Below are 50,627 nucleotides of genomic sequence, written 5' to 3'. Positions count from 1 at the left end.
CGGATTACGGATTACGGATTACGGATTACGGATTACGGATTACGGATTACGGATTACGGATTACGGATTACGGATTATTTTTCAACCATCTAATCGCAGTGTCAAACGTTTCTGTACTCTGTAATCAGTATTCCAAAGCAACAAACACCGGAGCTTGCGTTTAGCACTGAACTAACCACATACACGCCTAGAACCTAATACCTAGGAACCTTTCTTTTAACCAATAAAAAACCCAACTCGAAAGCTGGGTTTTTCAATTCGTAAAAGAGTCAGAAACCAATTATTTGATTTTTGCTTCTTTGTACATAACGTGCTGGCGTACAACTGGATCAAATTTCTTGATCTCAAATTTGCCTGGCATGTTACGCTTGTTCTTATCAGTTGTGTAGAAGTGGCCTGTACCTGCAGAAGATACTAGACGGATTTTCTCACGAACGCCTTTCTTTGCCATTGCTTATTTCCTCTTAAACGTTTTCGCCACGTGCACGCATGTCTGCAAGAACAGTATCAATACCTTTCTTGTCGATGATGCGCATACCTTTAGCAGATAGACGTAGTTTAACAAAACGTTTTTCGCTCTCTACCCAGAAACGATGAGTTTGTAGGTTCGGCAGAAAACGACGCTTAGTAGCATTTCGTGCGTGTGAACGGTTGTTACCCGTTACTGGACGCTTACCAGTTACTTGGCATACTCGTGACATGAATGTCTTCTCCAAAATCGTTTCAGCTCGATATCAACCTTGGTGGCCGAACCTCTCTATCTCTCAAAAAGAAGTTTAGAGGTTAAGAACCGCTATGGAAAATCCATACAAGGCTATCAAAGGTCGCGCATTATACTAACTTGACATGCATTGCTCAAGACCCGAACAGATCCTTTTTACAGGTTTTCGTGATCTTTTTTTAGACAGCAGGTTTTTTCTAGCAGTCCAAGCTGAATTCAGTTTAAAATTTAGTGGCGTGGATGATAGCAGATTTTTTGCAACTAACAACCTAAAAAACGCACAGTTATATCCATCCTCTTTCAGCAAAAGAGACACTTTCTCCATCGCCGATGACGAAATGGTCCAAAATGCGAATATCTACCAGTGCTAAAGCGTCGATTAAACGGCGAGTAATTCTTCTGTCAGACTGGCTCGGCTCCGCCACACCAGACGGATGATTGTGAGCAAGAATCAAGCCTGCCGCGTTATGATGCAAGGCTCGCTTCACCACTTCTCGCGGATAAACCGACGCCGCATCCAACGTTCCTTCGAATAAGATTTCATCTTTTATCACGCGGTGCTGATTATCGAGAAAAAGAATGTAAAAGGCCTCTCTTTGTCGATCTCTTAAAATGGAGGAGAGGTACAACTTTGTCTGTTCCGGGCTGGTCAAAGCATCACCACGCTTTAACGTTTCCGCTAAATAACGCTGAGTCATCTCAAGCACGGCTTGTAGTTGAACATATTTAGCTTGCCCTAGGCCTTTATGTTGGCAAAATTCTTTCTCAGACGCCGAGAACAGCTGCCTGAGCGACCCAAAATCCTGAATGAGGAAATCCGCCAACTCAATCACATTCATGCCTTGCGTGCCTGTACGCAGAAATATAGCGAGTAATTCAGCATCGGTTAACGCTTGTGGTCCTCTCTGGAGGAGCTTTTCCCGTGGCATAGACTCATTTGGTAAAGATTTGAGAATCATCGGCTGTCTCTTTATAGGTAAGAGCCCCTATTCCACAAAACAAAAAGCGAAAGTCGAGGGTGACTTTCGCTTTTTTAGTTTCGATCGAGTTTTCTATGTAATTTACTCGTTCATCAGAGTTTAAAATTACCAATCAAGTCTAGAATTTTTCGTTGGATTATTGGGGTATGACACTTCGAATTACGACGACATAATAGTGCCATAGCAAAGTCAGCAAACTAAATATACGCAGGCGGTAAGACTTTGAGTTGTGCTAAACTCGTCGCCAGAAAATTGGAGATCTCACATGCAAACACTAGCAGGAAAGAAAATTCTACTCGGCATCAGTGGCGGTATTGCCGCGTATAAATGTGCGGAGCTAACCCGTCGCTTAATAGAGAGGGGCGCACAAGTGCGCGTCGTAATGACCGAATCTGCCAAGGAGTTTATTACTCCTCTCACCATGCAAGCGGTTTCGGGCCATCCAGTTTCTGACAGCTTATTCGATCCCGCTGCAGAAGCGTCGATGGGGCACATAGAGTTGGCAAAGTGGGCCGACTTAGTCCTTCTGGCTCCAGCAACGGCAGATTTGATTGCTCGACTGTCGGCAGGGATGGGGAACGACTTAGTGACAACTCTAGTGTTAGCCACTGATTCACCAGTTGCGGTATCTCCGGCAATGAACCAACAGATGTATAGTAATGTGGCAACACAAGAGAACATCGCAACCTTGACTCGTCGTGGCATGCACATTTGGGGGCCAGGTGCTGGTGAACAAGCATGTGGTGATGTGGGTCCAGGCCGTATGTTAGAGCCAATGCAGCTGGTTCACCTGTGTGAACAGTTTTTTCAACCTAAAGTGCTTGAAGGCAAATCTGTATTAATCACAGCGGGTCCAACCCAAGAAGCCATCGATCCCGTGCGTTACATCAGCAACCACAGCTCTGGCAAAATGGGCTTTGCACTGGCGAATGCAGCAGCGCAACTAGGGGCTAAGGTGACTCTGGTAAGTGGCCCTGTAAGTTTAAGTACACCTGCTGGCGTTGAGCGCATTAACGTATCAAGCGCTCAAAACATGTTTGATGCTGTAATGGCGCATGCCACCAGCCATGATGCATTTATCAGCTGCGCTGCAGTGGCCGATTACCGACCTGAAGACATCGCGTCTCAAAAATTGAAAAAGACCGAAGACAACGACCAGATGGTCATCAAAATGGTCAAAAATCCTGATATTGTTGCGTCGGTTGCAGCAATGACAGACAAACGCCCATTTACCGTCGGCTTCGCCGCTGAAACTAACGATGTCGAAACTTATGCTCGCGGTAAGTTAGTGAAGAAAAACCTTAATATGATATGTGCGAATGACGTATCGGTTGAAGGGCAAGGCTTCAACAGCAATGACAACGCGATAACGCTTTTCTGGCCAGAAGGCGAACTCGTTCTCGCTTTAGAATCTAAAGAGGCACTGAGTTTTAAAATCCTCGAAAAAATGCACGCATTAATGTAACGAGTGCTCATTTTTTGATAGGAAACTGGCGAAAATTTAGTACAAACATGACAATTGAGGGTGTTGTAACTCCCAATACACCCTCAGTAGTCTAGTTTGATCCGACTTAGCGTCTTATAATCCCCTCCGCTCAACTTTGTATTTTGAAAGGAAATAACTAATGGCCGGCAGTAAAAAATCCAATCGTCGTGAAGAGATCTTGCAAGCGTTAGCAGAGATGCTTGAATCTACAGAAGGCGCTTCACGTATTACTACGGCAAAACTGGCGAAACAAGTTGGCGTTTCAGAAGCGGCGCTCTACCGCCATTTCCCAAGTAAAGCGCGCATGTTCGAAGGTTTGATCGAATTCATTGAAGAAGCATTGATGACTCGTATTAACCGTATTCTTGACGACGAAAAAGATACCTTAGAGCGCATCCGTATGGTTATGCACCTGATTCTGGTCTTTTCGGAGCGTAACCCGGGTCTGACACGCATTCTGTCAGGTCATGCTCTAATGTTTGAGAATGAACGCCTGCGTGAGCGCATCAATCAGCTATTCGAGCGAATTGAAACGCAACTGCGTCAGATCCTACGTGAACGTAAACTTCGTGAAGGGAAATCTTTCCCTGTAGAAGAACGCATTCTTGCGGCACAGATCCTAGGTCAGGTAGAAGGCAGTCTAAACCGCTTTGTTCGTAGTGACTTCAAATATCAACCTACTGCCAACTTTGATGAATATTGGGCATTGCTCAGCGCACAAATTAAGTAAAGATTATGAGTAAAGACAAGCACATGCAGCCAGAATTTTCTCTTTCCCTTCTTCACCCAAGTAACTGGGGCGTGTGGATAGGGTTTGGTCTGCTGGCGATCATCGTTAATATTCTTCCTTATCGCTTGCTTCTGTCGTTGGGCCAATCCGTGGGTAAGCTCGGCATGCGTTATGGTAAAAAACGAGTACACGTCGCAAAGCGTAACCTTGAGTTGGCTTTTCCGGACAAGTCTCAAGAAGACATCGATCGTATCGTTACCGAAAACTTCAAAAACACCGGCATGGCACTGATCGAAACCGGCATCACCTGGTTCTGGCCAACTTGGCGCTTCAAAACGCTTCTAGTGGAAAAAGATGTTGGTGCTCTGAAAGAAAAGGCGCAAGAAGGAAAAGGCGTCCTACTCTGCTGTGTGCATGCATTGAACCTGGAAATCACCGCACGTGCTTTTGCCGTGATGGGACTTGCAGGTTACGGAGCATTTCGTCCACACGATAATCCAGCTTATAACTTTATCCAGTACTGGGGCCGCACCCATAACGGCAACAAATTGATTGACCGTAAAGACGTGAAAAAGATGATTCGCGTCCTGCGTAGTGGTGAACGTCTGTTCTACCTACCTGACCACGATTACGGACGCAACAAATCGGTGTATGTGCCATTCTTCGCGGTAGAAGATGCCTGTACGACGACAGGTACGAGCATTCTGGCTTATACGTCGAAGTGTGCCATTGTTCCGGGTTCTGGTTTCCGCAATGATCAGGGCAAGTACGAAATCATTGCAGATAAATGCATTGAAGCCGATTACCCGCAAAAAGACGAAGTTGCTGCGGCTGCCTACATGAACAAGTACGTGGAAGAAGTCATCTTACGTGCTCCTGAACAATGGATGTGGCTGCATAAACGCTACAAAACCATGCAGGATGAAAGCGTGCCGAAAGGGGTTCGTTATAGATAACCCAAGATCCTAGGGGCTAGGATCCTAGGTTCTAGGTTCACTTGTTGAACGTTCGGTACTTTATTTGACGTTTGTGCTTGTTGTTCGGGATTACGGATTATTTTTTGCCACCCAATTCGATGTCAAACACTTCTGTACTCTGTAATCAGTATTCCAAAGCCACGAGTAACTATGCTTACGCTTCTAACCAAACTTACCGCAAGCACTTCTAGGACCTAGGATCCTATCAACCTAGGTCCTTCTTTTCATTAAATCCCGTATTCCGCGCGGTATGCTTTTACAGCATCTAGGTGCTCTGCTGCGTTACCTTTTTCTTCAAGGTAAGTCACTAGGTCACCCAAACTCACGATAGAGATAACCGCACAGCCGAAGTCGCGCTCAACTTCCTGAATCGCAGACAGCTCACCCTTGCCTTTTTCTTGACGGTCGATAGCCACCAACACGCCAGCCAAATCAGCACCATTCGCCTTGATGATTTCCATCGATTCACGGATTGCGGTACCTGCAGTAATCACGTCGTCAACCAGCATAATACGGCCTTCCAGAGCTGAACCTACCAGGTTGCCGCCCTCACCGTGGTCTTTCGCTTCTTTACGGTTAAAGCAATATGGCGTGTCGATATCGTGGTGATCAGCAAGTGCAACAGCCGTTGTCGTTGCGATTGGAATGCCTTTGTACGCAGGGCCAAATAATACGTCGAACTCGATACCCGAGTCTGCTAATGCAGCTGCGTAGAAACGACCAAGACGAGCAAGGTCGCGACCTGTATTGAAAAGACCAGCGTTAAAGAAGTAAGGGCTCTTACGGCCTGATTTCAAAGTAAACTCACCAAACTTAAGAACTTCTTTCTCAAGTGCAAACTCAATAAATTCACGCTGGTATGCTTTCATGGATTTCTCTCAATTTTCAGTGTGTGGATATAAATATTAAGGACCTAGGTTCTAGGTTCTAGGTTCTAGGTTCTAAAATAAGTAAAAAAATAGCTTCCTTTCTGGGGAAGCTATTTTTAAAAATTAATTTTCTAACGCCGCCTTCTGCGCCGTGACGATTTCGCTAATGCCGATTTTCGCCGACTCCAGTAGTGCCATCAGCTGCTCTTGACTGAACGGTTCACCTTCTGCGGTACCTTGAACCTCAATCATCTTGCCTTCTTCAGTCATGACAACATTCATGTCGGTATCAGCGGCTGAATCTTCAACATATTCTAAGTCACAAAGTACTTCATCACCTAACAAACCAACAGAAACCGCCGCTACGTGGCCTTTCATTGGGTTCGCTTTTAGTTTTCCGCTCTCAATCAGGTGCTGGAACGCATCTGCCATCGCAACGCTTGCGCCACTGATAGAAGCAGTTCTTGTGCCGCCATCCGCTTGAATCACGTCACAGTCAACGGTGATCATGAACTCACCCATCGCTTTTAGGTCGACAACAGCACGCAGGCTACGCGCGATCAGGCGTTGGATTTCCATCGTGCGGCCACCCTGCTTACCACTTGCCGCTTCGCGACGAGTACGAGAGTGTGTTGCACGTGGCAACATGCCGTATTCCGCAGTTACCCAGCCTTTACCCTGGCCTTTTAGCCAGCGTGGCACAGATTCTTCGACGGTCGCATTACACAACACTTTGGTATTACCGAACTCCACTAATACTGAGCCTTCAGCATAAGCGGTGTAGTTACGAGTAATTTTGATTGGGCGAACTTGGTCCGCCTTGCGATCGTTTGGACGCATGGGCATCTACCTTAAATATGAGGAGAAGACGATTTGGTTGGGCGAAGATTATAGCGGAATCGATTCCGGATTCCTAGGTCACAAGTCATGCAATCGATACACATTTCCCTAGTACATCGCGTTACATCCCGCGCACCTATTGTTACTCCGTGATACACTCTCTAGGTAATTTTCAAAAAATTGAAGACAGGAAAATTCGATGATTTACAGTATGACAGCGTATGCGCGCAAAGAGGTGAAAGGCGACTGGGGCTCAGCGGTATGGGAAATCCGCAGTGTAAACCAACGCTACCTGGAAACTTACTTCCGCATGCCAGAACAGTTTCGTGCACTAGAGCCAGTACTGCGTGAGCGTTTTCGTAAGCGCCTTGCTCGCGGTAAAGTTGAGTGTAACCTTCGTTTTGAAGCGAACCCTGCGGCAAAAGGCGAACTTAGCATCAATGAGTCACTAGCGAACCAAGTCATTAAGGCGGCCGAGCAAGTGATGCACATGACGGGCGAGCTGAGCCGTATCAATCCATTCCAGGTAATGCAATGGCCAGGCGTAATGGAAACGCCAGAGCAGGACATGGATGAGGTAAACAAAGTGTTACTCGGTGCTTTTGATGAAGCTTTAGGTGAGTTCATCGATGCGCGTGGTCGTGAAGGCGACAATATGAAAGCGCTTATCGAGCAGCGCCTGGAAGCGATTACACAAGAAGTGGTAAAAGTTCGTGCGCGCATGCCAGAGATCTTAGAGTGGCAACGTGAGCGTCTGTTCTCTAAATTTGAAGATGCAAAAGTGGAGTTGGACCCAACTCGTGTCGAGCAAGAACTGATCCTATTGGCGCAGAAATCAGACGTCGCGGAAGAATTGGATCGTCTCGACTCTCACGTAAAAGAGACCACCAACATCCTGAAAAAAGGTGGCGCAGTTGGTCGTCGTCTCGACTTCATGATGCAAGAGTTTAACCGTGAATCGAATACGCTGGCATCTAAATCAATCAGCACAGACATTACGGCGTCTGGCGTCGAGCTCAAAGTTCTTATCGAACAGATGCGTGAGCAGATCCAGAATATTGAGTAGCCTCTTCCCATCACAGATTATTTTCCCACCGTCAAAGCCCTTCCCTATAAGGGTTTTGACGTGTGTCAGAACAGAATACCCAACTCAGCTCAATCAACAAATTGAATAATATTTAAACTTTTTTTGATTAAATATTTGACACTTGTCACACCAGTAGTAAAATGCGCCTCGTCCTTAGACACGTACCAATAACTACGGTGAAAAAATGAACTCAGCACTTTTATCAATATTAGACGGTAAAAATAATCTTGAATTAGGAAAAGTGTTAACGCCTTCAATCTCTGCTGCACTGATGTGTATTTCTACAACAGCAGTTATTGGACTGTTAAGTCTAATTTCTATGGCATGATGTATTGCCCGTCAGAATTTAAAAACTAAAAAAGACGCCTCATATGGCGTCTTTTTTAGTTTGTCACTGTACCGTCCTAAATAAAATTAAAATGCATACAGAATTGTCATACCACTTAAAGTGTCTTCCTGCTTCCCTGCGCCTAAGTTGTCTTCTTCGGTTTTTCTGATTTCCCCTGAGATGATCAATTGTGGCGTAGCATGGTAACTTAAACCAAATGAGTAAATGTTACGCTCTCCGTCTACGTTTACCGAGCTATCATCAAAATTAACTTGGGAAAGGTAAACATAAGGACGCAAGCCAATATCGAAATAGTAGTGCGCATACATATCGTAGGCGCTGGCGTCAGCGTATAAGTTCTCTTTACCACTCTCGGTCACTCGATAGTACAATAAGTCAGTTTCATGCGCCTTTTTACCGTCGGTAAACGCTGCAGATATTTGAAATCCTTTGTATCCATATTTAGCGGCAATCGTGGTTAGCTCTTGGGCGTCTCCATCGTTAAGCCCAGCAAAAGAAGTTCCTTCGACCTTGTTTTGCATATGCGTTGCACCCAAGCTTAAGCCAAAGTCAAAGTCATAACTAACAGCCAAAGCAATGTTGTTCTCTCGACTTAACGCCTGGTTATATCGATTGTTTACCCCGTTAAAACCATATTGAGCAGAGACATTCAGCGCATCAAAGCTCTTGCGGTAAACAACCAGGTTGTCACCACGAGCCGTCGCCATAAAACCGCCATCTTTACCATCACTGAACAATGGCGTTGCATCCGGATCAAACACAATCAGGTTATCCATGTACCCAGCGACGTCATGATAAGCCGAATATTGCTTACCGATTCGTACACTACCTAACTCATCATTCGCAACCGTGATGTAACCCAGACGACTTCTAAATTTGTCACCATTTTGGTTTTCAAACTCATTCGAAGGCGGGTTAAGAATCGTGTCCCACTCAAATTTTACATCGGTTGACCAGCCATTATCTAACTGGCGCTCGATCGCGATACCTAACGTACTGCGGCTGGCATTAAAGTAGTGATCGAGGAATTGAGCAGGTTGCCAATAATCCATTAAAAACGCACCGGATACTTCAACCTTGTTTACGTCATCTTGATATACCGTTAGTGCGTGTGCTTGGCTTGAGATAATTAAACCCGAGATAAACAGAATATTTTTATTATTTAATTTCATTTCACGTTCCAACATTTTCTAAAAAACGGGCATAAAAAAAGCATGACAAAAAATCACAGTATGAAATTATCATGCTTCTATTTTTAAATAGGTGGAGGGGGTTAAGCGGATTCAGCCAAAGCTACTTGGTCGCGATAACTTCGATTTCCACTTTTGCATCCATTGGTAAACGGGCAACCTCAACACAAGAACGTGCCGGGAATGGCGCGTTGTGACGCTCAAAGAAATCCCCGTACACTTTATTGACGGCTGAGAAATCATTTAGATCTTTCACAAACACCGTTGTTTTCACGATGTTTTTTGCGCCCAACCCAGCTTTTTCTATGATGGCCAATGCATTGTTTAGTGACTGTAGCGCTTGCTCTGCGACGTCTTCCGGTATCTGTTTGGTTTCTGGGTTAATAGGAAGCTGACCCGAGGTAATGACCATGCTACCCAGATTCACACCTTGAACATATGGACCAATCGCTAAAGGTGCTTTTGAAGTGTTAATAATATCTGTCATTTTTCATCTCAAAATTAGTTAAATAAATTTGTCATACATTGACGATTAAATGCTAAATACAGGGAGTAGGTTCAGCATTGACATAAAATGGAACACGGCTGTCAGCACACCAAACAAAATCAATACACCAATCATCGTATTGCCACCGGGTGCAACAAAACCTTCATGACTGCCTTCTAAGCGGCGAGATTTACGTGCCAACAGTGCAGGAATCAAACATGCCCAAACCGTAGCCGCCGCACCGGCATACCCAATCGCGATAACGAACCCAAATGGGAAGAGCAAAGAGAGTACCAGTGGTGGTAAAAACGTTGCTAGCCAGGTTTTTGTACGGCCTTGTTTTGTGTCTTCAAACTTGAATAAGTCCGCCAGAAAATCGAACACACCTAGCCCTACACCGATGAAAGAGGAAAGGATCGCAGCCATAGAGAAGGTGTTGATTGCACTGGCTACTCGGTCAGAATCAATCGCAGAGCCTAATGCTGAAAGTAATGCTTCTACGTTACCTCCCTGCTCAATAACCGGACCAAACTGGCTGCGTGGCAGGTTGCCGTAGATACTCATCATCCATAAGAAGTAAAGTGTTAGCGCAATGACCGTGCCTCCTAAGATGGCTTTCTTCGCACGTTGCTCGCAACCGTAGTAAGAGCGCATACTTGCAACAGAGTGGTGGTAACCAAATGAGGTCAAAGCAACCGGCAACATCGCCATCGCATAAGGTGCATAACTCGTTTCTTGGCTGACGCGATCAAACAGAATGGATATATCGATATTGGCGGCTAAACCAGATACACCGAAGATAAAACTGAGACCCATAAAGGCAATAAGAACAACTGAGATTCTATCTACCGCACGAGTGGAGTGCCATACGAAAAGAGAAAAGATAGCAACAAATAAAACAGAAGCTAATTTATTATTAATACCTAATACGCCTTCTAAGATTAAACCTGAAGAAGTGATATAGGCATAAAGTAAGATACCGCCAACAAAATAAACAGCTAAGTTATTAATTCGGTTAACGTTACTTCCTAACATATCTTTCGTAACCGTATTAAAAGATACTTTTAAATCATAACGTTTGAAAGCTTCTAACAGCATCCAACCAGATACTGTCATCATAATCATGGTAAAGGTAATTGCGATTAACGACCATGCGGTCCAAGCACCTGCGCCTGCACTTGGCAAACCAAGCATTCCCGCTCCCACACAGACACTTGCAATAATACAAGATCCGCCGACTAAAGATGGACTTTTTTTCATGACCACGTCTCTATAATATATTTTTAATAGGGATAAATAATCAGCCAACTTTTTATAATAATATTTAGTAGTTTTATAGTTTATATGTAGTACGAGGTAGGCATTGAGAATAAGCGCGCCTCAGCAGAGGAAAGAGACGCACTTATTATTTATTACTTAATTATTTAGTAGTTAACTCCAGAAATTAAATTTCTTTTAGTCGAGCAGTGAAGTGACGTAGTACTTTTGGCTCGTAAGTGAAATCTAAACCTTTTACATTTTCCGCATTTGCTTTTACTTTTTCGAATGCTTCAATAACAAAGTCCATGTGTGTTTGAGTATAAGTTGCACGAGGAATGGTTAGGCGTAGTAATTCTGCCGGACATTCATGCTGTTTACCCGTTGCTGGATCACGGCCTAGTAACAGAGAACCGATTTCAACCGCACGGATACCCGCGACTTTGTACAGCTCACAAGCAAGTGCATGAGCAGGGAATTGGTGTGATGGAATATGAGGCAACAATTTACCTGCATCAACGAATGCTGCATGGCCACCAGCTTGCTGACAAACAACACCAATCGCTTCCAGACCATCCACTAAGTACTGAACTTGACCGATACGGTATTCCAGCCACTCTTGACGCATACCATCATAAAGGCCAACCGCCAGACGCTCCATTGCACCGCCTTCAAGACCACCATAAGTTGGGAAACCTTCCTGAACAACACAAAGAGTACGAGATTCAGTGTAGACATCCATCATGGATTCGTCTTTGAAACATAGTAGACCACCCATTTGTACCATCGCGTCTTTCTTCGCTGACATAGCAAGAGCATCTGCATACTTGTATGTTTCACGGGTGATTTCTTCAATCGTCCAGTCTTGGTAACCTGGCTCACGCTGTTGCACAAAGTAGGCGTTTTCTGCGTAACGAGCCGAGTCCATGATCACCGGGATATCGTAACGTTTAGCGATTTCATAAACCGCTTTCAAGTTCGCAATGGAGACTGGCTGACCACCGGCTGAGTTACAAGTGATGGTACTTACGATGTAAGGAACGTTTGCTGGGCCAGCTTCTTCAATCGCCATTTCCAGTTTGTTCAGGTCGAAGTTACCTTTAAAGTCCGCATTGACTGAAGTATCAAAGGCTTCATCTGTATACACGTTCTTCGCTACACAGCAGTTCACTTGAGTGTGGCCTTGTGTTGTGTCGAAGAAGTAGTTGGACAACGCAACCATTTTAGAGCGGTCCAAGCCTTTCTCTTGTTCACGCTTCTTAATAAGAATTGGGATATAAATCTGTTCTGCACCACGACCTTGGTGAGTTGGAATCGTCAGTTCATAACCAAAGATGTCTTTTACTGCGTTTGAAAGTGCGTAGTAGCTGCGGCTGCCACTGTATGCTTCGTCGCCCATCAGCATGGCGGCCTGCATTTTTTGCGTAATAGAACCAGTACCACTATCCGTTAACAGGTCGATAAATACATCTTCACTGTCTAATAAGAATGGGTTCATACCCGCCTTTAAAATCGCTTGCTCACGGTATTCTCTAGTCGTTGTTTTTACTGGCTCAACAACACGGATACGGAATGGTTCAGGAAGATGCTTAAAGTTTTCCATAATAATACCTATAAATAATATTTTTATTAAACAGGCGACATTAATTAATATCACGATATATTTTGGGCGTGATAATTCGCTCTGAATAATGAATCAGTTAAATTAAAACTAATTAAATTAAGATAAAATACGACCCAGGAACTGAATGAATAATACAGAACACTACTGTCGATATTTTTAATATGATGTATACGAGACGAATATTTAACTAATACTGTAGAGTTAAATAATCGTATTGATTAGAAGCGGAAGCAAGAAGGTAGAATTTGTAGCTCAAAGTCATGTGTATACCAAGCTAAAGAGCTTGACCATGACTTATTTTGAATTTTAATACTTTGACTCATTTCTAATGCCATCATTCGTTATATCTGATTGACCGATGAGTTCATTTTTAGCCAAAGCATGAACAAAGTAAATTGGACAAAATAATAAATGTGACAAGTATCCTTATAGAAACTCCGGGAATAAATCACGTGTCACAAATAAATTAGTTCATACAGAACACATACTCATAAGCTCCCATCCAATAAAAGAACTATCATTCACAGTTCTGATGCTTAGTAACAATGAACCTACTCATTCACAACATGTCCCCGCTCCACATGGCTCGAAAATAAACAAGGACGGCACCGGCAAAGGTAACCGCCCTTCAATATCACTTTTGCTTTATCTATTTACTTTCTTCTGGAATAAGCACCACGAATCTTCGCCGAAAACTATACTCGTCTATAAAACGTCACACGTATCACTGTCTTTGTTTGGGGAAGGTTTGTTAGGCAGGTATAAAAAGAGGCTTGGTATATGATCAGTAAATCCCTGATTTGTAGCAGCATACTGTTTACTCTATTTTTATCTCCGCTTAGCAAAGCAGAGCTAGAACCAGAAGTCGACTTAGAACGGGCAGAAGAACTAATGCATTGCTCGGTAATGTCCCATCAATTGAAATGGACGGGCTACTTAACCATGTATTTTGCTTTTGAAGCATACAAACCATGCAAACATCTAAAAGATATTCGAGAACGAAATCAGTGCTCACACCCAATTCGTTCCCTTTTCCACAAAGCTGAAAAGGAGCAGCGCTTTACAGAAGCGGACATGGATTATTGTATTGGCTTACTCGGTAATGAGCAGGAAACTAAGCAGATCAGAGAAGATCTCGGTGAGCGACAACGACGATACTATGAAACAGTGGCCGAGCAGAACCAGCGCGACCACGAATCAAAGTCGAAAGAAAAAACAGAATAAGCGTTACTCGTCTTTTTCTTCAGTACGCTTATCCACGTATGGCCAGTAATGATGACCGACACGAATTAACAATGTCGCAGCTGCAAGGATCAGAGCCGCAAGAGATAGCCAAACAACAGGCACCGCATCCAACTCTTTCATACCAAGTGTGATGTAACGAGCAATCGCCATCATTGCGATATAGATAGGGTAACGAACCGGAATTTTCCCATTCATCACAAACTGCCGCACCATCGCTAACACTTCGAGGTAAATAAACATCAATAAGATGTCGGTCAGTAAAACACGTTTTGCGACAAATACATGGATGAACTCCTCCGCCATGGCGTATAAGGTCGCCAAGGTAATAGCGACTAATAATATCGCCTCAAAGAAGTGGAAGATTTTTAAGAAAGGTCGGCTGAATGATTTAGGTAAATCTGACGCCATAGTCAATTATCCAAACAAAACCAAAGAGATAAGCCTGAGTTTAGCATGTAAGCGTAAAAAGCATACAAAAGAAAAACGCTCCGCCTATTTGGCGGAGCGTTGTTTTTTTGCTGTAACAGTGGCACGGCTTACGCCACTCGCTGCTTTTTTTCAGCCACACGCTTTTTCTTTCTATATTTAGGATGCGTAATTGGGATAGCAGAAAGCAGTTTTTTGGTGTACTCGTTTTGTGGGTTAGCGTAGATATCTTTCACACTGCCCGCTTCTACCACCTTACCAAAGTACATCACCGCGACTTTATCTGAGACATGCTTCACAACGGATAAGTCATGCGAGATAAAGATGATCGCCAGATTCATCTCCTGCTGTAGCTGTAACAACAAGTTGAGAATCTGTGCCTGAACAGATACGTCCAGTGCGGAAACCGACTCATCACAAATCAGAAGTTTTGGTTTTAACGCAATCGCACGAGCGATACCGATACGTTGGCGCTGACCACCAGAAAATTCATGTGGATAACGGTTTACCGCCGTTTCTGGCAAGCCTACTTTAACCAGTAACTCTTTCACCCACTGTTTGCGCTCCGCTGGCGTACCAATTTTATGAATAACAAAGGGTTCTTCCAGAATCATACCGATGGTGTGGCGCTGATTGAGCGACTCCATCGGATCCTGAAATACAATCTGCATATCTTTACGCAGAGAGCGCATCTCTTTTACCGACAACTTGGTGATATCTTTGCCTTCGAAAAAGATTTTGCCTTCCGTTGGTTCGTAAAGCTTTAATATTGTGCGACCTAAGGTACTTTTGCCACAGCCTGATTCTCCTACCAGACCCAGCGTTTCCCCTTCACCGACCGACAGAGACACACCATCTACGGCCTTAATCGTGTAACCTTTCTTAAACAGCCCTTTACCAGATACAAAGTGCTGCTTAAGATTTTCAATTCTTAATACTTCTTTTGCCATAACATCCTCTTTTATGACTCGTTCACTTTGCACTAGTGAGCAAACATGCTTGCATCTATTGGTTTGATGTCAATCATCTGCTTAGGTTCATTATCTAAGCTTGGCATCAAGCCCATCAAACGCTCAGTGTATGGGTGCTGAGGGTTATCAAACAGTTCAAATATCTCAGCTTTTTCAACAATTCGCCCACCATACATCACTGCTACGTCATCACAGACTTCTGCCACCACGCCAAGGTCGTGGGTGATGAAGATCATCGCCATGCCCGTCTCTTCCTGAAGTTCATTCATTAATTCAAGGATAGACGCCTGTACGGTTACATCCAGTGCTGTCGTTGGTTCGTCACAGATTAGGATGTCTGGTTTACAGGCCAGTGCCATCGCAATCATGACACGCTGACGCATACCACCAGACAAGTTATGCGGATACTCATTGAGACGCTTTTCCGGCATTGGAATTTTTACTTTATCCAGCATTTCAATTGCATAGGACTCACGGGACTTCTTATCCAACTCCGGTCGGTGCAGCTCCAGCACTTCACATATCTGACGGCCGATAGAGTGTACTGGGTTCAGAGCGGTCATTGGATCCTGGAAGATGATCGAAATGCGGTTACCACGCATGGCATACATTTCGTTTGCAGGTAGATCCACTAAATTGGTTCCGCGATAATTCACTTCGCCCTTAATGATATTGCCGTATGGTTTCGGTAGCAGCCCCATAATGGCCATTGAGGTCACACTCTTGCCACTGCCCGACTCGCCTACTAAGCCCAACGTTCGCCCGGCTCGAACATCAAAGTTTACGCCGTGCAGCACTTTTACCGGACCATCGTCAGTGATGAATTCTACTTCGAGGTCTTTAACACTTAAGATTACATCGTTTTCCATAACACCTCCCTACAGCTTATAGGTGTCGTCGATTTCAACGACAGGTTCGAATGCCTTACCTGATTTCATCGCTTGTTGAGTTTCTTTTTTCACATCACTGTCGATCCAGTATGTGCCATCACCAATAATGCCACCGCTGTAAAGTGCTTCTGTCATACGGTTCATTGGTTTCTCTGGTAACTTGAGCCAGCGCCAGTGGCCGTAGCGAACATAAGGCACCATATAGCCAGAAATGATCACGTGTGCATCAATGATCTCGCGTTGAATCTCGTGTCCCAGCTTGACCTTTTTATCCATATCCAAACTAAAACGATACTCCATGATTTTTTCATCTAGCTCAGGCGTACTGTAGTTAGTGAAGTTATTGGTTTGCGGCTTATTGGCATTGACCGAGTGGAAGTATTCCCAATAAGTAGGGATCTCTGAGGTGCTCATGGTTAAGAACGCAAGATCATGCTTTTTCTCGCTCACGTATTTGAACATCGAAGAACCATCAACCAGTTTCAGCTCAATGTCCAAACCAGCCAATTTAGCTTGCTCTTTCAGATAAGCAATTCGCGGGGTATGGATAGGTGTACCATAGGTCAACTCAAAACTCAGACGCTGACCGTCAGAGTTAACACGAATGCCGTCGGCACCGATAGTGTCAAACCCTGCGGCTTCAAATGCGGCTATTGCTTTATCCACATCAAAGGCTGGTGCTTTTGCATCCGGCAGCGAGTATTTACCATGGCCAAAACCCATTGGGTTCGGTTTACGTGAGTAGTCGCCCCGTAAGACATTTTCGATCATGCCATCGAAATCCGTCGCATAGGTGACGCCTTTGCGCACATTAAGATCATTTAACAGCGGTTGCGCTGAGTTAATCCAAAGACCACCAGCCCCTACAGGATATTGGTTGTAACCCCAAAACTTCTCGATGTAACCCTTCTGATACGGTTCCGAGTTAGATTTGTCATGCCATAGACTCGGCAGTACGAGACCAAATGCATCGAGGTTACCTTTCTCAAAGTGTTTCATTGCAATGTCATTGTCGCGAATGACGGTGATACGAATCTTGTCGACGTTATAGCGGTTTTGATAGTACTTATTGCTATAACCCCACCAGTCTTTACCGACATGTTTGAAGGTAACGCTTTTACCTTTCTTAATATCATCTAAGTAGTAAGCGCCCGTGGTTGGCTCACTCTTAAAGTTGTAATAACGAACAAAGTTGTCATGGATACCATCGCCGTTTTCATCTTTCGCTGGATTGGCATAGAAGTGCGCTGGGCGTGGGCGCAGTGCTCCCATTCTCAGCATCAATTCTTCTTGGTTAAACTCTTTAGCGGCGACAACGGAGAAGGTGTGATCATCGTATTTAACGACATCTGCCACCGTTTTGTTGTAGTAATCGTTGTACCAGGGTTCCAGAATATCTTTGGAGCGGTAGAACTTGAGCATGAAAACAAAATCGTCTGCGGTAACAGGTTCTCCGTCCGACCATTTCGCTTCTGGGTTTAGTCTGAAGTACACCGTCTTATTATCACCGGCCAACGCCCATTCATTTGCCAGCTCAGGAATGAATTCCAAAGTATCCGGATGACGCACCACCAACCCTGGCGTGTCATCTAACAGGAAAGCACGCAGTCCTGCATTCGCATCTGGCCCTACGCTGCGCAGTGTCTGAGGAAAACTCGACATGTAAGTGCGATAAGTACCGCCACGCTTGGCTTCCGGAGAGCCATATAGCGGCTCATCCCAGTTTGTTTGCCACTCTAAGTCATCTGGGAGCGTCGCGGACATCGCACCGAAACTCAGGGCGGTCAACGTAGACGCTAAAAGTAATCTTTTCATAAAACTTCCCTTTTTATGTTTTGTTCACTCGCTCACTTAAACATAGCGTGTGAATTTTTTCGGGTCGAAAGCTGCTCGGATTGCTTCACCGATGAAGGTCACCATCACTAGTACCAATACAATTGACGTCACCACTGACGAAACAATCCATGGCGAGTCTAAATTCGACTTACCTTGTTGCAGTAGTTCACCCCAGCTCGGTGTTGGTGGCATCAGGCCTAAGCCTAAATAATCCAGCGCTGTAAGTGCCGTAATGTTAGCCGCAATGGTAAATGGCGCCAGTGTGACAATCATAACCATAGTATTAGGAAGAATATGATTAAATAGAATTCGACCCGTTGACGCACCTAATGCACGCGCTGCCATGACATATTCACGAGCCGCTTCCTTATAGGTCATGGTCCGCATATACCAGGTCATGCCCATCCAGGTGAAGAGGACGTTGATAGCGACGAAAAGCGCAAAGGTGGGCTGAACGATCGAAACCAGAATCATAATCACGTAAAGGAATGGCACCATCGACCAAACTTCGATCAGTCGCTGGACGAACAAGTCGAACTTGCCGCCCCAGAACCCCATAGCACAACCGACTGCAGTACCAATCGCGTACGAGATAACCATGGTCAACAAAGCAAACCCCATCGCGGTTCTAAAGCCATAAACCAGTCGAGCTAAGATATCCCGGCCGATAACATCAGTACCTAGATAGTGTTTATTCTCAGCGCTTGGTGCTGTTGGCGGGAAATCACCACTGAAATCCTGCTCATACGGGTTCCAAGGAACGATAGGTAAAATCACAAAATTATCGCCACCTTGCTCTGCAAACACTTTTTGCAAAACACGGTAATCAGCTTCACTTGCTGAGTTCTGGCCAAAATCACTGCCCAAGCGCACATCACTCACGACGGGAAAATAGAAATTGCCGTCATATTTAACCACCAGCGCTTTACTGTTGATCAACAACTCAGCGAACAGAGAGAGGATCAACATGATCGATAGCACCACAAACGACCAATAACCACGCTTGATCTCTTTAAAGTGGCGAATTTTCTTTTGAGTTAATGGACTAACTTTAATCATGTTACGCTCCAAACTTCACTCGTGGGTCGACTAAAGCAACACAGATATCTGAAACGATGTTACCGATCAGCAGCAGTATCGCGTTGATAGCAACGATGCCCATTACCACAGGATAATCACGCTCCATGATGGATTCGTACCCCAGAAGGCCAATACCATCAATGTTGAAAATTACTTCAATCAGGAAGGCACCGGTCATAAAGAACAACAAAGAGTTACCGAAGTGGCTTGCAATTGGTATCAGACTATTGCGCAGAGCATGCTTACGAACTGCTTTTTTGAAAGGTAGCCCTTTCGCAATTGCGGTACGGATATAATCTGACGACAGGTTTTCCATCAGGTTGTTTTTCATCGTCATCGTCAGCGTGGCAAAGTCACCAATCAGATAACAAATCAATGGCAACACAGCATGCCACATGATGTCTTTTGCTCTTTCGAAGAAAGTTTCATAGTCATCAAAATCATCACCAACAAAGCCCCCCATCGGGAACCACTCAAGGTGATAACTGAACAAGGTAATGAGCAATACACCCACCACATAACCTGGTAAGGCATACCCGACAAATATCAATACCGAGGAAGCAGAATCAAACACGGAGCCATGCTTGAGCGCCTTGTAGTAACCAAGAGGAATGGAGATAAAGTAACTGACAAAGAACGTCATCCCGCCATAAAACAGGGAAACAGGCAGGCGTTCAGCAATCATCTCTGAGACAGGTTCGTAATAACGGGTTGATTCACCAAGATCTAACGTGACCAAACGGCTTAACCACTCGACATACGCTTCCATCACTGGCTTGTCTAAGCCATAGAAAGCATTCAACTCTGCGATTTGATCATCAGAAAGCGCGGTATTGCCCCCCGCGGACGTCATTGCGGCAGCGCCATCTCCCTGCGATTGCATCTGTGACAACATACGCTCAACAGGGCCACCCGGAACGAAACGAGTGATGGCAAAAATAAGAATGGTAATTCCGAGAAACGTCGGAATGACCAACGCTAAACGGCGTAAAAAGTACGACAGCATATACAACTTGCTCCTTGTCTACTGTCCAATTTAGACCGGTTAAACAGAGAATGACCGGCCCCAAATGGTGCATATCTATCTTGCAGAAATTTAAAAGATTGAAACACGATCCATGTGTGTCAATAACTTGTTTTTAGATGACTGCAATAATGTCAGCGTCATATTTAGCTTGAATCCACATTGGCTTCAAGTGTTTAAAAACAAAACATGACACACTTCGTCCCCTATCAAAAAAAACGCAATATTTTGGTAAAAAATGATAAAAAACCACAAAAATAATTCATACAGAATATCAACCTGGCCAAATTAGAGCCAAAACCCTACATAAAAATGCATAAATTTAGAATAATAAGACATTATTAAGCTCAACATATTGACTCAAAAATACGAGTGAGCCCTTTAATGGCAATGGGTATCATATTTTGATACCACCTAACGTGCTAGAGCTTACTTGATTAGCATTTCATATAAAACTCACGTCAGAATTATTCACTGGAAAAATACATATATTCAGATTCTATTACCCACTTAAAAAGCATACACAACATAACCCATTAAAGTTTACAAGAATGACAAAATACGGTGTTTTATCGAGGTTTAATGTCATTTTCTTATGATTGGTTAGTTATTTATTCTGCAATTCGTAACTCATTTGGGTTTTTACATCTTTTTTACATTTGACCATCCTAGTTTACTACTGGTTTGACTTCCTTTTTTGACCTCGGTTATACATTGGCCGCACGTTAACGAAACATTAACGTCACATTTGGTCGTTTTACGACCAGACACAGGAAATAATAATAAATTGGAGCAACAAGGATGTATAAAAACACAACAGCTTTATCTGTTGCGATCAGCCTTGCTTTAGGTACGGCGACGGCATTCGCACCTGTAGCAGCTCAGGCAGAAGAGCAGCAAGTTGAAAAACTTCAAAAGATGAAAGTTACTGGTTCGCGCCTTACGCGCGCATCAATGGAAGGAAGCACTCCGATAGCAGTTATCGGCAGAGCGGAAATCGAACGTGCTGGTGACGTATCGATTGCAGACGTTCTACGTAAATCTTCATTCAACTCATTTGGTTCTTTCAGTGAAAGTTCAGGCACCTCATGGCAAAGCCAGGCAACCATGTCTCTACGTGGTTTAGGCGCTTCACGTACTCTGGTTCTGGTTAACGGTAAACGTCTACCTGGTTCAGCAACCATGGGTGGTGGCGCTGCGAACATCAACGCGATCCCATCTGCTATCGTAGAGCGTGTTGAAGTGATGGCCGATGGTGGCTCGGCGGTATACGGGTCTGATGCGGTTGCCGGTGTAGTCAACATCATTCTCAAAGAAGAGTTTGACGGTATCAACGTGACGGTAGGTTCAGGCATCCCAAGTCAGGACGACGGCGATGAGCAGAACGTTGCACTTGTGATGGGTACCAGTGGCGAGAAAGGCAACATCATGTTCTCGTTTGAGCATGACAGCAAAGATGAAATCTACCAACGCAGCCGTGATTACCTAAGCTCGACCAATACTGACGCAGCGAACTACTTCGATATGTCGGGCGTTAGTATCTACGGCCGTAACGTATACCATGACGGCGAATTGAAAGCGCTTAACGGTTACAACACTGATGCATCTTGTACATCAAAAGGGTTTGTTGGCCTAACCAACTACCCGGGTCTGGGTGACATCTGTGGTTACGACTACACTGGCGAAGCGGCTCAAACTGCCTCTCTAGAGCGTAACACCGTATTCGTTAACGGTAATATCTTCCTGACTGACGACACAACGTTTAATTCACAATTAATGTTAAACCGTAACGAAAGTTTTGGTCGTTTCGCACCAGCTGCGGGTGGCTTTACAGTAAACCCGGACACTGATGGTGGTGCGGCATTCTTCGCAGAAAATGGCCTTGATCCAACAGCCGGCCCTGCTTCGGTCTACTATCGTTTCAACAACGTAGGTACGCGTGATAATACCGTTAAAGACTTCCAGGCTGATTTCAAAGCAGGCTTAGATGGTACCCTTTACACCGATTCGTTCGGCGACGTGATTTGGGAAGCCGGCTACCATATGAACTACTCCAACGGTAGCGAAACCGGCACTGGCTATGTCTTCGGTTCAGCAGCATCACAACTTGTAGAATCAGGTCAATTTGTCGACGGTGAGTTCAGCGCAGACGCGACAGACCAGCTTTCTGCCGGTACCGGCCGTGAAACAGAAATGGAAATGCACCAATTCTCTGGTGGTCTTCAGTTTGACCTTGCGCAAGTGGGTGACGTAAACATTCCACTGTACCTTGGTGCCGAGTTCACGACTTACGACTACTCCGATATCTATGATCCACAAAGTGAAGCGGGTAACATCATCGGTAGTTCAGGTAACTCTGCTGCAGGTGATCGTGAAACTTACGCATTCTACGCGGAATCTTTGATCGCATTCACTGATGAGCTGGAAATGAACCTGGCGGCTCGTTACGACCACTACAGCGACTTCGGGGATGAGATCTCGCCAAAAGTTTCTTTCCGTTACCAGCCTCTTGATAACCTGATGTTCCGTGCTGGTGCTGGTATGGGCTTCCGCGCTCCAACACTATCTGACCTTTACGCGGCTGACAGCTACTCATCAGACTTCGCAAAAGACTACAGCTACTGTACAGCGAATGGTATTGCAATCGAAGACTGTCCAGAGACTCAATACGATGTGACTCGTACTTCGAACGAAGATCTGGAAGCAGAAACGTCAGTATCATTTAACTTCGGTGTGAGTTACTCACCAATCGAAGATCTTGACGTAACAGTGGATTACTACAACATCAGCATTGATGACATGATCACACTGAATACTCTGCAAAGTATGATCGACGAAGAGCGTAGCTCTGGCGTTTCTAACCCGAACATCATCCGTGAAAACGGTCGTATCATTGAAGCAACAGCGGGGCTTCAGAACCTAGGTACACTGGATACTTCAGGTATCGACTTGAAACTGGGTTACCGCTACGACTTCGATTACGCGACCGTTCGCTACGACTTTATGGGTAGCTACGTACTTGACTACAGCACACCTGAATACGTTGGTGGTCCAACGAACAACCAGGTAGGTCGCAACGGCTTGCCTGAGTACCGCTTCAACTCTGGTGTTGGTGTGAGCTTCCTTGAAGATCATGACATCTACGTATCTGCCGATCACATCGCAGACCAAGCACAAGATGTTGATGACAACTACAAGAAAACTGGCCACATCTCTTCACAAACAACGTGGAACGTGGCGTACAACTACCTGGCTCCATGGGATGCAAAATTCACAGCGGGTGTACGTAACCTGACTGACGAAGATCCATCATTTGAATCTGACGGTGTGACATACAACGAAGACCTATACAGCATTCAAGGCCGTGTTTACTTCTTGAAATACTCTCAAAACTTTTAATTAAGACCTTTGGCGCAGGAGGATTTCCTGCGCCCTATTCGACTGACTTTATACACTAACAAGGATGCTACTATGACGTTAAAGGAATTTGGCGTAAGTGCGTTGACTGCCGCGATCCTGTCGGTAAGTGGTGCAGTAATGGCTGCTGACTCAGGAACCGTAGTCTCTAATCAAGCACAAACCACGAAGTCTTCCCAGGCTTCACAACAAAAAATCGACAACTATGCTGAAAATACAGAAAGCATGTTGGCGGAATACAAAGGCTTACTTCGTCAAATCGACAGCATGAAAGTCTACAACGAGCAAATTAATCGTATGGTTCAGTCTCAGCAAGGCGAGCTGGACTCACTAAACAGTCAAATTGCTCAAATCGATCAAACGGCAACAGAAGTTGTTCCTCTAACACTAAAAATGATCGATGCCCTAGACGAATTTGTGACGCTCGATCTTCCGTTCCAAAAAGAAGAACGTAATAAACGTGTTCAAGAGCTACGCCGCCTGATGGATCGCGCTGACGTAACTACTTCAGAAAAATTCCGTAAAGTGATGGAAGCTTACCAAATCGAAGAAGGCTTCTCGCGCTCAATCGAATCTTATAAAGCTAGCCTGGACCGTAACGGCGAAGTCGTGACTTACGACTTCTTGCGTATTGGTCGTACAGCGCTTCTATTCCAATCTCCAGACGGTGGTGAAACGGGTATGTGGAACCAACAAACTCGTCAATGGGAAACACTACCAGAAAGCTACCGTATCGCTGTACAGCAAGGTCTGCGCATCGCTAAGAAGCAAGCGCCACCATCGCTGATCAAACTGCCTGTATTTGCTGGGGAGGAATAAGAGATGAAAGGATTCAAAACGCTAGCCGCTGGCCTATTAGCGAGCTTATTTATGGTTTCTGGCGTTCAGGCAGAAACCCCACAAACCCTATCTGAGCTACTGAAAAACGTAAAATCAGAAAGTATTGTTGAATCGAAAGAAAACAAAGAACGTGAAGCTATCTTCAAACGCGATCGTGACCAACAAGCGGCGCTGCTACAACAAGCACGCGATGAGCTGGCGTCACAACAAGCGCTTGGTGATGAGTTAAAAGCGACGTTTGACGAAAACGACAAACAACTGACTGAATTAACCGAAACCCTACGTGTTCGCTCAGGTACCTTGGGTGAAATGTTTGGTGTAGTTCGTCAATACGCTGGCGAATTTAAAGGTCTGTTCGCGGCTTCGCAAAATGCCGTTCAGTTCCCAGAGCGTGATGCACTACTGACTAAACTGGCAGAAAGTAAAGAGCTACCATCAACTCAAGAGCTAGAAGCATTCTGGCACACCATTCTTCAACAAGTGATCGTATCTGGTGAAACAACAACAACACCAGCAACGGTTGTTTATGGTGAAGGTAACGAAGAAGTACACGACGTTACACTAGTGGGTGAGTTTAACGCAATTGCTGACGGTAAATACGTTACTTATGTTCCTCAGACCGCTAAGTTCGAAGAACTATCTCGTCAACCAAGCAAAAACATCACTAGCCTGGTTGGTGGGTTCGAATCGGCACAAGGTACTTATGAGCCACTGTTCCTTGATCCATCTCGTGGCGTCATCCTATCGCTACTAGTACAGAGTCCGACGGTTCAGGAGCGTATTGACCAAGGTGGTATCGTTGGTTACGTCATCCTGGCAATGGGTGCCGTTGGTGCGATCATCGCGCTAATGTGCTTCCTACGTCTTCAGGTTATCGGTGGCAAAATGCGTAAACAGGCGAAATCTGAAACGGTTATCCCTGGCAACCCACTGGGTGAAGTTATCCAGGCTTACCAAGAGCACAAAGGCGACAACCTTGAAGATCTGGAAGCGAAACTGGACGAAATCATTCTACGTAACGCTCCAAGCATCGAACGCTTTATCAGCTCAATCAAACTGTTTGCTTCTGTCGCACCGCTACTCGGTCTACTGGGTACGGTAATGGGTATGATCGGTACTTTCCAGGCAATCACGCTATTTGGTACAGGCGATCCGAAACTCATGGCTGGCGGTATCTCTGAAGCACTGGTAACCACCATGCTAGGTCTGGTTGTCGCAATTCCTCTGCTGTTCCTTTACACCATCGTACACAGTAAAGGTCGCCGTTTGGTTCAAACTCTTGAAGAACAGAGTGCAGGTTTCATCGCTCGCTATCAGGAAAAACTACATAAAGCCGAAAGCTAAGGAGGCGTTATGTGGTGGTTAGTTGGAGAACTTGAATCAATTAGGCGCTTCTTGGGAATGGGTGGCGATGTACTCGTCGCCATTTTCATCCTCAGCTTCATGTTGTGGGCAGTACTGCTAGAACGTTGGTTCTACTTTGCCGCCGTCGCTCCCAGAGCCGCGAAAAAAGCCGTGACGCTTTGGAGCGAGCGTTCAGAACATCAAAGCTGGAACGCGAAGATGATCCGACAAGAAATCGTTTCTCGTCAGGATATTGAGAATAAAAAGGGTCTGCCAATCGTGAAAGTATTGATTGCGCTTTGTCCCCTACTCGGTCTGCTCGGCACGGTTGTCGGCATGATCCAGGTATTCGACATCTTAGCGGTAACAGGAACAGGAAGCCCTCGAGCAATGGCCTCGGGGATCTCAAAGGCAACAATCCCAACGTTAGCCGGGATGGTGGCTTCTCTGTCAGGACTGTTCTTTAGTTCACGTCTTGATCATTTAGCCAAAGTCACAACGCAAAAGCTGGAAGATAAGCTAAAGCATATTGCCTGAGTAAATGGAATTAGAGGTATAGGTCATGAAAAGACGCTATAGCAGTGATAGCAGTGATGAAACCGCTATCGATATGACACCGATGCTCGACATCGTATTCATCATGTTGATCTTCTTTATCGTAACAACATCGTTCGTTAAAGAAGCTGGTATTGAAGTAAACCGCCCAACGGCAAGCTCAGCACAAACCGTGAAGAAAGGTAACATCATGGTTGCCGTTGGTGCAGCGGGTGACGTTTGGGTTGATAAACGACGCATTGAAGTCGACGCCGTTCGCGCCAACATCGAGCGTCTTCGCGCTGAAAGCCCTGATGGTGCGGTTGTTATCCAGGCGGATACAGAAGCCAACGCAGGCGTAGTCGTGAAGGTTATGGACCAGATCAAGATGGCAGGTGTTGAAAGCATCTCCATTGCCGCAACCGGTAAGGATTAAGCTTATGCGGTATCTGGCCTCAATTGCACTGGCGCTCATTGTCTCCCTCGGGCTGTTCTGGGGGATGGACAAGCTGGTAAACAAAGAGCGCCACGAGCTAGTGTCGAATGACGACCAGCGTATGGTCGAATTCATTCGCATTAAACCAGAAGAAAAAATACAGGAGAAAAAACGCGAACTCCCGAAACCACCACCACCTAAGCGCCCGCCGCCACCACCAGAAATGAAGGTGACATCGACGGTGAAGCCAGTGATGGATCAAGTTCCAATGGACATGCCAAAGCTAGACCTGCCAGTTAACGTAACCGGTGGTTCAGTACTGGGTCACTACACACAAGGGGGTGGTGCTCAGATGGTTGGCGGTGGAGGCCCGGTTCCTCTGGCTACGTTCCAGCCGCAGATGCCTCGTAAAGCGGCACGCTCGGGACTTGAGAAAGGTATCGTACTGGTAGAGTTTACCGTTAACGAACGCGGTGGCGTTGAAGATGTAAGAGTCTTAAAAGAGACACCACGTAAGTTAGGCTTGGGCAGAGCAGCGAAGACCACCGTCGCTAAATGGACCTTCAAACCTAAGATGGTTGAAGGTAAAGCCGTGAGTTCTCGTCTTTCTCAAGAAATTGAGTTCTCTACCAACTAAGGAGTCGCAATCATGAAATCATACACAAAATTGTTGGCTTCTCTGGTGTTCATTGCAGGCGCGTACGGCGCGCCTGCTTTCTCCAGCACTCCTGAGTTGTCTGACCGAACATTCAGAACCGTCAATAAAGTTCAGGAATTGATCGCAACTGAGCAGTATTCAGAAGCCATCTCGAAACTGAACTCGGCATTAAGTAGCACCAGCAAACGTCAATACGATCGTGCGGTACTATTGCAACAAATGGGCTTTTTGTATTCGTTGCAGGACAACTACACCAAAGCGATCAAATACTTTGCTGATGCACTGAGTTTAAACGCACTGCCAGTGCCCGTTGCACAACAAGTGCGCTACAGCGTGGCGCAACTTTATCTTGCTGAGGGTCAGTTTAAAAAATCCGTCTCGACCATGAATGAATGGTTCAAGATTGCCGAGACGACGGAAGAAAAACCTCAGGCTCATGCCTACATCACCCTGGCGAGTGCTTATATTCAGCTAGAAGATTACAGAAACGCGATTCCGCCGACGAAAAAGGCCATCGCAATGAGTAAAGACCCTAGTGAATCTTGGTACCAGCTATTGATGTCGGCTCATTATGAACTGAAACAGTTCAAAAGCGTTGCTGGCGTTCTGAAGATTTTAACCACCAAGTACCCGCAAAGTAAGCGTTACTGGACGCAGTTGTCTGGTATTTACATGGAGTTAAACCAAGAGCGCAATGCCCTTTCTACTCTGGAGATGGCCTATAAATTGGGTCTTTTGGAAGGCGAGAAAGAGTACCTACGCTTAGTGAACTTCCAAGCTTATCAAGGGGTACCATTCCGAGCAGCAAAAACGCTTCAATCCGCCTTTGAAGAAGGTCACGTTGAGCGCAATGCAGAAAATCTGGAAAAACAGGGAGCCTTCTGGCAGCAAGCGCAAGAGCTTGGACGCGCAATCGATGTCTACCAACAAGCTTATAACTTGGCTCCAAAGGCGAAAACTCAAATCAAAATCGCTCGTCTGATGATTTTAGACAAGCAATATTCAGCCGCGACGAAGTTTACTCAAAACGCCGCGCCTGACGCCAAACGCGATCAAAAAGGCGAATTAGCCTACATTCGTGGCATGGCTTATTTTGAGCTTAACCAGCCAGACAGTGCGCTTAAAGCAATGAAAACGGCCGCGCAGTCTCCAGACTTGAAAGCCGTAGCAAACCCTTGGATCAACTTCCTAGAGACTCAAGGCTGAACCAAGTCAATATAATTAAATTAAGTGTGAGTCAGTCGCACGCCTGGGGAAGTGAAAGCTTCCCCTTTTTTCCCTCTATTTATTACATTCTCCATCAGCGTCATTACTAGGAACTCTAAAACCTGAGAATATTTCCGTCATTCCGAGGAACCCCAGCGACATCAGGAATCTGCGTACAACAAGAATGCAGCTCAAGTAAACAATGTTAGTGCAGCACACTCGGGAATAAGTGGCTCTTTTATGATGAGTTAGTACAGAGCGAAAGATCAACTGGTAACAATATAGAGATCATGATACTCTTCGCCTCCATTTTTCTGGCGGGATTATCACCAATATCCATCCCTTTGGTGGTTAATTCAACAAGGCCAGTGCTATCGTTATAAGACTGTCGCGACTTTGCGTCGGCACTCAATCAATCCAATCAATAGTGGAACAGTACAATGGGCAAAGGTACTCTCTATATCGTATCTGCACCTAGCGGCGCAGGTAAATCTAGCTTGATCTCAGCAATGTTGGAGCGTAATCCAACATACGCAATGAAAGTGTCTGTGTCTCACACCACTCGTGATATGCGTCCTGGTGAAGAAAATGGTATCCACTACCACTTCGTCGCAAAAGAAGAGTTTGAAACTCTCATTGCGCAAGGTGACTTCCTTGAATACGCTGAAGTGTTTGGCAACTACTACGGTACGTCTCGCGTATGGATTGAAGAAACGTTAAACAAAGGTATCGACGTATTTCTGGATATCGACTGGCAAGGTGCACGACAAATTCGTGAGCAAATGCCAGAAGCGAAAAGCATCTTCATCCTGCCGCCATCAAACGGCGAGTTAGAGCGTCGCCTGAACGTGCGTGGCCAAGACAGTGATGAAATCATCGCTAAGCGCATGGCAGAAGCTAAGTCAGAAATCTCGCATTACAATGAATACGATTACGTAATTGTAAACGACGACTTCGATACCGCGCTGGTGGACTTTAAAGCCATTCTTCGCGCAGAAAGATTGAAGGAAGAAAAGCAAGCTGCTAAATATAAAGGTATGCTTGACGCGTTATTAGCAGAGTAACTTCCATATAATAAGTACACTGTAAAACACCAAGAATTTTGCTTCTTTGCGCCTATTTTTTCGCAGCAAAGAGCAGACAATAAAATCCCCGAGAAAGCCCACGTGCAGTGGCCTGTCTAATTGCTAGTAAATAAAGCAGTTAGGCTGTATACTTTCTCGTCATTCTAATATTTTAGTTAACTAATTGGAGTCCTCATGGCACGCGTAACTGTTCAAGACGCTGTTGAAAAAGTTGGCAACCGTTTCGACCTAGTACTGATTGCGGCTCGCCGCGCTCGTCAAATGCAAACTGGCGGTAAAGATGCACTAGTGCCAGAAGAGAACGATAAGCCAACGGTTATCGCGCTTCGCGAAATCGAAGAAGGTTTAATCACGAAAGAAGTTCTCGACGCTCGTGAACGTCAAGAACAACAAGAGCAAGAAGCGGCAGAGCTAGCGGCAGTAAGCAGCATCGCTCACAACCGTTAATTCTGACTCGAGAATTCAACAACCTCCCGGGCCTATAATTTGTATCTATTCGATAGCCTCAAAGACGTTGCCCAAGAATACCTAACAGAGCCTCAGATTGAGGCTCTGCGTCAATCTTATGTGGTAGCGCGAGATGCCCATGAAGGGCAAACCCGTTCTAGCGGTGAACCATACATCATCCACCCTGTCGCTGTGTCTCGAATCCTGGCAGAAATGCGTCTGGATATCGAAACCCTCCAAGCTGCTCTATTGCATGACGTCATCGAAGATTGTGATGTCAGCAAAGAAGATCTCGAAGAGCAATTCGGTAACACCGTGGCTGAGCTGGTTGATGGTGTATCTAAACTGGACAAACTCAAATTCCGTGACAGGAAAGAGGCTCAGGCTGAGAACTTTCGTAAGATGGTTCTGGCCATGGTGCAAGACATCCGCGTAATTCTGATCAAACTGGCCGACCGAACGCATAACATGCGCACGCTTGGCGCGCTTCGACCAGACAAAAAACGCCGTATCGCCCGTGAAACCCTAGAGATCTATTCACCACTGGCTCACCGTCTTGGTATTCACAATATCAAAACCGAGCTGGAAGAATTAGGCTTTGAAGCGCTTTATCCGAACCGTTATCGCGTCTTAAAAGAAGTGGTCAAAACGGCACGTGGTAATCGTAAAGAGATGATCCAACGCATCCACAGTGAAATCGAAGGTCGTCTGCAAGATGTCGGTCTGAGTTCACGCGTTGTGGGTCGTGAGAAGAACCTGTTCTCTATCTATAACAAGATGAAAACCAAAGAGCAGCGCTTCCACACCATCATGGATATCTACGCATTCCGAGTGGTTGTCGACACCTCTGATACCTGTTATCGAGTACTGGGTCAGGTGCACAGCTTATACAAGCCACGCCCGGGCCGTATGAAAGATTACATCGCGGTACCAAAAGCCAACGGCTACCAATCTCTGCATACTTCTATGGTCGGCCCTCACGGTGTACCCGTAGAAGTACAGATCCGTACCGAAGATATGGATCAAATGGCAGATAAAGGTGTGGCTGCACACTGGTCTTACAAAGACAAAGGCGATAAATCTGGCACAACAGCGCAAGTGAAAGCTCAACGCTGGATGCAAAGCCTACTTGAACTGCAGCAAAGCGCGGGTAACTCGTTCGAATTCATTGAAAACGTAAAATCGGATCTGTTCCCAGACGAAATTTACGTCTTCACACCAAAAGGCCGTATCGTCGAGTTACCGCTTGGCGCAACAGCGGTTGACTTCGCCTACGCCGTGCATACTGATGTCGGTAACTCTTGTGTTGGTGCTCGTGTTGATCGTAACCCTTACCCACTGAGTAAGGCACTGAAAAACGGTCAAACGGTCGAGATTATCAGTGCGCCGGGTGCTCGTCCAAACGCAGCCTGGCTGAACTATGTCGTGACTTCACGTGCTCGTACCAAGATCCGCCAGGTTCTGAAGACCATGCGTCGTGAAGAGTCGATCACCTTAGGTCGCCGCTTGCTGAACCATGCACTTGGTCGCCACTCTATTGACTCGATTTACCCGGAAAACATCCAGGAAGTTCTGACAGACCTTCGTTTAGAAAGTACTGATGACTTGCTGGCTGCAATAGGTTTAGGTGAGTTAATGAGTATTGTCATTGCACGTCGTCTGCTTGGTGATACCGAAGAGCTGACCACAACCAGTTCGATTCCAGCCGACTCGAAGAAAAAGCTGCCGATTCGTGGCGCAGAAGGGCTATTGCTGACGTTTGCAAACTGTTGTCACCCGATTCCGGATGACCACATTATTGCTCACGTATCACCGGGGCGTGGTCTGGTTGTTCACCGTGAAACCTGCCCAAACGTACGTGGTTACCAGAAAGAACCGGACCGCTACATGGCCGTTGCCTGGTCTGACGATTACGATAAAGAGTTCATCGCAGAACTTAAAGTCGATATGCTCAACCACCAGGGTGCGCTTGCTGAGTTAACCAACGTGATTTCGAAAACAGGCTCAAATATTCATGGTCTGTCTACGGAAGAACGCGATGGTCGCCTGTATACCGTCACGGTACTACTGACCACAAAAGATCGTGTTCATCTTGCTGGTATCATGCGTAAAATCAAAGCGATGCCCCAGGCGACACGAGTCAGACGCAGAAGAAAATAATAACCTCCATCGCCACCTACTCCGCTAGGTGGCGATTTTTTATGTGCCTATCACTATGAACCTAGAACGTTACCACCGTATCCACCAAGTCCTGAAAGCACGCCAGACCGACCTGACCTTATGTCTTGAGGAAGTGCACAAACCAAATAACGTCTCAGCCGTGATCCGTACTGCCGATGCAACTGGCTTACACAAAGTCCACGCCATTTGGCCGGATAAGATGCGTACCTTAAGCCACACCTCTGCTGGCGCCCGAAACTGGGTAGAAGTGGACACTCACGACTCTATCGCAAGTGCCGTAACAGAATTAAAAGCACAAGGCATGCAAGTCCTGGTGACAAACCTGTCAGACACGGCGGTCGACTTCCGTGAAATCGACTACACCAAGACAACAGCGATTATCCTAGGCAGCGAGAAAGTGGGCGCTTCGGAACAAGCGAAACAGCTCGCCGATCAGGACATCATCGTCCCAATGGTCGGCATGGTGCAGTCTCTTAATGTTTCTGTGGCAAGTGCGGTGATTTTGTATGAAGCTCAGCGTCAGCGTCAGGCTGCTGGTATGTACGACCGTGAAGAAAGCGCTCTGCCGAAAGAGACGATTAACCGAATTCTGTTCGAACGCGGCCATCCGGTTCTGGCCAAAGTAGCCAAACGTAAAGGCCTCGCTTATCCGCCACTCGACGATGAAGGTCAAATCATCGCCGACGAGGCATGGTGGCAAGAGATGCAGAAGAAGTAAAAAAGATCCTAGGTTCTAGAATCCTAGGTCCTAGAAAGCGTTGCAGGGAGCACGGTGAAAAATTCAAAATCAGGTATCTGTTGCCTTGGAATACGGAACGCTTCGCTTACGGAATACAGAGAGGTAAATGTGTGCATAATCTGTATTCCGTAATCTGTAATCCAAAACAACAAGCACGAACACCTAATGGAGGACCACCGTCTCAACAAACTCCTCTAGAACCTAGGACCTTTCTTTTACCTAGGTCCTCCAAAAAACTTTTCCTGTACAAAAACACAGCTCCGTGGTTAACATACTGCAATGTTAACCATTTTCTGAGCCCACTATGTCTGCCCAACTGTTATCTGCTGTCCCATTAACTTCCCTATCCGGGGTTGGCGCGAAAGTCGCAGAAAAACTGGCCAAAGTCGGCTTGCATTCGGTTCAGGATTTACTGTTTCATCTGCCACTTCGTTACGAAGATCGTACCCGTATTTATCCTATTGCTAAGCTTCATGCCGGACTGTGGGCGGCGGTACAAGGCAAAGTGATGGCGGTGGATACCACCTTCGGTAAACGTAAAATGCTTACGGTAAAAATCAGTGATGGTAACGGCACCATTACGCTGCGTTTTTTCAATTTTACCGCGGCGATGAAGAACAACTTTTCTCAAGGTAAGTTAGTACACGCTTACGGGGAAATAAAGCGTGGTGGAATGGGTTTGGAAATCGTCCACCCAGATTACAAGTTCTATATCAGCGAACAAAAGCCAGATGTAGAACAAAGCCTCACGCCCGTTTATCCAACCACAGATGGCCTAAGACAAATCACCCTGCGTAACCTGACTGAACAGGCGTTAGCGTTATTGGATAAAGCCGCGGTGCAAGAGTTACTGCCCGCGGGTTTATACAATCACCAAATCACTATGTCTCAGGCGCTGCACACCATTCACCGACCGCCCCCAACGATCAACTTGGATGAGTTCGATGAAGGTAAACATCCGGCACAAATCCGTCTGATCATGGAAGAACTGTTGGCACAGAACCTTTCTATGCTGGCTGTACGCAGTCAAGGACGGAAAGATATTGCTTTGCCTCTTGCACCTTGTGAAAAACTCAAAAACCAACTGCTGACACAACTGCCGTTCTCACCAACCAACGCTCAGGCACGAGTGGTAAAAGAGATTGAAGCCGATCTGGAGAAGCCTCACCCGATGATGCGCCTTGTTCAGGGCGATGTAGGCTCAGGGAAAACCCTCGTCGCGGCACTGGCTGCGGTTCGAGCTATCGAGCACGGTTATCAGGTTGCACTAATGGCACCCACTGAGCTGCTAGCCGAACAGCATGCCATCAACTTTGCCAACTGGTTTGAATCAATGGGAATCCAAGTGGGCTGGCTGGCAGGTAAGTTAAAGGGTAAAGCCAAAGAAGCCGAGCTCGCACGCATTGCCAGCGGTGAAGCGCAAATGGTAGTGGGTACTCACGCTCTGTTTCAGGAGCATGTTGAATTCCATCATCTGGCACTGGTGATTATTGATGAACAACACCGCTTTGGCGTCCACCAGCGATTAGAGCTACGCGAGAAAGGTGCCAAGCAAGGCGCTTACCCACATCAGCTCATCATGACCGCTACTCCTATCCCGCGCACTCTAGCGATGACTGCATATGCCGATTTGGAAACCTCAGTAATTGACGAATTACCACCGGGCCGAACTCCGATTCAAACCGTAGCGATTCCCGATACCAAACGCGACGACATCGTGGAGCGAGTACGCCACGCCTGTCTCAACGAAGGTAAGCAAGCCTACTGGGTGTGTACACTGATTGATGAGTCTGAAGTATTGGAGGCACAAGCTGCCGCTGATACTGCTGAAGAACTGCAACGCAAGCTGTCTGATGTGAAAATTGGCTTAGTTCATGGCCGTATGAAGCCCGCAGAAAAACAAGCCGTGATGCAGGACTTTAAAGACAACAAACTGCACCTGCTCGTCGCCACAACCGTTATTGAAGTCGGTGTGGACGTACCAAACTCAAGCCTGATGATCATCGAAAACCCGGAGCGACTCGGTTTAGCACAGCTACACCAGCTAAGAGGCCGTGTTGGACGAGGCTCAGTCGCCAGTCATTGTGTTCTGCTTTATCATTCACCGCTATCAAAAACCGCACAAAAACGTCTCGGTGTACTACGTGAAAGCAACGACGGCTTTGTGATTGCGCAGAAAGACCTGGAGATCCGTGGCCCTGGTGAGCTACTGGGAACCAAGCAAACCGGTCTGGCAGATTTTAAAATTGCGGATTTGGTACGAGATCAGCGCTTAATACCTGAAGTTCAACGCATAGCTCGCCATATTCACGACAATTATCCTACTAATGCCACGGCGATCATCGATCGTTGGTTAGGCGAACGAGACATTTACTCCAAAGCATAATCCGCAACTCACACTAACTTCAGCGGCAGTCTTACCGTTTGTATTATGTAAGACTGCTTTCATATCTGCTCTAGCTCTCATTAAGCACAACGCAACTCGACTTTAGCGCAAAATTACGACAATTTAGATGTTGAACTCTAAAAATCGGTTTTACTTAAAATACAAACGCCTATAACTCCAAAATTTAATCAACGTCATCAAGGATAGATGCATGAAAAAACAGACTGTGCTTGCGGTTATCGCGGCATTGGTTGGCTCCGTACACCCTACATCTTTTGCCGCTGAAAATGGACAGAGTGCCATTGTAAAATCTGCGGAGCGTTTTGCTAAAAGCTCCGCTTACTTCAACCCTAAGATCTCGCCAGACGGAAAGCACTTAGCTTTTGAATCCAGTATCGACGGCAAGGATGCGCTCGTCATACTCGACAGTAAAACCATGCAACCAAGCAGTGTGTTACGTTTCGTTGGTAATGAACAAGTTGGCGATTATCATTGGGTGAATAACGATCGCATCGTGGCTTCCAAAGAATATTTAAAGAGCTGGTCTATACAGCCACGAAATTATGGTGAATTAGTTTCAATCAATGTCGACGGGAATAAATACGCTTATCTATTTGGTTACAACCCACCACAGTCGAGTAAGTTAGTGCGATCTTCGTCTGGTATCACGGCTTTTGGTACAGTTCTCGATACCTTGCCAAATGATGAACGGCATATCTTAGTTTCTGCCTTACCAATGAAACAGCATCGACTGGATGCCGAAACGCCAAGAGAGGTCTATCGAGTCAACGTATACAATGGCAAACGCTCAAAGCTCATAACGGCTCCAGTTGCCTTTAGCCAGTTCCTCACTGACCATGATGGCGAAGTACGATTTGTGTCGGGCTTCAATAACAGTAACAAACTGGAACTGTTTTATCGCGTTAACGATGAATGGAAGAGCTCCGAGAGCGTCAACTCACTGAATCAGTACACAGAGTTTCACCCCATCTCTTTTGCTGAAAATCAAGACTCGGTGTATGCCGCCGTCAGTCATTTCGGTGAACCAAAGGCCATTCATCACTTAAACCTCAAGACCGGTGAAAGTCGCAAAGTCGTCTCGGATGCAAAGGTGGATCCGAAGCAACATTGGTTAGACCCAGACTCAAAACAGCTCTACGCGGTAGAATTTGAAAGCGACTACCCAACCTATGCGTTTGTCGATCCCAAAAACAAACGCAGTGAATACCTCAAGCAAATCCTGGAGTCTCTGCCTGGCCATCAAGTTCGGTTAGTCAGCGAAACAAAAGCTGGCGACACGTACGTTATCATGGCATTTAATGACAGAAACCCAGGTGATTACTATCTTTTCACTACCGAGCCAAAACAAATTCGCTATCTATTCTCCGCACGAGAATGGCTAGACCCTGCCAAAATGGCCGAAGTACAGCCATTTGAGTTTACCAGCCGTGATGGTAAAACTCTTTCAGGATATCTCACCCTTCCTCCTAATACTGAGGCTAAAAACTTACCTCTCATCGTCAATCCGCATGGTGGTCCACATGGTCCCAGAGACTGGTGGCGCTTTACGGAACAAAACCAGTTTCTCGCCAGTCACGGTTATGCGGTAATGCAAGTGAACTTCCGTGGCAGCGGCGGTTTTGGTAAACAATTTGAGGCCGCAGGTTATCGCAAGTGGGGGACCAATATTCAATATGACATTATTGATGCCACTCAACATATCATCGCTGAAGGCATTGCCGATAAGGACCGCGTGTGTATTTCGGGCGGAAGCTTTGGTGGATACAGTGCGCTGCAGTCGGCAACTATTGCTCCAGAGCTTTTTCAGTGCGCAGTCGGAACCGCTGGTGTCTACGACCTGGAGCTGATGTTCGAAGAAGGGGACGTACCAGATACCCAGATGGGATTGAGCTTTTTAAGCGAGGTTTTGGGCACCAACCCAACCATTCTCAAATCTATGTCTCCAACCCACAATGCCGACAAGCTAAAAGCTTCGATTCTATTGGTGCATGGCGGGAAAGATCAACGCGCGCCTATTGCACATTTTGATGCGATGGCTAAGGCATTAAATAACCTCAACTACCCTTACGAGTCTTTTGTTCTGGATGATGAAGGCCATGGCTTCTACAAAGATGAGCACAGAGCAAAATACTATGCCCGTGTTCTCAACTTCTTCGATAAACATCTGAAAAACTGATCAGACAAAAAATTAAAAGGCGATAGCAACCCCGTTATCGCCTTTTTCTCCCCTACTGGCAATCGTTTGCTTTTTAAATAAATCACTCTATAATCGCGCACAAATTATAGGGTCTGTTGACCTAAAACACTCCGAGTTGACACTGATTAACAGCAATCACAGATCAAAACGTCAGCTCCTCCCAGGGCTCCCATTCAGCGAGCGCTGGGTAATAAATATTGCGACAAGCGAGACAAACCATGACAACTTCAAACCGATCGTCGGAACTGGTCTATCAATTAAATGATCGTCCACCACTGCCACAAACCATTTTCGCTGCCATTCAGCACCTGCTGGCGATGTTCGTTGCAGTGATTACTCCTTCATTGATCATCTGCCAATCGTTGGGCGTACCAGCCGATCAAACCAACACCATAATTAGCATGTCCCTGTTTGCGTCCGGTGTATCATCATTTATTCAGATCCGCACTTTTGGCCCGATAGGCTCTGGCCTGTTATCAGTACAAGGCACCAGCTTTAACTTTTTAGGCCCAATCATTGGTGCAGGCTTGTCATTGAAAGCGGGCGGTGCCGACATCAGCACCATGATGGCCGCCATTTTCGGCACAATTTTGGTGGCTTCATTCGCGGAAATTCTGCTGTCCCGAGTCCTTGAGCACGCACGCCGTATCATTACTCCACTGGTTTCTGGCATTGTGGTGACTCTGATTGGTCTGACACTAATTCAGGTTGGATTGGTCTCAATGGGTGGAGGTTATGCCGCATTGGGTGATGGTACATTCGGTAGCCTGGACAAACTAGCTCTGGCTGGCACAGTGCTGGGTCTTATCGTTATTCTGAACCGCTCAAACAACCCTTACATTCGCGTTGCTTCTATTGTGATTGCAATGCTGGTTGGCTATATCATTGCCTACTTTATGGGCATGGTAGACACATCACAGCTAAGTGAGACCAACCTGGTTGCGCTGCCAATCCCAATGCAATACGGCTTGGCGTTTGACTGGTCGTTGTTTATTCCACTGGTACTGATCTTCTTCATTACCGCGCTGGAAGCCATCGGCGATATTACCGCAACATCAGAAGTATCCGGTGAACCAGTTAAAGGTCCGGTTTACATGAAACGCATCAAAGGTGGCGTACTAGCAGACGGTTTAAACTCAGCGATCGCTGCAGTCTTTAACAGCTTCCCGAACTCTACGTTCAGCCAAAACAACGGCATTATCATGCTGACTGGTGTCGCAAGCCGTTACGTGGGTTACTTCATTTCAGGTATGTTAGTTGTACTTGGTTTATTCCCTGGTGTGGCGAGCTTTGTTCAGTTGATTCCTGAGCCTGTACTTGGCGGCGCAACCATCGTGATGTTTGGTACGATTGCCGCAGCAGGTGTGCGTATTATCTCTCGTGTTGATCTCGACCGCCGTGCGATTTTGATCATGGCACTGTCCTTTTCGATGGGCCTTGGTATTGCTCAGAAGCCAGAAATTCTGCAATTTATGCCAGAGTTTATTAAGAGCATCTTCTCGACAGGCGTTGCTGCGGGCGGTATCACCGCAATCATCTTGAACCTGTTATTGCCAGAAAAACTGGAAGATGAAGAGTCTGAAGCTGAAGAGATTAAAGAATCCTGAACTGATCAATAGGATAATAAAAAAGCCCAACTTAGATTCTCGGTTGGGCTTTTATTTTGCTCGTTAGTAACGCCTTCTTTGTCGGATTACTTAGTCGGGAAGCTGATTTGTGCGATTAAGCCACCTTCACTACGATTTCGCATCACAACCGATCCCGAATGCTGGCTGACAATGCGCTTAACGATCGCCAAGCCCAGGCCAGTCCCTTCACTGCCTCGAGCGGTATCGCCACGTGTAAACGGTTCAAATAGTTTGCCGACCTGCGCTGGATCAATACCAGGGCCATTATCTTCCACCGTGACCCACACAAGTTTATTATCAGCCGTCATGCCCGTCGACACTTTAGCCCAGCCATTGCCATAGCGAACCGCATTCACTACTAAGTTAGTCACAGCACGTTTTATTGCAATCGAATTACCCAGAGCAGGTTTGATAGATTCTTCAATTTTAGTCTCAATTTCCCGTTCATCACTGCCTTCTGAACTTGCGACATCACACACAATGTCGTTCAGGTCCACCGCCTCAAACGTCTGATTATTCACTGGTTTAAGGTAGTCCATAAACTGGCTGATGATTTCATTACACTCTTCCGTATCGCTGATGATGCCTTCAGCGAGATAGCTTTCCTCTGGTGACATCATTTCTGTCGCGAGACGAATTCGAGTCAGAGGGGTTCGTAAATCGTGGCTGATCCCCGCCATCAATAAAGCTCGGTCTTCTTCCAGCTCCTGAATACCTTTCGACATCTGATTAAAAGCACGGGTCACCGCGCGAATTTCTAACGCGCCTTTCTCTGGTATCGGGGGCGGTATCTCACCTCGCCCAACCCCCTTAGCGGCTCTTTCTAACGCCAGTAACGGTCGGTTTTGAAAACGAATAAATAGCCAGCCACCAGCGATAATCAGCAATGCCATGATCAGACTGTTACGAAAAAGCGGCGCAAAATCCTCTTCTTGAAGCTCTGAGAGTGGGATACGAATAAGCGAGTTTGGTAGCTTGTCGATATGCATCCACAAGATGTAACTCTCCTCGCCCAACATCAAACGTACTTCAGTCGGGGAGTCCAGTTCCTGAGTCATTTCTTCCGACATCAATTCAATCGACATCGCATGATTAAACTCGTCCGCCCTTTCACTATTAATACTGTGAACCGTTACACCCAGTCTTTCTAATAACTGGCGTCGTAATGGTGCTTCAGATTGAAGTTCTCCGTCGGCATCCAGGACCAGGTTGAGCTCATGGGCGAGAATTTTGTTGAACTGCTGCAGGCTCGGCATTAACGCATAATTGAAAACGGCATAATAAGAGAAAACTTGGCTAGCGAGAAGCAAAGAGATAAATAGCAGAATAGATTGAGTAAGAGAGCTTCGGATTCGCATGGACAGTTCCTGGTGATCCTAACAGAGTGTTGCTAAAAGAATGTGCCTAATCGAGACTTTCCGCCCTCATACAGGAGATGCAAGAGGACGGAATGTACAGACAAATATCGGAGTGCAGTTACGCGAATTAGACTTCTTTGCCGTCTGGGACAAATACGTAGCCCAAGCCCCATACCGTCTGGATGTAACGTGGTTTACTCGGGTCATCTTCCAACATACGACGAAGACGAGAAATTTGTACGTCAATAGAACGTTCCATTGCCGAATATTCACGACCACGAGCCATATTCATCAGCTTGTCACGCGACATCGGCTCACGCGCGTTGGTGACCAAGGCTTTTAGTACCGCAAACTCACCGGATGTTAATGGCATTGCTTCTTCACCATGGAACATTTCACGCGTCCCGAGATTCAAACGGAACTCACCAAATTCCACCACTTTTTCTTCTGTGCTTGGTGCGCCCGGAAGCTCAATGGTTTGACGGCGTAATACCGCTTTAATGCGAGCCAGGAGCTCTCGCGGGTTAAATGGTTTTGGCAGATAATCGTCCGCTCCCACCTCTAAACCAACAATGCGATCAACTTCGTCGCCTTTTGCGGTCAGCATCAAGATAGGTAACATGTTGTTCGCGTTACGTAAGCGGCGACAGATAGATAAACCGTCTTCACCTGGCAACATCAAATCCAGCACCATTAAGTGGAAGTTTTCACGCGTCAGTAAGCGATCCATTTGTTCGCCGTTGGCAACACTACGAACCTGAAAACCTTGCTCAGAAAGGTAACGCTCTAAAAGAGCACGTAAACGAGCATCGTCATCAACCACTAAAATTTTATGATTTTCCTGCATTGAAACATCCTTTCAGAAGCATGTATTGTCGAAAATGTACCACTGTTTATTCAAACGTGCTTGAGCAAATTGTTACTCTTTTTATCTTAGCTGATCTTTTGACACATTATTTCTGATATTCAGTGCCGATATTGAGCGAAGTGATTGCTCAAACTGGAAAAAACGCCGCCTATTTAATGCAGGTTATTGGTTCAGATCCCACTCTGGTTCACTGCTGACTTGCAACTTTTCCTTGTGCTGACTCTTTTCAATTTCCGCATGCAATTGCTGGCGCTGCTCCTCGCGAACACATTCACGTTGCACCGAAGCAAGCGCACGCTCCAGCCCTTCGATATGTTGCTCTTTACCCTGAACTTTGGCGTATTCAAGTTGCTGTTCGACGGCAAATGCTTTTGCATCACACCCTTTTAGCTCTTCTTGGGAAAACGCAGAAAATGAACACCCTACGGTTAAAACGGTGCCACTAATCACTGCTCTCATCATTTATGTGCTCCTTTAAAAGCGCTCAATGTCTTTCGTCTCAGGATGAATGAGGATGTCGGTTAAACATGGCCAGAACATTCGCTCACAGACCCGCGACTCTAACTAGGGTTTGTCGCATCTGGACTGGATAGGTTGTACTCAATCGAGTTAATAAACCACTCTTTCTCGCCTTCTGGCGTCTTAACCGTAAACTCTTCATCGACTTGTTTTTTTAGCATCGCTCGCGCCATGGGTGAGTCGATAGAAATATAACCTTTAGCATCGCCATAAATCTCTTCCGGCCCGACAATTCGAAACTTCTTCACATCACCCGCTTCATTCTCGATCTCTACCCACGCCCCGAAAAAGACTTTGCCTTCCTGTTGGGGTGAGTAGTCCACGATGGTCACTTCAGGTAAAAACTTTCTGAGAAAACGAACGCGACGATCGATTTGGCGCAATAATCGCTTATTGAAGGTGTAATCTGCATTTTCAGAACGATCGCCCAGGCTGGCCGCCCAAGTAACTATCTTGGTGATTTCTGGACGTCTTTCGTTCCAGAGGTAATCGTGTTCTTGTTTGAGTTTGTTATAGCCTTCACGCGTAATCAGCTTAGTTTTCAATTTTTCTCCTTGGGAGACGGGTGGTTTTCGTTTGATTTATGCCCCGGCTCTAATTCTGAGATTATATCAATCACAGTACGTAAAACACGGGGCGACGTTGGCATTCAGCCGACAAATTGACTGAGTTTTTACTTTTTGACATCCGACTTTTTCGTCACGATGTAATTGGTATCACTCGACACCACCACACCATGCTTCAAAAAGTTTTTACCTAAAATCATGCTGTACTTAAAACGCTCTCTGTCCTGAAGGTTAACCTCTATTTTCTTCTCCAGATCGCCCAGTTTCACGTGCATTTTAACCACCGGCCTGACGTTGGTTTTCTCGCCCTTCTTCGCGGTAATGTGCATCACATTGACCACTTCTCGAGTCAGCTCTTTTTTCACGCCATAATCGTTTTCGTAAGTGAAGCTCACCATGTCTTTGCCGTCTTTCTGAAATTGCTTAATATCGGTGGCACTGATTGAGCTAACGTCAGCCCCCGTATCCAGCTTGACCGGGAACAACATGCCTTCCACTTCAGCCACTTCAATATGACCGGCTCGGAATAACGGTTTGGCATCCAGGAGGTGATCCGCTCGCGTATTCAGCAACACGCCCCCTTTCGCCATGTCATGACCAAACACGAAAAATGGCTGGGTTTCGTCGTTCTCCAATACATCAATGGCAAACTCTATGGTCTTCTCTGTATTGCCAAATACGAAATCCCCTTCAACCACAGGGCGCACGATATCGCCCACTCTTAACTTTTTCACAACGGGTTTGGTGATTTTTTCCTCTTTGCCCTTTTCATTGGTTAAGTAATAGGTCGCAACCTCATCTTTACCTTTTTCACTCAACTCAAACCCATGCACACGCAGAAGCGGCGTTTTAACCGTAAAGGTCGGGTAAGCGGGTACTGAATAACCATCAATATTAACCGTCTCCTCAGGTGAGATAACCAGAGGTTTGGCTTTCAGTGCACTCTTAAAGCTCTTCTCAATACCGCCAAGCAGGTTTTCTTTATCAGTGTCGACCACAAAGTTCTGGCTAACCACATCGTTACCTAAGCGCAATTTTGAGCTGAGCTTGCTGCGATCACGCAGATAAACCAACCAGTGTTGAGTTTCGTTTTCCGACACTTTCACAGGTAAATACACCAGTGGTCGCTCACCTTTCGTCGTTTTCAGCATACGAATAAGTGGCAAGGTCATCGGGTGTCGCTTGCCGTTTTCACCTTCTAAAGTGAAGGTAACTTGCTTGGCTTTCTTATCTATTTTGATGTCCAGAGCATGCGCATTGGTGTAGCGACTGCGGGTCGAGATGCTGACTTTGTAAGGAACGCCTTCTACAGAGACAAGCTCTTGCTTACCAATCATTTTGGCCTTGGGCTGCTGCTGCAGGTAGTCATATCCGGCAAAGACCCACGCGTTATCTTTCAGATAGGTTTTTCCAATCAGAATTGGTGCAGAAAACTGCTTACGTGCGGTTAAGTTCACAACGGTATCAACGGTATGACCCGCTATCGTCATCGGCATTTTTACGTTTGGACGCAATATCGGTTTTGTACTGGTACGGCTGCGAATCGCACTGATACGTTCCAGATCATCGGTGACTGTGATCTGTTTGCCCGTGTAAGGGTGCTGAATGGTAAAACTCACTTTGACTTGATACGGCTCGAAAGTCCCCTCATCCCACTTGGCTTTGGTACCTCCCAGGTCATCGATGATCGCCCAAAGTAACTCGTTATCTTTCAGGTTCGAGAACTCTGGGTTCGAGCTGGTGACATGAATATTCTCGGCATGCATCGACGTGGTATCCGCCCCTGTGTCGATCTTGCCCATGAATGGCACATCACTTAACTCTGGAATCTCGCTGTAATAGACATTTTCTACCCGACCTAACACCAGTTTGTCATCGAGTTGGTAAATTGGATCTTGAGTGGTTGCGGAAAGAGATTGCGCCCAGCTAAATGGCGCAAAAAGTAAGGCACTGGTAAGCGCCAAAGCCAAAGACATTTTTTTCATCATGATTATCCCTATGAGCTAAGGTATGTACTTTAGTTGATAATCGAGGATATAAGTTCTCAATTTAATTAAAGTTTTGACACAAACCTGACTGATGTCCACCAGCGCCCGGTAAATTTTTGCACTGCTCGCGGAAAACATTGCAAATTCATCGAATGACCCCAATGTTTATACCTAACGAAACTCAACTGAATAAAAAGAGAATACACGGATGAGCCAAGCTATCTGTCGCATGATTGCTCAAGAGCTGAATGTTCGCCCAGAGCAAGTCAACGCTGCTGTCACCCTGATTGATGACGGTAATACGGTCCCTTTTATCGCACGTTACCGTAAAGAGGTGACGGGTGGCCTTGATGACACCCAACTGCGTATGCTGGACAGTCGCCTGTCTTACCTTCGTGAACTGGACGACCGTCGTCAAACCATTCTGAAATCTATCCAGGAGCAAGGTAAGCTGACGCCTGAACTTGAAACAGAAATCACTCAGGCAGACAGCAAAACTCGTCTGGAAGATCTTTACCTGCCTTACAAGCCTAAACGTCGCACTAAAGGCCAAATCGCAATTGAAGCGGGTTTAGAACCGCTTGCCGATGCCCTGTGGAATCATCCGCAAACAGAGCCAGAAAGCGAAGCCAGCAAATACCTTGATGCGGACAAAGGTATCGCGGATACCAAAGCAGCACTGGATGGCGCGCGTGCAATCATTATGGAACGCATCGCAGAAGACGCCAACCTGCTAGAAAAGATACGTGCACACCTGAACCGCAATGCGGAGTTAGTGGCTCGTGTTGTCGAAGGCAAAGAAAACGAAGGCGAGAAGTTTAAAGACTACTTCAGCCACAATGAGCCTCTCAGTAAAGTGCCATCTCACCGTGCCCTTGCGATGCTCCGTGGCCGCAACGAGGGTTTCCTTACCCTGGCAATGAATGCCGATCCAGAACAGGAAGAAGGCGTTCGTCAGTCTTACTGTGAAACCATCATTGCAGACCATTATGGCGTGACACTTAGCAATGCACCCGCAGATACGTGGCGTAAACAGGTAATCAGCTGGGCATGGCGCATCAAAGTGTCGATGCACATGGAAACCGAGCTGATGGGTGCGATGAAAGAACGCGCAGAAATCGAAGCGATTGATGTCTTCGCTACCAACCTGAAAGATTTGCTAATGGCAGCGCCAGCAGGCCCACGTGCCACGCTGGGTCTGGACCCGGGTCTGCGTACTGGTTCAAAAATCGCTGTGGTTGATTCCACCGGTAAAGTACTGGCAACCGAGACCATCTACCCTCACCCGCCACAAAAACAATACGATAAATCGGCTCAGATTGTGGACCAACTGGTACGCAAGTTTAACGTTGACTTGATTGCCATTGGTAATGGTACGGCTTCTCGCGAGACCGACAGCTTTGTCGCAGACCTCATCAAGCGCGGCAACCTGAAAGTACAAAAAATCATGGTCAGCGAAGCCGGTGCATCGGTTTACTCAGCTTCTGAGCTGGCGGCAAAAGAGTTCCCGAATATGGACGTGTCACTGCGTGGCGCTGTTTCTATTGCGCGTCGTTTGCAAGATCCTCTGGCGGAGCTGGTGAAAATTGATCCGAAATCGATCGGTGTGGGCCAATACCAGCACGATGTCAGCCAGTCGATGCTGGCTAAACGTCTTGATGCTGTAGTAGAAGACTGTGTAAACGCCGTCGGTGTGGACGTCAACACTGCCTCAGCGGCACTGTTGACTCGCGTAGCAGGCCTGTCAACGACAATCGCGCAAAACATTGTTGATTTCCGTGATGAAAACGGTCGCTTTGACGCACGCACGACACTGAAAAAAGTGCCTCGTTTAGGGCCAAAAGCCTTTGAACAGTGTGCCGGCTTCCTGCGTATTATGGATGGCAAAAACCCACTGGATGCGTCTTCAGTTCACCCAGAAGCCTATCCGGTGGTAAAAACCATTGCAGAGAAAAACAGTAAAGATATTAAAGCACTTATCGGTGACACAACCTTCCTTAAAAGCTTGCATGCTGTCGATTACACTAACGACAGCTTCGGTGTCCCAACGGTAACAGACATCATCAAAGAGCTGGATAAACCGGGCCGAGATCCACGTCCTGAGTTTAAAACCGCAACCTTTGCTGACGGCGTAAATACCGTGGCAGACCTAGAGCCAGGCATGGTTCTGGAGGGCGTGGTATCGAACGTGGCGAACTTTGGTGCCTTTGTCGATATTGGTGTCCACCAAGACGGGCTGGTGCATATCTCAGCACTGACCGATCGCTTTGTCTCTGATCCGCGTGAAGTGGTCAAAGCTGGCGATATCGTCAAAGTCAAAGTGATGGAAGTGGATGTGCAACGTAAACGTATCGCACTATCAATGCGTCTGAACGACGAGCCGGGCCAGGACAATCGCAGCCAGCGCTCTGCTGCACCACGTCGTAATGATCAGCAACGTCGTCAACCACGTCGTGATAATTCCTCATCAAATAATGCATTAGGAAATAACGCAATGGGTGGCGCTTTTGCCGCGGCTTTTGCCAAGGCGAAAAAGTAAATTCCGTTAAAAAAAGAAAACGCTCCGGTCAGTTAGCTCTGACTGGAGCGTTTTTATTTGAGTAGAGTGTTGAGTTATTACAATACTGCTATCACGTCTGACGGCGTATGAGGCGCGACCGAGTGACCATAGTGAAACGTGATCACCTTCCTGCGCCTTTCCATCAATCCTTGGTTGATCACAGCATCCAGAATGTGCTTTGGTAAGCGAAAGCGTATCGTATAGCCTTTGCCCTGCTCTTCACTGTACGACTTGAGTGCCAGTAAACCAAAAAGCCGTTCTAACGTATCCGCAGGCTGTTCAGTGTAGCGAGCATCAACATCAGGCTCTTCGTCATAACTAGGATGCTCGGCAGGATCCCAAGCAGACTGACGTCGCCGTTTGTCATCCCCTTTTACTTTGCGCTCAGCAGTGGTTTTTACTAATGCCGTCGTTGGCGTCACAGGCTCCCGGACTTTGTTGTCACGAGCCGCGCGCTCCGTTTGCACATTCACGGATGGGGCGATCAATGGCACACTTACGTTGGTCGGTGACACAATCATTGCGAACCCTCCTCAGAGTCGCCCAACTCGTCAATGTCGCTAGCAAATAAAGCCTAGCTCAAACCCTACATCGACCACTTTTTAAACAACTTGAGTTTTTTAACTCTCTCTCCACTATCGGAAAGCAAATTCTCGAACTTGTTCACAAAACGCGTCATGTTCTGTCATAAACGGCGCATGAGACGACTGACTGAAGATGCCATGCTCAGTGTGAGGTAACTGCTCATTCAGATCGCTGGCAACTTTAACTGGCACCAGACCGTCAAGGCGTCCATATAAACGCAACATCGGCATGCTCAGCGACGTAAGCGCGTCGCGTAAGTCAACATCAGCTAATATGTTTAAACCGACCAGCAATGAGTCTGGGTTCGGCTGCGGGCGAGAGAGCACCGCTTGCTTGAGCTGTTTGACATCTTTGCGGGCTGATGGGCTGCCCATCGCTTGCAGCGCCATAAAGCGCTCGATAGTAAGCGAAAAATCTTCCAGTAACTGTTCGGTAAAGGCACTCAGTACCTTAGGCTGAATCCCACGCCATGTTTTCTCTGCCGCAAATTTGGGAGAGCTAGCGACAGTGATAAGTTTATTCACTCGTTCCGGTGCATTAAGCGCAATATGAGTCGCCACCAGACCGCCTAATGACCAGCCCAGCCATACCGCTTTTTCTGGCGCGTCTTTTAGCACCATCTGAGCAATCTTAGCTAAATCTTCACCATGATGTTCAGCGCTGTGGCCGTATCCTGGAAGATCAACTACGTGCACCCGAAAACTGGACTGAAGCGACTCGGCGGTCTGCTGCCAAACGGCACCATTCATTCCCCAGCCATGCAACAACACCAAATCTGGTCCCTGACCAAACGACTGCCAGTGTAAATTCGTGTTCATGCTCTCAATCTCTCCCACTTAACTTACTCTTTACGCTTACATCTCGGCGTTAGTCTGTGCAAAACCTCCACCTGAATAAGTTGTATGTTATCTCATCACTGGCAAAACATCATGCATCGCGTGCTCGGAAGCCAATGTGGCCTGTGCAGATTGCCTCTGGACACATCACAACCGCCTAATCCTCTTCGTTGGTGTAACCAGTGCTTTCAGTGCCTTACCCCTGTTAAAAGGTGCCAACATTGTGGTTTGGCTATGCAGGAGACAGAAATAGAAGATTCGGTGTGCGGCGTATGCTTAACCGACCCACCTCCCTGGCAACGACTCTTCACACTTGGCGATTATGACTTTCCTCTATCCCGCGAGGTTCAACGCTTTAAAGATCATGGCGAGAGCTGGCACGTCGACGCGCTGACTCAGTTGCTTGCTACTCGTATTACCGCCCCGGCTCCACTTATCACCAGTGTTCCTCTGCATTGGCGACGCTATTTATCGCGTGGGTTCAATCAAAGTGATGTACTTGCCAGACATTTGGCATCCCACCTGCATCGCCATTTTGACCCTAAAGTATTTCGTCGTATCCAATACGCAGACTCTCAGAGAGGCCATACTAAAACCCATCGAGAGCGAAACTTACAAGACGCATTTTTACTCAATAAAACGCCGAAGTGTAAACACGTAGCGATCGTCGATGATGTCGTTACTACGGGCAGTACTGTGCGACAATTATGTCAATTATTGCTTGAAGTTGGTGTAGAAAGCATCGATATTTACTGCATCTGCAGAACGCCTGCTCCTACTTCGCTCTAGATCGCTTTACTATTCCTTATCAGGAAAAAAGCTAGACCCATACGTCAACAAGAGTAGAATAGCAGCAGTAACCTACAAATTTACTCGGGTATTGTCGTGTCAAATATTACTATTACAGAAACTGCGCAAACGCATTTCGCTAATCTTCTCGGTCAACAGCCGGAAGGGACTAACATTCGTATTTTCGTTGTAAACCCAGGTACACAAAACGCTGAATGTGGTGTGTCTTACTGCCCACCTGAAGCGGTGGAAGGAACCGACACAGAGCTCCCATACAGCGGCTTTTCAGCATACGTTGATGAGTTGAGCCTGCCATTCCTTGAAGACGCTGAAATCGACTTCGTTACAGACAAAATGGGTTCTCAACTGACGCTAAAAGCGCCAAACGCTAAAATGCGCAAAGTGTCGGATGATGCACCACTTGTTGAGCGTGTTGAATACGCTATCCAGACTCAGGTGAACCCACAGCTTGCTGGCCACGGTGGTCACGTCAGCTTGGTTGAAATTACTGAAGAAGGTGTTGCTATCGTTGCATTTGGTGGCGGCTGTAACGGCTGTTCAATGGTCGACGTAACACTAAAAGAAGGCATCGAAAAAGAGCTACTGAACCAGTTCTCTGGTGAGCTCACTGCGGTTCGCGATGCTACAGAACACGATCGTGGTGACCACTCTTACTATTAAGGTAAGTACTGTCATTGAAAATGGGAGACTCAGGTCTCCCGTTTTTGTATCTAGCATTTACCACGGTAATAAATTCAAGCTAGCAACTCAGACAGACTTTTCATATATTAAGAATCTTACGCACCTCGTAAACCCAACGACACTAAGGAGCCAGCGTTATGTCGAAAAGGACCCCACCAGAGATTCTCTCTTGCCAGACGGTCGCCAAGTCTAAGCTGTTTGCAGTGGAAGCCCTCGACCTTCGCTTTTCTAATGGCGAACATCGCACTTACGAGCGTATGAAACCTAGTGGTCGAGATGCGGTAATGGTCGTTCCTGTGACCGAGCAGGGGGATTTACTGTTAGTCCGTGAGTACGCCGCTGGTACCGAACGATATGAATTGGGCTTTCCTAAAGGACTTATCGATCCAGGAGAAACGCCACATCAGGCGGCAGACCGTGAGCTGAAAGAAGAAATCGGCTTCGGCTGCAACCAATTGACTCCATTAAAGCAAGTTATCCTCGCACCCTCTTACTTTTCGAGCAAAATGACCCTGTTTTTGGGTCAGGCGTTGTATCCGGAAAAACAAGATGGTGATGAACCAGAGCCACTAGAAATTGTGCGTTGGCCATTGGCGCAAGCTGAAGAGCTCATCACACACATGGACTTCTGTGAAGCACGCAGCATCACTGCATTGATGTTAGCGCTG

46 protein-coding genes (1 of these 46 cut by a window edge) are annotated in these 50,627 nt (G+C 46.4%); 24 read left to right on the top strand and 22 right to left on the bottom strand.

All coding sequences use genetic code 11. The features are described 5' to 3' along the window. Positions 1–280 precede the first annotated feature (280 nt). From rpmG to radC, 3 genes are all read right to left on the bottom strand, one after another. Positions 281–451 (bottom strand): 50S ribosomal protein L33, encoded by a 171-nt coding sequence (gene rpmG, locus RXX31_RS18530; RefSeq protein WP_004410866.1) that lies wholly within the window; start codon positions 449–451, stop codon positions 281–283. 13 nt (positions 452–464) lie between these two features. After that, a complete protein-coding gene (gene rpmB, locus RXX31_RS18525; RefSeq protein WP_005384783.1) occupies positions 465–701 on the bottom strand; it encodes a 50S ribosomal protein L28 in 237 nt (78 codons plus the stop codon). Between the two features lie 304 nt (positions 702–1,005). After that, entirely contained in the window at positions 1,006–1,680 is a 675-nt protein-coding gene (gene radC / locus RXX31_RS18520; RefSeq protein ID WP_317591188.1) for a RadC family protein, read from the bottom strand. 286 nt (positions 1,681–1,966) lie between these two features. On the opposite strand from radC, the gene coaBC reads away from it, so the two are divergent. From coaBC to RXX31_RS18505, 3 genes are all read left to right on the top strand, one after another. Next, entirely contained in the window at positions 1,967–3,166 is a 1,200-nt protein-coding gene (gene coaBC, locus RXX31_RS18515; protein ID WP_317591187.1) for a bifunctional phosphopantothenoylcysteine decarboxylase/phosphopantothenate--cysteine ligase CoaBC, read from the top strand. Between the two features lie 160 nt (positions 3,167–3,326). After that, entirely contained in the window at positions 3,327–3,917 is a 591-nt protein-coding gene (gene slmA / locus RXX31_RS18510) for a nucleoid occlusion factor SlmA (RefSeq protein WP_317591186.1), read from the top strand. Positions 3,918–3,922: 5 nt separating this feature from the next. Further along, complete coding sequence (locus RXX31_RS18505) at positions 3,923–4,873, top strand: Kdo(2)-lipid IV(A) acyltransferase (RefSeq protein ID WP_317591185.1); 951 nt, start codon at positions 3,923–3,925, stop codon at positions 4,871–4,873. A gap of 248 nt (positions 4,874–5,121) precedes the next feature. Here RXX31_RS18505 and pyrE read toward each other — a convergent pair whose 3' ends face one another. Together pyrE and rph are read right to left on the bottom strand one after the other, a co-directional pair. Further along, the gene (gene pyrE / locus RXX31_RS18500) at positions 5,122–5,763 is read right to left on the bottom strand and encodes an orotate phosphoribosyltransferase (RefSeq protein WP_014230580.1); all 642 of its coding nucleotides are present in this window, start codon (positions 5,761–5,763) and stop codon (positions 5,122–5,124) included. Between the two features lie 123 nt (positions 5,764–5,886). After that, a complete protein-coding gene (gene rph, locus RXX31_RS18495; protein WP_317591184.1) occupies positions 5,887–6,603 on the bottom strand; it encodes a ribonuclease PH in 717 nt (238 codons plus the stop codon). A 199-nt stretch (positions 6,604–6,802) separates the two neighbouring features. On the opposite strand from rph, the gene RXX31_RS18490 reads away from it, so the two are divergent. Both RXX31_RS18490 and RXX31_RS18485 read left to right on the top strand, forming a co-directional pair. Beyond that, positions 6,803–7,669, top strand: a complete 867-nt coding sequence (locus RXX31_RS18490) for a YicC/YloC family endoribonuclease (RefSeq protein WP_317591183.1) — start codon at positions 6,803–6,805, stop codon at positions 7,667–7,669. Between the two features lie 205 nt (positions 7,670–7,874). Then, entirely contained in the window at positions 7,875–8,018 is a 144-nt protein-coding gene (locus RXX31_RS18485) for a hypothetical protein (protein WP_317591182.1), read from the top strand. Positions 8,019–8,104: 86 nt separating this feature from the next. Here the strand turns inward: RXX31_RS18485 and RXX31_RS18480 are convergent, their stop codons facing one another. The 4 genes from RXX31_RS18480 to tnaA all read right to left on the bottom strand — a co-directional run bounded on the left by RXX31_RS18480 (position 8,105) and on the right by tnaA (position 12,576). Further along, positions 8,105–9,211, bottom strand: a complete 1,107-nt coding sequence (locus RXX31_RS18480) for a porin (RefSeq protein WP_317591181.1) — start codon at positions 9,209–9,211, stop codon at positions 8,105–8,107. 121 nt (positions 9,212–9,332) lie between these two features. Further along, positions 9,333–9,716, bottom strand: a complete 384-nt coding sequence (locus RXX31_RS18475) for a Rid family detoxifying hydrolase (RefSeq protein ID WP_317591180.1) — start codon at positions 9,714–9,716, stop codon at positions 9,333–9,335. A gap of 45 nt (positions 9,717–9,761) precedes the next feature. Then, entirely contained in the window at positions 9,762–10,976 is a 1,215-nt protein-coding gene (locus RXX31_RS18470; RefSeq protein ID WP_317591179.1) for an aromatic amino acid transporter, read from the bottom strand. A 184-nt stretch (positions 10,977–11,160) separates the two neighbouring features. Further along, positions 11,161–12,576: a tryptophanase gene (tnaA, locus tag RXX31_RS18465; protein ID WP_317591178.1), complete on the bottom strand. Its 1,416-nt coding sequence runs from the start codon at positions 12,574–12,576 to the stop codon at positions 11,161–11,163. Between the two features lie 801 nt (positions 12,577–13,377). Here tnaA and RXX31_RS18460 point away from each other — a divergent pair. After that, a complete protein-coding gene (locus RXX31_RS18460) occupies positions 13,378–13,821 on the top strand; it encodes a hypothetical protein (RefSeq protein WP_317591177.1) in 444 nt (147 codons plus the stop codon). Positions 13,822–13,824: 3 nt separating this feature from the next. Here RXX31_RS18460 and RXX31_RS18455 read toward each other — a convergent pair whose 3' ends face one another. The 6 genes from RXX31_RS18455 to RXX31_RS18430 form a co-directional block, all read right to left on the bottom strand. Next, complete coding sequence (locus RXX31_RS18455; RefSeq protein WP_264903352.1) at positions 13,825–14,250, bottom strand: phosphate-starvation-inducible protein PsiE; 426 nt, start codon at positions 14,248–14,250, stop codon at positions 13,825–13,827. Between the two features lie 128 nt (positions 14,251–14,378). After that, positions 14,379–15,218 (bottom strand): ABC transporter ATP-binding protein, encoded by an 840-nt coding sequence (locus RXX31_RS18450; protein WP_317591176.1) that lies wholly within the window; start codon positions 15,216–15,218, stop codon positions 14,379–14,381. A 32-nt stretch (positions 15,219–15,250) separates the two neighbouring features. Beyond that, a complete protein-coding gene (locus tag RXX31_RS18445) occupies positions 15,251–16,108 on the bottom strand; it encodes an ABC transporter ATP-binding protein (protein WP_317591174.1) in 858 nt (285 codons plus the stop codon). A 9-nt stretch (positions 16,109–16,117) separates the two neighbouring features. Further along, on the bottom strand, positions 16,118–17,944 hold the full coding sequence (locus RXX31_RS18440; RefSeq protein ID WP_317591173.1) for an extracellular solute-binding protein: 1,827 nt from the start codon (positions 17,942–17,944) through the stop codon (positions 16,118–16,120). Between the two features lie 36 nt (positions 17,945–17,980). After that, on the bottom strand, positions 17,981–19,024 hold the full coding sequence (locus RXX31_RS18435; protein ID WP_317591171.1) for an ABC transporter permease: 1,044 nt from the start codon (positions 19,022–19,024) through the stop codon (positions 17,981–17,983). A gap of 1 nt (position 19,025) precedes the next feature. Further along, a complete protein-coding gene (locus RXX31_RS18430; RefSeq protein ID WP_317591169.1) occupies positions 19,026–20,051 on the bottom strand; it encodes an ABC transporter permease subunit in 1,026 nt (341 codons plus the stop codon). Between the two features lie 819 nt (positions 20,052–20,870). On the opposite strand from RXX31_RS18430, the gene RXX31_RS18425 reads away from it, so the two are divergent. The 14 genes from RXX31_RS18425 to RXX31_RS18360 all read left to right on the top strand — a co-directional run bounded on the left by RXX31_RS18425 (position 20,871) and on the right by RXX31_RS18360 (position 39,167). After that, the gene (locus tag RXX31_RS18425; protein ID WP_317591167.1) at positions 20,871–23,468 is read left to right on the top strand and encodes a TonB-dependent receptor plug domain-containing protein; all 2,598 of its coding nucleotides are present in this window, start codon (positions 20,871–20,873) and stop codon (positions 23,466–23,468) included. A gap of 72 nt (positions 23,469–23,540) precedes the next feature. Further along, positions 23,541–24,305: a DUF3450 domain-containing protein gene (locus tag RXX31_RS18420; protein ID WP_317591166.1), complete on the top strand. Its 765-nt coding sequence runs from the start codon at positions 23,541–23,543 to the stop codon at positions 24,303–24,305. Between the two features lie 3 nt (positions 24,306–24,308). After that, entirely contained in the window at positions 24,309–25,670 is a 1,362-nt protein-coding gene (locus RXX31_RS18415; RefSeq protein WP_317591165.1) for a MotA/TolQ/ExbB proton channel family protein, read from the top strand. 9 nt (positions 25,671–25,679) lie between these two features. Continuing rightward, positions 25,680–26,207 (top strand): MotA/TolQ/ExbB proton channel family protein, encoded by a 528-nt coding sequence (locus tag RXX31_RS18410; protein ID WP_005458945.1) that lies wholly within the window; start codon positions 25,680–25,682, stop codon positions 26,205–26,207. Between the two features lie 25 nt (positions 26,208–26,232). Next, a complete protein-coding gene (locus tag RXX31_RS18405; RefSeq protein WP_014230564.1) occupies positions 26,233–26,640 on the top strand; it encodes an ExbD/TolR family protein in 408 nt (135 codons plus the stop codon). A gap of 4 nt (positions 26,641–26,644) precedes the next feature. After that, entirely contained in the window at positions 26,645–27,277 is a 633-nt protein-coding gene (locus tag RXX31_RS18400) for an energy transducer TonB (protein ID WP_317591163.1), read from the top strand. A 12-nt stretch (positions 27,278–27,289) separates the two neighbouring features. After that, the gene (locus tag RXX31_RS18395; RefSeq protein WP_317591161.1) at positions 27,290–28,504 is read left to right on the top strand and encodes a hypothetical protein; all 1,215 of its coding nucleotides are present in this window, start codon (positions 27,290–27,292) and stop codon (positions 28,502–28,504) included. Positions 28,505–28,944: 440 nt separating this feature from the next. Then, entirely contained in the window at positions 28,945–29,568 is a 624-nt protein-coding gene (gene gmk / locus RXX31_RS18390) for a guanylate kinase (RefSeq protein ID WP_317591160.1), read from the top strand. 195 nt (positions 29,569–29,763) lie between these two features. Continuing rightward, entirely contained in the window at positions 29,764–30,036 is a 273-nt protein-coding gene (rpoZ, locus tag RXX31_RS18385; RefSeq protein ID WP_005379346.1) for a DNA-directed RNA polymerase subunit omega, read from the top strand. A 39-nt stretch (positions 30,037–30,075) separates the two neighbouring features. Further along, a complete protein-coding gene (spoT, locus tag RXX31_RS18380; protein WP_317591159.1) occupies positions 30,076–32,196 on the top strand; it encodes a bifunctional GTP diphosphokinase/guanosine-3',5'-bis pyrophosphate 3'-pyrophosphohydrolase in 2,121 nt (706 codons plus the stop codon). 55 nt (positions 32,197–32,251) lie between these two features. Continuing rightward, positions 32,252–32,935, top strand: a complete 684-nt coding sequence (trmH, locus tag RXX31_RS18375; RefSeq protein ID WP_317591158.1) for a tRNA (guanosine(18)-2'-O)-methyltransferase TrmH — start codon at positions 32,252–32,254, stop codon at positions 32,933–32,935. A gap of 325 nt (positions 32,936–33,260) precedes the next feature. Continuing rightward, positions 33,261–35,342 (top strand): ATP-dependent DNA helicase RecG, encoded by a 2,082-nt coding sequence (gene recG, locus RXX31_RS18370; RefSeq protein WP_317591157.1) that lies wholly within the window; start codon positions 33,261–33,263, stop codon positions 35,340–35,342. A gap of 211 nt (positions 35,343–35,553) precedes the next feature. After that, positions 35,554–37,539, top strand: coding sequence for a S9 family peptidase (locus tag RXX31_RS18365; protein WP_317591156.1), 1,986 nt, complete (start codon positions 35,554–35,556; stop codon positions 37,537–37,539). 239 nt (positions 37,540–37,778) lie between these two features. Then, a complete protein-coding gene (locus tag RXX31_RS18360; protein ID WP_317591155.1) occupies positions 37,779–39,167 on the top strand; it encodes a uracil-xanthine permease family protein in 1,389 nt (462 codons plus the stop codon). A gap of 86 nt (positions 39,168–39,253) precedes the next feature. Here the strand turns inward: RXX31_RS18360 and envZ are convergent, their stop codons facing one another. The 5 genes from envZ to RXX31_RS18335 form a co-directional block, all read right to left on the bottom strand. Next, positions 39,254–40,546 (bottom strand): two-component system sensor histidine kinase EnvZ, encoded by a 1,293-nt coding sequence (gene envZ / locus RXX31_RS18355; RefSeq protein ID WP_317591153.1) that lies wholly within the window; start codon positions 40,544–40,546, stop codon positions 39,254–39,256. Between the two features lie 127 nt (positions 40,547–40,673). Beyond that, positions 40,674–41,393: a two-component system response regulator OmpR gene (gene ompR / locus RXX31_RS18350; protein ID WP_317591152.1), complete on the bottom strand. Its 720-nt coding sequence runs from the start codon at positions 41,391–41,393 to the stop codon at positions 40,674–40,676. 183 nt (positions 41,394–41,576) lie between these two features. Next, entirely contained in the window at positions 41,577–41,876 is a 300-nt protein-coding gene (locus RXX31_RS18345) for a DUF1090 family protein (protein ID WP_317591151.1), read from the bottom strand. 98 nt (positions 41,877–41,974) lie between these two features. Further along, positions 41,975–42,478 (bottom strand): transcription elongation factor GreB, encoded by a 504-nt coding sequence (gene greB / locus RXX31_RS18340; RefSeq protein ID WP_317591150.1) that lies wholly within the window; start codon positions 42,476–42,478, stop codon positions 41,975–41,977. A 128-nt stretch (positions 42,479–42,606) separates the two neighbouring features. Further along, positions 42,607–44,487, bottom strand: a complete 1,881-nt coding sequence (locus RXX31_RS18335; protein ID WP_317591149.1) for a RimK/LysX family protein — start codon at positions 44,485–44,487, stop codon at positions 42,607–42,609. Positions 44,488–44,695: 208 nt separating this feature from the next. Between RXX31_RS18335 and RXX31_RS18330 the strand changes: the two genes are divergently transcribed. Then, entirely contained in the window at positions 44,696–47,026 is a 2,331-nt protein-coding gene (locus RXX31_RS18330) for a Tex family protein (RefSeq protein ID WP_317591148.1), read from the top strand. Positions 47,027–47,103: 77 nt separating this feature from the next. On the opposite strand, the gene RXX31_RS18325 is transcribed toward RXX31_RS18330, so the two are convergent. Together RXX31_RS18325 and bioH are read right to left on the bottom strand one after the other, a co-directional pair. Next, positions 47,104–47,568 (bottom strand): ATP-dependent Lon protease, encoded by a 465-nt coding sequence (locus tag RXX31_RS18325; protein WP_317591147.1) that lies wholly within the window; start codon positions 47,566–47,568, stop codon positions 47,104–47,106. A gap of 114 nt (positions 47,569–47,682) precedes the next feature. After that, the gene (bioH, locus tag RXX31_RS18320; RefSeq protein ID WP_317591146.1) at positions 47,683–48,450 is read right to left on the bottom strand and encodes a pimeloyl-ACP methyl ester esterase BioH; all 768 of its coding nucleotides are present in this window, start codon (positions 48,448–48,450) and stop codon (positions 47,683–47,685) included. Positions 48,451–48,534: 84 nt separating this feature from the next. Between bioH and RXX31_RS18315 the strand changes: the two genes are divergently transcribed. The 3 genes from RXX31_RS18315 to nudE all read left to right on the top strand — a co-directional run. Next, positions 48,535–49,257: a ComF family protein gene (locus RXX31_RS18315; RefSeq protein WP_317591145.1), complete on the top strand. Its 723-nt coding sequence runs from the start codon at positions 48,535–48,537 to the stop codon at positions 49,255–49,257. 96 nt (positions 49,258–49,353) lie between these two features. Beyond that, entirely contained in the window at positions 49,354–49,938 is a 585-nt protein-coding gene (nfuA, locus tag RXX31_RS18310) for a Fe-S biogenesis protein NfuA (RefSeq protein WP_317591144.1), read from the top strand. A gap of 158 nt (positions 49,939–50,096) precedes the next feature. Continuing rightward, positions 50,097–50,627, top strand: the 5' portion of a protein-coding gene (nudE, locus tag RXX31_RS18305; RefSeq protein ID WP_317591142.1) for an ADP compounds hydrolase NudE. The gene runs 33 nt beyond the window's last position; only the first 531 of its 564 coding nucleotides appear in the window; its start codon is at positions 50,097–50,099; the stop codon falls past the right edge of the window.

It is taken from the genome of Vibrio sp. EA2, assembly GCF_033042495.1.
GTDB lineage: Bacteria > Pseudomonadota > Gammaproteobacteria > Enterobacterales > Vibrionaceae > Vibrio.
The sequence above is the reverse complement of the archived record's forward strand: the minus strand, read 5'-3'. Positions and strand labels throughout refer to the sequence as shown.

What these genes read in the sequence shown, in the direction of transcription:
- rpmG (WP_004410866.1), bottom strand. Translation starts at nt 451, where the DNA reads ATGGCAAAGAAAGGCGTTCGTGAGAAAATCCGTCTAGTATCTTCTGCA.
- rpmB (WP_005384783.1), bottom strand. Translation starts at nt 701, where the DNA reads ATGTCACGAGTATGCCAAGTAACTGGTAAGCGTCCAGTAACGGGTAAC.
- radC (WP_317591188.1), bottom strand. Translation starts at nt 1,680, where the DNA reads ATGATTCTCAAATCTTTACCAAATGAGTCTATGCCACGGGAAAAGCTC.
- coaBC (WP_317591187.1), top strand. Translation starts at nt 1,967, where the DNA reads ATGCAAACACTAGCAGGAAAGAAAATTCTACTCGGCATCAGTGGCGGT.
- slmA (WP_317591186.1), top strand. Translation starts at nt 3,327, where the DNA reads ATGGCCGGCAGTAAAAAATCCAATCGTCGTGAAGAGATCTTGCAAGCG.
- RXX31_RS18505 (WP_317591185.1), top strand. Translation starts at nt 3,923, where the DNA reads ATGAGTAAAGACAAGCACATGCAGCCAGAATTTTCTCTTTCCCTTCTT.
- pyrE (WP_014230580.1), bottom strand. Translation starts at nt 5,763, where the DNA reads ATGAAAGCATACCAGCGTGAATTTATTGAGTTTGCACTTGAGAAAGAA.
- rph (WP_317591184.1), bottom strand. Translation starts at nt 6,603, where the DNA reads ATGCGTCCAAACGATCGCAAGGCGGACCAAGTTCGCCCAATCAAAATT.
- RXX31_RS18490 (WP_317591183.1), top strand. Translation starts at nt 6,803, where the DNA reads ATGATTTACAGTATGACAGCGTATGCGCGCAAAGAGGTGAAAGGCGAC.
- RXX31_RS18485 (WP_317591182.1), top strand. Translation starts at nt 7,875, where the DNA reads ATGAACTCAGCACTTTTATCAATATTAGACGGTAAAAATAATCTTGAA.
- RXX31_RS18480 (WP_317591181.1), bottom strand. Translation starts at nt 9,211, where the DNA reads ATGAAATTAAATAATAAAAATATTCTGTTTATCTCGGGTTTAATTATC.
- RXX31_RS18475 (WP_317591180.1), bottom strand. Translation starts at nt 9,716, where the DNA reads ATGACAGATATTATTAACACTTCAAAAGCACCTTTAGCGATTGGTCCA.
- RXX31_RS18470 (WP_317591179.1), bottom strand. Translation starts at nt 10,976, where the DNA reads ATGAAAAAAAGTCCATCTTTAGTCGGCGGATCTTGTATTATTGCAAGT.
- tnaA (WP_317591178.1), bottom strand. Translation starts at nt 12,576, where the DNA reads ATGGAAAACTTTAAGCATCTTCCTGAACCATTCCGTATCCGTGTTGTT.
- RXX31_RS18460 (WP_317591177.1), top strand. Translation starts at nt 13,378, where the DNA reads ATGATCAGTAAATCCCTGATTTGTAGCAGCATACTGTTTACTCTATTT.
- RXX31_RS18455 (WP_264903352.1), bottom strand. Translation starts at nt 14,250, where the DNA reads ATGGCGTCAGATTTACCTAAATCATTCAGCCGACCTTTCTTAAAAATC.
- RXX31_RS18450 (WP_317591176.1), bottom strand. Translation starts at nt 15,218, where the DNA reads ATGGCAAAAGAAGTATTAAGAATTGAAAATCTTAAGCAGCACTTTGTA.
- RXX31_RS18445 (WP_317591174.1), bottom strand. Translation starts at nt 16,108, where the DNA reads ATGGAAAACGATGTAATCTTAAGTGTTAAAGACCTCGAAGTAGAATTC.
- RXX31_RS18440 (WP_317591173.1), bottom strand. Translation starts at nt 17,944, where the DNA reads ATGAAAAGATTACTTTTAGCGTCTACGTTGACCGCCCTGAGTTTCGGT.
- RXX31_RS18435 (WP_317591171.1), bottom strand. Translation starts at nt 19,024, where the DNA reads ATGATTAAAGTTAGTCCATTAACTCAAAAGAAAATTCGCCACTTTAAA.
- RXX31_RS18430 (WP_317591169.1), bottom strand. Translation starts at nt 20,051, where the DNA reads ATGCTGTCGTACTTTTTACGCCGTTTAGCGTTGGTCATTCCGACGTTT.
- RXX31_RS18425 (WP_317591167.1), top strand. Translation starts at nt 20,871, where the DNA reads ATGTATAAAAACACAACAGCTTTATCTGTTGCGATCAGCCTTGCTTTA.
- RXX31_RS18420 (WP_317591166.1), top strand. Translation starts at nt 23,541, where the DNA reads ATGACGTTAAAGGAATTTGGCGTAAGTGCGTTGACTGCCGCGATCCTG.
- RXX31_RS18415 (WP_317591165.1), top strand. Translation starts at nt 24,309, where the DNA reads ATGAAAGGATTCAAAACGCTAGCCGCTGGCCTATTAGCGAGCTTATTT.
- RXX31_RS18410 (WP_005458945.1), top strand. Translation starts at nt 25,680, where the DNA reads ATGTGGTGGTTAGTTGGAGAACTTGAATCAATTAGGCGCTTCTTGGGA.
- RXX31_RS18405 (WP_014230564.1), top strand. Translation starts at nt 26,233, where the DNA reads ATGAAAAGACGCTATAGCAGTGATAGCAGTGATGAAACCGCTATCGAT.
- RXX31_RS18400 (WP_317591163.1), top strand. Translation starts at nt 26,645, where the DNA reads ATGCGGTATCTGGCCTCAATTGCACTGGCGCTCATTGTCTCCCTCGGG.
- RXX31_RS18395 (WP_317591161.1), top strand. Translation starts at nt 27,290, where the DNA reads ATGAAATCATACACAAAATTGTTGGCTTCTCTGGTGTTCATTGCAGGC.
- gmk (WP_317591160.1), top strand. Translation starts at nt 28,945, where the DNA reads ATGGGCAAAGGTACTCTCTATATCGTATCTGCACCTAGCGGCGCAGGT.
- rpoZ (WP_005379346.1), top strand. Translation starts at nt 29,764, where the DNA reads ATGGCACGCGTAACTGTTCAAGACGCTGTTGAAAAAGTTGGCAACCGT.
- trmH (WP_317591158.1), top strand. Translation starts at nt 32,252, where the DNA reads ATGAACCTAGAACGTTACCACCGTATCCACCAAGTCCTGAAAGCACGC.
- recG (WP_317591157.1), top strand. Translation starts at nt 33,261, where the DNA reads ATGTCTGCCCAACTGTTATCTGCTGTCCCATTAACTTCCCTATCCGGG.
- RXX31_RS18365 (WP_317591156.1), top strand. Translation starts at nt 35,554, where the DNA reads ATGAAAAAACAGACTGTGCTTGCGGTTATCGCGGCATTGGTTGGCTCC.
- RXX31_RS18360 (WP_317591155.1), top strand. Translation starts at nt 37,779, where the DNA reads ATGACAACTTCAAACCGATCGTCGGAACTGGTCTATCAATTAAATGAT.
- envZ (WP_317591153.1), bottom strand. Translation starts at nt 40,546, where the DNA reads ATGCGAATCCGAAGCTCTCTTACTCAATCTATTCTGCTATTTATCTCT.
- ompR (WP_317591152.1), bottom strand. Translation starts at nt 41,393, where the DNA reads ATGCAGGAAAATCATAAAATTTTAGTGGTTGATGACGATGCTCGTTTA.
- RXX31_RS18345 (WP_317591151.1), bottom strand. Translation starts at nt 41,876, where the DNA reads ATGATGAGAGCAGTGATTAGTGGCACCGTTTTAACCGTAGGGTGTTCA.
- RXX31_RS18335 (WP_317591149.1), bottom strand. Translation starts at nt 44,487, where the DNA reads ATGATGAAAAAAATGTCTTTGGCTTTGGCGCTTACCAGTGCCTTACTT.
- RXX31_RS18330 (WP_317591148.1), top strand. Translation starts at nt 44,696, where the DNA reads ATGAGCCAAGCTATCTGTCGCATGATTGCTCAAGAGCTGAATGTTCGC.
- RXX31_RS18325 (WP_317591147.1), bottom strand. Translation starts at nt 47,568, where the DNA reads ATGATTGTGTCACCGACCAACGTAAGTGTGCCATTGATCGCCCCATCC.
- bioH (WP_317591146.1), bottom strand. Translation starts at nt 48,450, where the DNA reads ATGAACACGAATTTACACTGGCAGTCGTTTGGTCAGGGACCAGATTTG.
- RXX31_RS18315 (WP_317591145.1), top strand. Translation starts at nt 48,535, where the DNA reads ATGTTATCTCATCACTGGCAAAACATCATGCATCGCGTGCTCGGAAGC.